This window comes from Geodermatophilus sp. SYSU D01106 (assembly GCF_054049995.1).
In genome coordinates this window covers 227551-284057 of the sequence record NZ_JBJGYM010000005.1, presented here as the reverse complement: position 1 = coordinate 284057, position 56507 = coordinate 227551, and the positions used below count along the sequence as shown (strand labels likewise).

The following is a 56507-nucleotide window of genomic DNA, read 5'->3' as shown; positions in this document are numbered from 1 at the left end:
TCGCTGATCTGGGCGCAGGCGCGCGACCGGGTCATCGGCGCCGACGGGCGGCTGCCCTGGCACCTGCCCGAGGACCTGCGGCTGTTCAAGCGGCTGACCACCGGCTCCACCGTCGTCATGGGCCGGCGCACCTGGGAGTCGCTGCCCGAGCGCAACCGGCCGCTGCCCGGGCGGCGCAACGTCGTCCTCACCCGCGACCCGGCCTGGGCCGCCGACGGCGCCGAGCGGGCCGGCTCCCCGGAGGAGGTGCTCGCCGCCGCCCCCGACTGCTGGGTGATCGGCGGCGCGGAGGTCTACGCGGCGTTCCTGCCGCACGCCGCCCGGCTGGTGGTCACCGACGTCGACCTCGCCGTCGACGGCGACACCCGCGCTCCCGCGCTCGGCGGGGAGTGGCGGCGGGTCGCCCGGACGCCGGAGGACGGCTGGGCCACCTCGTCGTCGGGCCTGCGGTACGCGGTCGGCGAGTACGAGCGGGCGCCCGCTGCCGGGACGGTCGCCGTTCCCGGCGGTCGGTAGATTCGACCGCATGACCACCGACCCCGCCCGGCCCTTCGGGCGCGTCCTCACGGCGATGGTCACCCCGTTCGCCGAGGACGGCTCGATCGACCTCGCCGGGGCCCAGGAGCTGGCCGCGCACCTCGTCGACCGGGGCGCCCACGACGGCCTGGTCGTCCTCGGGACGACGGGGGAGGCGCCGACGGTCAGCGACGCCGAGAGCCGCGCCGTCCTCGAGGCCGTCCTCGACGCGGTGGGCGACCGCGCCGTCGTCGTCGCCGGGGTGGGCACCAACGACACCGCGCACAGCATCGACCGGGCGCGCGACGCCGAGCGGCTGGGCGCGCACGGCCTGCTGGTCGTGACGCCGTACTACAACAAGCCGCCCCAGGCCGGGCTGCTGCGGCACTTCACCTCGGTCGCCGACTCCACCGACCTGCCGGTGATGCTCTACGACATCCCGCCGCGCTCGGTGGTCCCCATCGAGGTCGAGACGCTGGTCCGCGCCGCCGAGCACCCGCGGATCGTCGCGGTGAAGGACGCCAAGGCCGACCTCGGCGCCGTCGCCTGGACCCTCGCCCGCACCGACCTCGCCTACTACTCCGGCGAGGACATGCTCAACCTGCCGCTGCTGGCCCTCGGCGCCGTCGGCGTGGTCAGCGTCGTCGGGCACCTCGTGGGCCCGCGCCTGGCCGAGCTCATCGCCGCCGTCGAGGCCGGCGACCTCGTCAAGGCGCGCGAGGTCAACGAGGCCCTCCTGCCGGTCTACACCGGCATCTTCCGCACCCAGGGCGTCATCATGGTGAAGGCCGCACTGCGCGAGCTCGGGCTGCCCGCGGGCCCCGTGCGCCCGCCGATGGTCGACGCCACGCCCGAGCAGATCGCGCAGCTGCGCGCCGACCTCGCCTCCGGAGGCGTCCCCCTGTGACCGTCAGCTCGGCCGGACAGGCCACCCAGCCGCACCTCGACCTGAAGGCCCCGCCGCCGCTGCCGGCCGGCGGCCTGCGCGTCATCGCCCTCGGCGGGCTGGGCGAGATCGGCCGCAACATGGCGGTGCTCGAGTTCGACGGCAAGCTGCTGGTCATCGACTGCGGCGTGCTGTTCCCCGAGGCCGAGCAGCCCGGCATCGACCTGATCCTCCCCGACTTCGGCGTCATCGAGCACCGCCTCGACGACGTCGAGGCCGTCGTGCTCACCCACGGGCACGAGGACCACATCGGCGCCATCCCCTACCTGCTGCGGCTGCGCGGCGACATCCCGCTGGTCGGTTCGCGGTTCACCCTGGCGCTGGTCGCGGCGAAGCTGCGGGAGCACCGGCTGGAGCCCACGCTGGTCCAGGTGGCCGCCGGCGACGACCACGTCGCCGGGCCGTTCCACTGCGAGTTCGTCTCGGTCAACCACTCGATCCCCGACGCGCTCGCCGTCGCCGTGCACACCCCCGCCGGCGTCCTGGTGCACACCGGCGACTTCAAGATGGACCAGCTGCCCCTCGACGGCGTGCTCACCGACCTCGGCGCCTTCGCCCGGCTCGGGCTCGAGGGCATCGACCTGCTGCTGGCCGACTCCACCAACGCCGAGGTGCCGGGCTTCGTCGTCCCCGAGCGCAACATCGGCCCCGTGCTGGAGGACGTCTTCCGCCGCGCCACCCAGCGGCTGATCGTCTCCAGCTTCGCCAGCCACGTGCACCGCATCCAGCAGGTGCTCGACGCCGCCGAGGCGCACGGGCGCAAGTGCGCCTTCGTCGGGCGCTCGATGGTCCGCAACATGGGCGTCGCCCGCGACCTCGGCCTGCTGCGCGTCGCGCCGGGCCTCATGGTCAGCCTCGACGAGGCCACGAGCATGCCGCCGGAGCAGGTGGTGCTGGTGAGCACCGGGTCGCAGGGCGAGCCGCTGTCGGCGCTGGGCCGCATGGCCCGCGGCGAGCACTCGCAGGTCACCATCGAGGCCGGCGACACGATCGTGCTGGCGTCCTCGCTCGTGCCCGGCAACGAGACCGCCGTGTACAAGGTGATCAACGGCCTCGCGCGGCTCGGCGCCACCGTCGTGCACAAGGAGACGGCGATGGTGCACGTCTCCGGGCACGCCCCGGCCGGCGAGCTGCGCACGCTGCTCAACGTGGCCAAGCCCCGCTACCTCATGCCCGTGCACGGCGAGTGGCGGCACCTGCGGGCGCACGCGGCGCTGGCCGAGCAGACCGGCATGCCGGCCGACCGGGTGCTGCTCGCCGAGGACGGCGTGGTGGTCGACCTCGTCGACGGCAAGGCCTCCATCACCGGGTCGGTGCCGGTGGGCAACGTCTACGTCGACGGGCTCAACGTCGGCGACGTCGGCGAGGAGTCGCTGCAGGAGCGGCGCATCCTCGGCGACGAGGGCTTCGTCGCGCTCACCGTCGTCGTCGAGCCCTCCACCGGCACCATCGTGCGGCCGGTGCACCTGTCCACCCGCGGCTTCTCCGACGACCCGAAGGCGTTCGACGAGGTGCTGCGCCTGGTCGAGGACAACCTCACGCGCGAGCTCTCCGACGGCCAGCGCGACGCCCACCGGCTCTCGCAGGTCATCCGCCGCACCGTGGGCAAGTGGGTCAGCGACCGGTACCGGCGCCGGCCGATGATCATCCCGACCGTCCTCGAGGTCTGACGCCGGCGGCCGGGGCTGAACGCCCCGGCCGCCGCGGCCGTACCCCTCCGTGTGCGGCGCCCGGTCCGCGGGCGCCGCGATCTCGGAGGGGACTGCCATGCGACCCACGACCCTGCGCGCCGGCACCGCCGCCGGCGCGTCGGCGTTCGCCCTGCTGCTGCTCACCGCCACCCCGGCCGCGGCCGGGCCCGGCGGCCCGGGCGGCCATCCGGGCGGCCACCAGAGCGGCACCGCCGTCACGACCACCGCGGACGGCGGCCCCGGGTCGCTGCGCGCCGCGGTACAGGCCGCCAACGCCGCCGGCTCCGGGACGATCGTGCTCAGCGCGCGCACCTACCGGCTGGCGCTCGCCGGCGCCGACGACGTCGCGGCCACCGGCGACCTCGACGTCACCGGGCACCTGGTGGTCGAGGGGCGCGGCGCCACCGTCGACGCCGCCCGCCTGGACCGCGTGTTCGACGTCAAGCCCGGCGCCTCGCTGACCCTGCGGCAGGTCACCGTCACCGGCGGGGCCGTCTCGGGCACGCCCAGCGCCACGGGCGGCGCGTCCGGCGGCGGGGTGCTGAACGCCGGCACCCTCGTCGTCGACCGGAGCACCGTCACCGGCAACACCGCCACCCGCGCGGGCGGCGGCATCGAGGCCACCGCCGGGTCGACCACCACGGTCACCCGCTCCACGCTGTCGCACAACGCGACCGGCGCCGCTCCCGGCAACGGTGGCGGCCTGCACCTCACCGGCACCGGCACCGTGTCCGTCGACCGCAGCACCGTCACCGGCAACACCGCCGCGGCGGAGGGCGGCGGGCTGTGGAACTCGGCCACCGGCACGATGACCGTCAGCCGCACCGTGGTCAGCGGCAACACCGCCAGCGGTGCCGCGGCGGACAACGGCGGCGGCGGCCTGTTCAACGACGGCGGCTCGCTCACCGTCGACCGCAGCGAGGTCCGGGGCAACGCCGCGACCGGCACCGCGGGCTCCGGTGGCGGGCTGTTCACCAACGGCGGCTCGCTCACCGTCACCCGCACCGTCGTCGACGGCAACGACGCCCGGCGCGCCGGCGGCGGCATCGAGGCCCTCGCCGGGACGACGCGGGTGGAGCGCAGCCGGCTCACCGGCAACACCACCGGCCCGATGCCCGGCAACGGCGGCGGCCTGCACCTCACCGGCGCGGGCACCGTGGAGGTCGACCGCAGCACCGTCACCGGCAACACCGCCGCGAACGAGGGCGGCGGGCTGTGGAACTCCGAGCCGGGAGTCATGACCGTCACCCGGTCGACCGTCAGCGGCAACAGCGCCCCGGCCGGCCCCGACGTGTTCCAGGACGGCGCCGGGGACGGGTTCACCGTCGACGGCGCGACGGTGCCCGGCGAGGTCTGACCGCGCCACGGGCAGAGGGGGGCGCCGACCACGGGGCGGCGCCCCCCTCGTCCGCGGTCAGAACTCCGAGCGCACCACCACCGCGCCCGACGCGTCCACGACCTCGAAGGCGACCGCGTCGTCGCGCAGCACCGAGGAGTTGAGGTTGCAGCGCAGCTCCGCCGCGCCGATCCCGACGAACTCGCCGGCCGGCACCTCGCGGCCGTCGTCGTCGGTGACCGCCACCCGGAAGACCTCGCCGTCGGCGAAGCCGGTGCCGGTCAGCTTCACCTCCACGCCCCAGGTGTGCGGCACCAGGTCCGCGGTGGCCCGCACCCCCGGCTCCACGGCCTGCACCGCCACCGGCTCCAGGGGCGGCGGGTCGGGCACCGGCCGCACCAGCCACCCGACGACGCCGCCGGCCGCGGCCACGCCGGCCACCGCCGCGGCGGAGAGCGCGCGGCGGCGCACGGCCGCGCGGCGCAGCGGCACGACCTGCCGCCGCCGCTCCTCGGCGATCCGCGTGAGCACGCGGGCGCCGAGGTCGGGCGGGGGAGCCGGCGTCTCGTCGAGCGCCCGGGGGTCGACGGCGGCCAGCCGCGCGGCGAGCGGCGCGATGTCGGCGAGCTCCGCCCGGCAGTCGGCGCACCCGTCGAGGTGGGCGCGCACCCGATCGCGCTCGGCGCCGGTCAGGTGCCCGAGCGCGTAGGCGCCGAGCTGCTCGCGCAGCTCCCGGTGCTCGTCCCCGTGTGCGCCGGTCACGGCTCGACCCCCATCTCGTCGAGGGCCAGGCGCAGCGCCTTGAGCCCGTAGAACACCCGGCTGCGGACGGTGCCCACCGGCACCCCGAGCTCGGCGGCCACCTCGCCGTACGGCCGGCCGCGCAGGTGGGTCTGCACGATCGCCGCCCGGTGCTCGGGGCTGATCCGGCGCAGCGCCTCCTCGACCACCCACGCGTCGACCAGGCCCTCGTCGGCGGCCGCGGCCGGGGGCGTGTCGGCGCCGGCGTCGTCGGTCAGCTGCCGCTGCCAGGGGCGGACGGCGAACCGCCGCGCCTCGTCGACCACCACGTTGCGCGCGATCGCGAACAGCCACGTGCGCAGGCTGGCCAGCTGCGGGTCGAAGGAGTCCGACGCGCGCCAGGCCCGCAGGAACACCTCCTGGACGACGTCCTGCGCCGCGCCGCCGTCGCCGAGCTGGCGCAGCGCGAACCGGTAGAGCTCCGGCCCGTGGGCGGCGTAGGCCGCCTGCACGTCCAGGGGCTCCGCCGCCGCCCGTGTGTGCCGTCCCATCCGCGACCTCCCGGCGCGCCGACTGCGTCGGGGAGGCGTACGGCCGCCGGGCCCCGCTGGTTCAGCGCCCGCTCACCGGACGACGGTCACCGGCTCGACGCCCTCCCCGGCCGGCAGGTGGAAGCCCCACACCTGCGCGTAGAAGGACAGCTCGCCGTCGAGGGCGGCGCGGATGTTCCCCGCCCGGCGGAAGCCGTGCTGCTCGCCCTCGAACAGCAGGTACACGTGCGGCACGCGCCTGGCGCGCAGCGCCGCGACCATCACCTCGGCCTGCTCCGGCGGCACCACGGCGTCCTCCGCGCCCTGGAACACCGCGAGCGGGGTGTCGAGGGCGTCGACGTGGCTGACGGGGGAGCGCTCGGCGTAGACGGCGGCGCCGGCCGGCCACGGCGCCACCAGCCCGTCGAGGTAGCGGGACTCGAACTTGTGCGTGTCGGCCGCGAGCGCCGCGAGGTCGGCGACGCCGAAGTGGCTCGCGCCGGCGGTGAACGTGCCCGGGCGCAGGGTGAGCGCGGCCAGCGTCGTGTAGCCGCCGGCCGACCCGCCGCGGATCGCCATGCGGGCCGGGTCCACCCGCCCGGCGTCGGCGAGGTACCGGGCGCAGGCGGCGACGTCATCGAGGTCGAGCACGCCCCAGCGGCCCTGCAGCGCGTCGCGGTAGCGGCGGCCGTGACCGGTGGAGCCGCGGTAGTCGACGTGCGCGACGCAGAACCCGCGCGAGGTGAAGTACTGGATCTCCGGGTTCAGCGTCCGGTCGTGGGCCGACGTCGGCCCGCCGTGCACCATCACCACCAGCGGCGGCAGCTCGCCGGCCGGAGGGGTCACGTCGGGGTTGGTGGGCGGGTAGACGTGCGCGTGCGCCTCGCCGATGCCGGTGCCGCGGTCCTCGGTCGGGAAGACGACGTGCTCGGGCACCGACAGCCACGACCGGTCCAGGCCGAGGTCGCGGGCCGGCCGCAGCACCGCGGTGCTCCCGTCAAGGCCGGCGCGCAGCGCCACCGGCTCGCTGGTGGGGCCGCCGGCCGAGCAGACGACGCCGTCGCCGTCGGGCGTCAGGTACCGCAGCACCGGCCAGCCCGGCAGCGGCACCTCCGCGACCGACCCGTCCGGCTCCCGCACGACCAGCGCGTCGTCGCCGGCGAGCACCACCCGGCCGCCCGGCAGGACGGCGAACGAGCGCGAGCCGAACAGCCACTGCGGGCCGGCGAGGTCGCGGCCCAGGTCGAGCGCGACCTCCGCGTCCGCACCCGGCTCCCGGCGCCACAGCGCCCAGACGCCGGTCCGGTCGCAGGCGAACCACAGCGTGCCGGCGTCGTCCCAGGTCGGCTGCACCACCGACTCCCCGGGGCCGCCGGCCACCACGGTCTCCGCGCCGGAGGCGTCGCGGACCACCAGCTGCGCGGCGTCCCACGGCATGTGCGGGTGGTCCCACTGCAGCCACGCCAGCTGCCCGTCCGGGCCGGGCCGGGGGTCGGAGACGAAGTCGGGCCCGCTCACCAGCACCTCGGCGCCGCCGTCGGGGAGCACCCGCACGACCTCGTTGACGACGTCGGCGGCCGCGCCGCCCGCGGTGTGCGTCTCCCGGACGGCGAGCAGCGCGCCGTCGCCGGTGGGCGTCAGGTCGGCGTACCGGACGCCGGCCGGCAGCTCCGGCTCCGGGGTGACGGCGACCGGGCCGTCCGCGCCCGGGTCGAGCCGGTACAGCCGCTGGTCGGCGAAGTGCGTGAACCAGAGGGTGCCGCCGGCGACCGCCCACGCCGCGCCGCCGTACTCGTGCACCCGGGTGCGCGCGTTCCACGGCGCGGGCAGCGCGTCGGTGACCGCGCCGCCGGCCGACCGGCGCACCAGCGCCGACCGCCCGCCCTCGCCGGGGCGGGACTCCGACCACCAGACGTCGTCCCCGTCCACGGCGACCTCACCGAGCCGGGCGGCGGCGCGGACGACGAGCGCCGAGGTGACCGGGGTGGGCCAGCTGCCGTACGGGACGGCCGGGGGAGGGGACACCGGTGGGGTCATGGGGGCGACCGTAGGCGGGGGACACGACTCCTCGCCTGCCTGGGAGAGGCCTGGACGGCGGCTACCGTTCGACGCATGCCTGCCCGCACCACGCCCTCGCGCCGGCCGGCCGGGTCGGCCCCGAAGGGCCGGTCCGGGTCGACGGCCTCGGGGAAGCGTCCGGCGCCGCGCACGCCCGCGCGCAACGGCAACCGCAAGCCCCCGGCCCGCAAGCCCGCCCCCGCGAAGGGCCCCGGCGCCGCCGGGGCCGCCTGGCGCGCCGCCTCCGGCGCCTGGGGGCTGGTCGCCCGCGGCGCCGGCAGCCTGGCCCGCTCGATCGCCCGCCCGGAGGAGGCCGAGCCGCTCGCGCCGGAGCACCGCCGCGACGGCGCCGGCCTCGCCGTCCTCGGCCTGGCCGTCGTCCTCGGCGCCGCCGCCTGGTTCGACGGGATCGGCCCGGTCGGCGCGGGGATGGCCGACGCCACCCGCTGGGTGGTCGGCTCGCTGGTCCTGCTGCTGCCCGCCGTCCTCTTCCTCGCCGCGCTGCGGCTGCTGCGCCGCGCCCCCCGGCCCGAGGCGCGCGGCCGGCTGGCCATCGGCTGGGTGTGCGCCACCGTCGCGGTGCTCGGCATCGCCTCCGTCGTCGGCACGCCCGCCGACCCGGTGGCCGGCGAGCCCGGCACCGGCGGCCTCGTCGGCTGGGCGGTCGGCACGCCGCTGACCGCGGGCGTCGGCGCCGTCGTCGCCGTCGTGCTGCTGTCCCTGCTCGCCGTCTTCGCGGTGCTCGTGCTCACCGCCACCCCGCTGCACCAGGTGCCCGAGCGGCTGCGCGCCTTCGTCGACCGGGTCACCGGCCGCGGCGACGAGGAGTGGGACGAGTACGAGGACGAGGACGCCTACGAGGAGGACGAGGAGCCCGCGCCGCCGCGGCGCGGCCGCCGCGCCCGCGCCGCGCTCGACGAGATGCTCGCCGACGAGGCGGCCGACACGCACCCGACCGGCCCGATCGACCACGTGCCGACCGCCGACGTCCGCGAGGCCGTCCGGCACGAGCCGGCCCCCGAGCCCCCGGCCGCGGCCGCCGCGCCCCGGCCGGCCGTCGTCGACCGCACCGCGCCGCCGGAGGACCTGCCGCCGGCCGAGGAGCCGCAGCAGCTGGTCATCCAGCCCGTCGAGGGCGACTACGTGCTGCCCTCGCTCAGCACGCTGCGCCCCGGCACCCCGCCGCGCGCCCGCTCGTCGGCCAACGACGCCGCGATCGAGGCCATCACGCGGGTGCTCGAGCAGTTCAACGTCGACGCCGCCGTCACGAGCTTCACCCGCGGCCCCACCGTGACCCGCTACGAGATCGAGCTGGGCCCCGCGGTCAAGGTCGAGAAGATCACCGCGCTGACGAAGAACCTCGCCTACGCGGTCGCCAACGACAACATCCGCATCCTCGCGCCGATCCCCGGCAAGTCCGCCGTCGGCGTCGAGGTGCCCAACACCGACCGCGAGACGGTCAGCCTCGGCGACGTCATGCGCTCGCAGGCGGCCAAGCAGGACCCGCACCCGATGCTGGTCGGCCTCGGCAAGGACATCGAGGGCGGCTTCGTCTGCGCGAACCTCGCGAAGATGCCGCACCTGCTGGTGGCCGGTGCCACCGGCGCCGGCAAGTCGTCCTGCATCAACTCGCTGCTGACCTCGCTGCTGCTGCGGGCGACGCCCGACCAGCTGCGGATGATCCTGGTCGACCCGAAGATGGTCGAGCTGACGCCCTACGACGGCATCCCGCACCTGATCACGCCGATCATCACCGACCCGAAGAAGGCGGCCACCGCGCTGGCCTGGCTGGTCGAGGAGATGGAGCAGCGCTACCAGGACATGCGCGCCACCGGCGTCCGGCACATCGACGACTTCAACCGCAAGGTCGAGCGCGGCGAGATCACCGCCCCGCCCGGCAGTGAGCGGGTCTACCGGCCCTACCCCTACATCCTCGCGATCGTCGACGAGCTCGCCGACCTGATGATGGTCGCCCCGCGCGACGTCGAGGAGTCGATCGTCCGGATCACCCAGAAGGCGCGCGCGGCCGGCATCCACCTGGTGCTCGCCACGCAGCGGCCCTCGGTCGACGTCGTCACCGGCCTCATCAAGGCCAACGTGCCCTCGCGGCTGGCGTTCTCGACCTCCAGCCTCACCGACAGCCGGGTCATCCTCGACCAGCCGGGCGCGGAGAAGCTGATCGGCATGGGCGACGCCCTGTTCCTGCCGATCGGCGCCGGCAAGCCGATCCGCGTCCAGGGCGCCTACGTGTCCGACGCCGAGATCGAGGCGGTCGTCGAGTTCACCAAGCGCCAGGCGGAGCCGGAGTACCGCGAGGAGGTCTTCAGCGCCGCGCAGGGCGAGAAGAAGGAGATCGACGAGGACATCGGCGGGGACCTGGACCTGCTGTGCCAGGCCGTCGAGCTCGTGGTCACCAGCCAGTTCGGCTCGACGTCGATGCTGCAGCGCAAGCTGCGCGTCGGGTTCGCCAAGGCCGGCCGGCTCATGGACCTCATGGAGACCCGCGGCGTCGTCGGCCCGTCCGAGGGCTCCAAGGCCCGCGACGTGCTGGTCAAGCCCGACGAGCTGGAGTCGGTGCTGTTCACGCTCCGTGGCGGCACCCTCCCCGGCGGCGAGGACTGAGCCCCCGAGCGGGGAGGGTCACCCCGTCGCGGGCCGGAACGGTCGCGGACAGCACCTACGATGGTCCGGTGAGCGCTCCGACCGGCCCTGCCCGCACCGTGGCGGTGGTGACCCTCGGGTGCGCCCGCAACGAGGTGGACTCCGAGGAGCTGGCCGGCCGGCTGGCCGGCGGCGGCTACCGCCTGGTCGACGACGCCGAGGGCGCCGACGCGGTGCTCGTGAACACCTGCGGGTTCATCGAGTCGGCGAAGAAGGACTCGGTCGACGCGATCCTCGCCGCCACCGACTCCGGCGCCCGCGTCGTCGCGGTCGGCTGCATGGCCGAGCGGTACGGCTCCGAGCTCGCGGGCGCGCTGCCCGAGGCCACCGTGCTCGGCTTCGACGACTACGCCGCGATCGGCGACCGGCTCGACGACGTCCTCGCCGACCGGCCGCTGGTGCCGCACACGCCCCGCGACCGCCGCACGCTGCTGCCGATCAGCCCGGTCGAGCGCACGGCCGCGGTGGCCGCCCCGGAGGCGCCCGCCATCCCCGGTCACGGCTGGGTGCAGCGCCGCCGGCTGGCGTCCGGGCCCACGGCGGCGCTCAAGCTCGCCTCCGGCTGCGACCGCCGCTGCGCGTTCTGCGCCATCCCCACCTTCCGCGGCTCGTTCGTGTCCCGCCCGCCGGCCGACGTGCTCACCGAGGCGCGCTGGCTGGCCGGCCAGGGCGTCACCGAGCTGGTGCTGGTCAGCGAGAACTCCACCTCCTACGGCAAGGACCTCGGCGACCTGCGCTCGCTGGAGCGCCTGCTGCCGCAGCTGGCCGCCGTCGAGGGCATCGCCCGGGTGCGGGTGGCCTACCTGCAGCCGGCGGAGCTGCGACCGGGCCTGCTCGAGGTCATCGCCACCACCGACGGCGTCGCGCCGTACTTCGACCTGTCCTTCCAGCACTCCTCGCCGGGGCTGCTGCGCCGGATGCGCCGGTTCGGCGGCACCGACGACTTCCTCGCCCTCGTCGAGCGGGCCCGCGCGCTCGCGCCGGAGGCCGGGTTCCGCACCAACGTCATCCTCGGCTTCCCGGGGGAGACCGAGGACGACGTCGCCGAGCTCGAGCGGTTCCTCACCGGCGCGCGCCTGGACGCCGTCGGGGTCTTCGGCTACTCCGACGAGGAGGGCACCGAGGCGATGGGCCTGCCGGGCAAGCTCGACCAGGCCGAGATCGACGCGCGGGTCCGGCGGATCACCGACCTCGTCGAGGAGCTCACCGCCCAGCGCGCCGAGGACCGGGTCGGCACCCGCGTCGAGGTGCTGCTGACCGAGGACCTGTCGGCGGAGGAGGGCCCCGGCGTGTGGGCCGGCCACGGCGCCCACCAGGACCCCGACGCCGACGGCACCACCACGGTCACCGGCGTGCCCGACGGCGCCCGCCCCGGGCAGCTGCTCACCGCCGAGGTCGTCGACACCGACGGCATCGACCTCGTGGCGGCCGCACTGGTCCCGGCCGCCCGGTGAGAGCCCGGTGAGCGCCGTCGCCCCCGACCCGGCGGCGACCCCGCCGTCGTCGGCCCGCCTGGTCAACCTGCCCAACGCGCTCACCGTGCTGCGGCTGGCCGTGGTGCCCGTGTTCGCCGTGCTCCTGCTGTCCGACGGCGGCATGGACGACGACCGCCGCGTCTGGGCCACGGTGTTCTTCGCCCTGGCGATCATCACCGACCGGTACGACGGGCTGATCGCGCGGCGCACCGGGCAGGTCACCGAGTTCGGCAAGCTCGCCGACCCGATCGCCGACAAGGCGCTCACCGGCACCGCGCTCATCGGCCTGTCGGTGCTCGCCCTGCTGCCCTGGTGGGTGACGCTGGCGATCCTCGTCCGCGAGGTCGGCGTGACGCTGCTGCGCTTCTGGGTGATCCGGCACGGCGTGATCGCCGCCAGCCGCGGCGGCAAGGCCAAGACGGTCGTCCAGGCGCTGGCCATCGGCCTGTACATCCTGCCGCTGACCGGGCTGCTGGCCACCGCCCGCTGGTGGGTCATGGCCGTCGCGCTGGTGCTCACGCTGGTCACCGGCCTGGACTACGTGTACCGGGCGCTGACCCTGCGCCGGACGAGCGCCCGGGCGATGCGCGCCGCGGCCGCCCGCCGCGCGGCCGGGCCCACCGGCTCGCGCACCGACACCGCCGCCTGAGTCCCCCGGGGGGAACGCCCAGGCGGGTGCAGCTGTTACGCCATGAGCGGACGCGGCCCCGCCGGCCCGGGAACCGACGGTGGCTCCGCGTACCGTGGGCGCACGGCACCCCCGGGTGCCGCCGCTCTTCCCTCAGCCAGACAGGAGACGGCCATGACGCTGCTGCGTACGGAGCTCGGGCGGACCCTGCGCGGGCACCGGCTGCGCCAGCGGCGGACGCTGCGCGACGTCTCCGGTGCCGCCCGGGTGAGCCTGGGCTACCTCTCGGAGGTCGAGCGGGGGCAGAAGGAGGCCTCCTCCGAGCTGCTCGCCTCGATCTGCGACGCCCTCGACGTCGAGCTCGCCGACCTCCTCGCCGAGGTCAGCACCGAGCTGCGCGGCCCCGCCGTCCGCGTCCGCCCGCTGCCCGCCGGTGTCGCCGCCGGGGTCCCGGCCGACGACGCCGCCGCGGCGGCCGCGGCGAGCGAGGACGCGCCCGCCGCCGAGACGCTCGTCCCCGCCGGCGCCGAGCCGGCGCTCGCCCTGGTGGGCGCCACCAGCCGCGCCGCCCACCGGGCCGGCGCCGCGGTCTCGCTGGCCGCCTAGCACCCCGACGTCCCGTCCGACATCCGCCCGGTGCCCCGCGGGGCACCGGGCGGTCGCGCGCCGGTCGTGGCAGGCTGGGACGACGGTCTCCCCGCCGCGGGTGACCGGTTGCTGCAGGCCACCAGCGGAGGTCGCCGTGCGGTACCTGTTCCGCCCTCCGGGCACCGACGGTGCCCGTCTGCTCGCCCTGCCCTGGCACCTGCCGCTCGAGGAGTGGCCGCCGGAGCTGCTGCTGGAGGTGCCGCAGCGCGGCATCTCGCGGCACGTCGTCCGCTTCGTCGCCGAGCAGGGCCGCGTGTTCGCGCTCAAGGAGATCTCCGAGCACCTCGCGCGGCACGAGTACGCGCTGCTCGCCGAGTTCGAGGCGGAGGGCCTGCCCTCGGTCTCGGTGCTCGGGGTCTGCGTCGACCGGCCGCACGGCCAGGACGCCATCCTGGTCACCCGCTACCTCGAGTACTCGATGTCCTACCGGTACCTGTTCTCGCGGCCCAGCGCGCGGCAGTCGGTGGACCAGCTGATGGACACCCTCGTGGTGCTGCTGGTCCGGCTGCACCTGGCCGGCGTCTTCTGGGGTGACTGCTCGCTGTCGAACACCCTCTTCCGGCTCGACGCCGGCGCCCTGGCCGCGCACCTGGTCGACGCCGAGACCGCCGAGCGGCACGCCCAGCTCTCCCGCGGCCAGCGGCACTACGACCTGGACCTGGCCCGCGAGCGGGTGGGCGCCGAGCTGCTGGACCTGCAGTTCGGCGGCCTGCTGCCCGACGGCGTCGACCCGATCGAGGTGGCCGACAGCCTGCAGGGCCGCTACGCGTCGCTGTGGGACGAGGTCACCCACGAGGAGGTCTTCCGCACCGACGAGCAGCGCTACCGCGTCGCCGAGCGGCTGCAGCGGCTCAACGACCTCGGCTTCGACGTCGGCGAGATCGAGCTGGTCACCGACGACGAGGGTGCCCGCCTGCGGGTGGAGACCCGGGTGTCGGCGCCCGGGCAGCACCGCCGCGAGCTGATGCGGCTGACCGGCCTGGAGGTGCAGGAGAACCAGGCCCGGCGGCTGCTGAACGACCTGCGCTCCTTCCGCGCCTACCTCGAGCAGAAGGAGGGCCGGCCGGTGTCGGAGCCGGTGGCCGGCGCCCGCTGGCTCGCCGAGGTCTACCAGCCGGTCATCGAGTCGATCCCCGCCGAGCTGGCCGGCCGGCTGGCCCCGGCGGAGGTCTTCCACGAGGTGCTCGAGCACCGGTGGTTCCTGTCGGAGAAGGCCGGCCGCGACGTCGGCACGACCGCGGCCGCGCGCTCCTACCTCCGCAACGTGCTGCCCTCGACGCCCGAGGAGCTCACCACCCCGTCGGTGATCGCCACCCGCCCCTGAGCGGGACACGGGGGCGCTGGTCACGAGGCGGACACGCCCGGGTTGCGCCCCGTTGTGGGCTGGGCCACGGTACGGGAGCGCGGTGATCGTCGGTGCTCGCCGAAACGGAGGCGATGAGTCTTGTCCATCGCAACAGGTCGGATCCCGGGGGCCGGAGGCAGCGGTAGTCCGCATCGCCGACGGCGACCGCGGCGCGCGATCGGCGGCGCGGCCGCCGCTCTCGTCGTCGCCTCGACGCTCGCCGCGTGCGGCGGAGGCGGCGACAGCGGTGCCACCCCGGTCCTCAACTGGTACATCAACCCCGACTCGGGCGGTCAGCAGACCATCGCCGACCGGTGCTCGGAGGAGTCCGGCGGCGCCTACCGGATCGCGGTGTCGATCCTGCCCCGCGAGTCCTCGGCCCAGCGCGAGCAGCTCGTGCGGCGCCTCGCGGCCAACGACGCCTCGATCGACATCATCAGCCTGGACCCGCCCTACATCCCGGAGTTCGCGCAGGCCGGGTTCCTCGCCCCGGTGCCGGAGGACCTCGCCGGCCGGGTCACCGAGGGCGTCGTCCAGAGCTCCATCGAGGGTGCGACGTGGGACGACGAGCTCGTCACCGTCCCCTTCTGGGCCAACACCCAGCTGCTCTGGTACCGCAAGTCCGTGGCCGAGGCCGCGGGTCTGGACATGAGCGGGCCGGTCACCTGGGAGCAGATCGTCCAGGCCGCCCAGGACACCGAGACCATCGTGAGCGCCCAGGGCCGGCGGGCCGAGTCGCTCACGGTGTGGTTCAACGCCCTCATCGAGTCCGCGGGCGGCTCGGTCATCGCCGAGAACTCGACCGACCCGGAGCAGATCCAGCTCGGGCTCACCGACGAGGCCGGCCAGCGGGCCGCCGAGGTGATGGCCCTGGTCGCCGACTCCGGCGTCGTCGGCTCGGCCTTCTCGACCTCGAGCGAGGACACCAGCGCCACGCAGTTCGAGTCCGAGGACGGCGGCTTCATGGTCAACTGGCCGTTCGTCTGGTCCCGCGCGCTCAGCGCGGTGGAGGCGGGCACCCTCGACGCCTCCGTGCCCGACGACTACGGCTGGGCGCTGTACCCGGCCGTCGACGAGGGCACCCCGAGCGCGCCGCCCTACGGCGGGATCAACCTCGGCGTGGGCGCCTTCAGCGACAACGTCGACCTGGCGTACGAGGCGACCGAGTGCATCGTCTCGGACGAGAACCAGGCCGAGTACATGATCACCAACGGCAACCCGGCGTCGTCGCAGGCGGTCTACGACGACCCGGAGGTGCAGGAGGCCTTCCCGATGGCCGACACCATCCGGGAGTCGCTGGAGCAGGCGGCCCCGCGGCCGCAGACCCCGTACTACAGCGAGGTCTCCGGCGGTCTCCAGCGGGAGTACCACCCGCCGTCGTCGGCCTCGGCCGACTCGGGCCAGCGCGCCCAGGACCTCATCGGCGCAGTCCTGCGAGGGGAGCAGCTGCTGTGACGCAGACGACCCTCCCGCCGGTGGAGAAGACCCAGCCGGTCTCCTCCCCGCGCGGGACCATCAGCGACCGCTCGCGGGCGGAACGCAAGCTCGGCTGGCTGCTGGCCGGCCCGGCGTTCCTGGTCATGCTCCTGGTGACCGCCTACCCGATCCTGCAGGCGGTCTACTACTCGCTGTTCAGCTACCGGCTCACCGACCCGGAGAACCGGTCGTTCAACGGCCTGGAGAACTACTGGGTGGTCCTCAGCGACCCGCTGTGGTGGCAGTCGGTGTTCATCACCCTCGTCATCACGGTGATCACCGTCGCCGTCGAGCTGGTGCTCGGCTTCGGCCTGGCGCTGGTCATGGTCAAGGCGCTGCGGTCGATCCGTCCGGTGGTCCGCGCGGCGATCCTCATCCCGTACGCGGTCATCACCGTCGTGTCGGCCTTCGCCTGGCAGTTCGCCTTCAACATCAACACCGGCTTCGTCAACAGCTGGTTCGCCTGGCTGCCCGGCGTCGACGCGACCACCGACTGGTTCGGCGGCACCGGCACCTCGCTGTTCGTCATCTGCCTGGCCGAGATCTGGAAGACGACGCCGTTCATCTCGCTGCTCCTGCTCGCCGGCCTGGCGCAGGTGCCCGAGGTGCTGCAGGAGGCGGCGAAGGTCGACGGCGCCACGCGGTGGCAGCGGATGGCGCGGGTGACCATCCCGAACATGAAGGCCGCGATCATGGTGGCCCTGCTGTTCCGCACCCTCGACGCGTTCCGCGTGTTCGACAGCATCTACATCATGACCGCGGGGGCCAACGGCACCGAGTCGGTGTCCTTCCTCGCCTACCGGCAGACGATCGCGCGGGTGGAGATCGGCCTGGGATCGGCGGTCTCCGTGCTGCTCTTCCTCGCCGTCGTGCTGATCGCGTTCCTGTTCATCAAGGGCTTCAAGGTCGACCTGGCCCAGGCGAGAGGTGAGCGCTGATGTCGTCGAGGTCGAAGGTCTGGTGGGTGGTCGGTGGCGTCCTCATCGTCATCTACTGCCTGTTCCCGATCGCCTGGATCGTCTCGCTGTCGTTCAAGGCGCCGTCGGACATCTCCAACCAGTCGTTCCTGCCGACGGACCCGTCGATCGAGAACTACTCGACGATCCTCACCGGCTCGGCGAGTGACCTGTTCCTGCCGGCGCTGCGCAACAGCTTCGGGATCTGCCTGATCGCCACGGCGATCTCCTGCATCCTGTCGATGTTCGCCGCCTACGCGATCGCGCGGCTGGACTTCCCGGGGAAGAAGCTCATCCTCGGCACCGCGCTCGCCGTCGCGATCTTCCCGGTCATCTCGATCGTCACGCCGCTGTTCAACCTGTGGCGGCAGATCGGGCTCTACGACACCTGGCCCGGGCTGATCATCCCGTACCTGTCCCTGACCCTGCCGATCTCCATCTGGACGATGTCGGCGTTCTTCCGGGAGATCCCCTGGGAGATGGAGCAGGCCGCGCAGGTCGACGGCGCGACGACGTGGCAGGCGTTCCGCAAGGTCATCGTCCCGCTGGCCGCGCCGGGCGTCTTCACCACCGCGATCATCGCCTTCTTCATCGCGTGGAACGACTTCGCCTACGGCATCTCGCTCACGTCGACGGACGCCTCCCGGCCCGTCCCCGCCGCGCTGGGTCTGTTCACCGGCGCCTCGCAGTTCGAGGACCCGACGGGGGCCATCGCCGCGGCCGCGGTGATCGTCACCATCCCCGTCGTCGTCCTGGTCCTGCTCTTCCAGCGGCGCATCGTCGCCGGCCTCACCAACGGCGCGGTCAAGGGCTGACCGGCCGTGCTCCCCACCCCTCCTCCGTCCGAAGGGGACGAGATCTGATGGCCTCCATCGAGATGCGCAACATCGTCAAGCAGTACGGCGACGGCTACCCGGCCGTGAACGACGTGAGCCTGGACATCGCCGACGGCGAGTTCATGATCCTCGTCGGGCCGTCGGGCTGCGGGAAGTCCACCCTGCTGCGGATGATCGTCGGCCTGGAGGACATCACCAGCGGCGACATGGTCATCGGCGGCAAGCGGGTCAACGACCTCGCCCCGCGCGAGCGCAACCTGTCGATGGTCTTCCAGAACTACGCGCTGTACCCGCACATGACGGTGTTCGAGAACATCGCCTTCCCGCTGCGGCTGTCCAAGACGCCCGACGACGAGGTCCGCCGCCGCGTGCAGGAGGCCTCCGACGTCCTCGAGCTCAAGGAGCACCTCGAGCGCAAGCCGGCCAACCTCTCCGGTGGCCAGCGCCAGCGGGTGGCCATGGGCCGGGCGATCGTGCGGCAGGCCGAGGCGTTCCTCTTCGACGAGCCGCTGTCCAACCTCGACGCCAAGCTGCGCGGGCAGATGCGCACGGAGATCTCCCGGCTGCAGCGGCGCCTGGGCATCACCACGGTCTACGTGACCCACGACCAGACCGAGGCGATGACGCTGGGCGACCGGGTCTGCGTCCTGCGCAAGGGCAAGATCCAGCAGGTCGCCTCGCCCCGGGAGCTCTACGAGCAGCCGGTCAACCTCTTCGTCGCCGGGTTCATCGGCTCGCCGCCGATGAACTTCCTGCCGGCGAGCCTGGAGGGCACGACGCTGTCGACGCCGTTCGGCCCGATCGCGCTCGACGAGCAGCGCGCCGCCGCCGTCCGGGGCCGGGACCTGCTGCTGGTCGGCATCCGGCCGGAGTACTTCGAGGACGCCTCGCTGGTCGACGAGGCCAAGCGGCCGCTCGGCTCGACGTTCCGCGCGCGGGTCGACGTCACCGAGTGGCTGGGTGACTCGCAGTACGCCTACATCCCCTACGAGGCGCCGGAGGCGATCACCGCTCAGCTGCGCGACCTGTCGCGCGAGCTGGACTCCGAGGAGCTGCGCACCCAGGCGATCGTGTCGATCGACTCGACCAGCCGGATCCGGGAGGGCCGCGAGGCGGAGTTCTGGCTGGACAGCCGGAAGATCCACGTCTTCGACCCCCAGACCGGTGAGAACCTCACGCGGGACGCGGAGGCCGGCGCCCGGCTGACGCAGATGGCCACCGAGGACCGGGTCGAGCAGGTGGAGCACGCGCAGTCCACCGGCCAGACGGTGAGCGGCCAGAGCTCGGGCCCCTCCGGGGCGCACCGCGCCACCGCCTGACCGCGATCGTGGACGACCGCCGTCCGTGGTGGCGGACGGCGGTCGTCCACGAGGTCTACCTGCGCAGCTTCGCCGACGGGAACGGTGACGGCCTGGGGGACGTGCCCGGCCTGCGCGAGCGGCTGCCGTACCTGGCCGGACTCGGCGTCGACGCGCTGTGGGTGACGCCCTGGTACCCCTCGCCGATGGCCGACGGCGGCTACGACGTGAGCGACCACCGCGACGTCGACCCGCGGTTCGGCACGCTCGACGACGTCGACGCGCTGCTCGCCGACGCGCACGCGCTCGGCCTGCGCGTGGTCGTGGACCTCGTCGCCAACCACACCTCCGCCGAGCACCCCTGGTTCCGCGCCGCGCTGGCCGGCGGCCCGGGCGCGCCCGAGCGGAGCCGCTACCTGTTCCGGGACGGCCGCGACGGCGGCGCCGCCCCGCCCAACGACTGGATCAGCGCCTTCGGCGGGCCGGCCTGGACCCGGGTGACCGAGCCCGACGGCCGGCCCGGCCAGTGGTACCTGCACCTGTTCGCCCCCGAGCAGCCGGACCTGGACTGGACCTCACCGGAGGTGCAGGAGGAGTTCGACGACGTCGTGCGCTTCTGGCTCGACCGCGGGGTCGACGGCATCCGCGTCGACGCCGCGCCGGCCATGGCGAAGGTGCCCGGGCTGCCCGACGCCGGCCACCTGCCGGGTGCGACGTTCGCCAGCAGCGAGTGGGTGGGCAACCCGCACTGGGACGTCGACGAGGTGCACGAGGTGTTCCGCCGGTGGCGGCGCATCGGCGACACCTACGACGGCGACCGGCTGTTCGTCTCCGAGGCGGTGGTCAACGGGCCCGAGCGGCTGGCGCGCTACGTCCGGCCCGACGAACTGCACACCACCTTCAACTTCGACTACCTCAAGGCGCCGTGGGACGCGGGCGCGCTGCGGCGGGTGGTCGACGGGACGCTGGCCGCGCTGGCGCCGGTCGGCGCGCCGGCCACCTGGGTGCTGTCCAGCCACGACGAGACCCGGCACGTCACCCGCTTCGGCCGGGCGCACAGCGGCGCCGCCGTCATGGGGTTCGACGCGGCCGGTCCCGCCGACCTCGCCCTGGGGCTGCGGCGGGCGCGCGCCGCCGCGCTGCTCACCCTGGCGCTGCCGGGCGGCGCCTACCTGTACCAGGGAGAGGAGCTCGGCCTGCCGGAGGTCGAGGACCTGCCCGAGGAGTCGCTGCAGGACCCGACGTGGGAGAGGTCGGGCCGCACCGCCCGGGGCCGCGACGGCTGCCGGGTGCCGCTGCCGTGGTCGGGGGAGCGGCCGCCGTTCGGGTTCGCTCCGGACGGCGTGGCGCCGTGGTTGCCGCAGCCGGAGGGGTGGCGGGCGCTCACCGTGGCCGCGCAGGACGCCGACCCGTCCTCGACGCTGTTGCTGTACCGGGCGGCGCTGCGGCTGCGCCGGGAGCTCCTCGGCGAGCAGCCGCTGTCCTGGCTCGACCTCGGCGACGGCGTGCTGGCCTTCTCCCGCGGGCCGGGGTTCCGGTGCGTGGTCAACCTGTCGGACCGCGCCGTCCCGCTCGACGGGCTCGGCCGGGTGCTGCTCGCCAGCGGGGACGCGTCCGCGGGGCTGCCCCCGGACACCGCCGCCTGGCTCGCGCCCTAGGCGGTCGCCCGCTGCTCCTTCGCGGCGGCGAGCTCGGCGGCGGTGGGCGGGTCGGCGCCGACGCGGGTGCAGTTGAGCGCGGCGACCAGCGCGGCGTCGTCGACCAGGGCGAGCAGGTCGTCGTCGGACAGGGCCTCCAGCGCCGCGCGGCCGGTGATCCCGGCGCCCAGCAGCCCGGCGAACAGGCCCGCGGCGAGGGAGTCGCCGGCGCCGACGGTGTCGGCCACGGTCACCCGCGGCGGCTCGCGGTGCAGCAGCGGGCGGCCGGGCCGGGCGATCCGCAGCGGGTCGCCGCCGTCGGTGAGCAGCACCAGCGCCGGGCCGCGGCCGGCCCAGCGCCGGGCGGCGTCGTCGAGGTCGGTCGTGTCCGGCTCGAGCCAGGCGAGGTCCTCGGCGCTGACCTTCACCACGTCGGCGACGGCGACCAGCCGGTCGAGCCGGGCGCGGACGCCGTCGGGGTCGTTGCCGAGCGCGGCGCCCACCGGGCCGCCGGCCAGCATGGGCCGCAGGTTGGGGTCGACGCTGACCAGGGCGGTGCCCGCCAGGCGCTCGGCGAGCGCGGCGATCGCCTCGGACCCGGGCGGCGTCCAGGAGGAGATGGACCCGACGTGCAGCAGCGCCGTCCCCTCGGGCAGCGCGGCGTCGAGCTCCGCGCCGGTCCACTGCCAGTCGGCGGCGCCCTGCACGTGGAAGCCGTAGTCGGCCGAGCCGTCGGGGGAGAGGCCGACGACGGCGAGGCTGACCGGCTCGGCCGCGGCGACGAAGCCGGAGACGTCGACGCCGGAGAGCTCGGCGTGCCGGCGCAGGGCCGGCGCCATGGGGCCGGTGCCGAGGCGGGCGAGCAGCGCCACCCGGGTGCCGAGCCGGCCGGCCGCGACGGCCACGTTGAGCGCGTTGCCGCCGGGGCGGGCGACGTAGTGCGGGGCGGTGCCCTCCGGTCCGGCGTCGGCGCCGGCGACCGGGAGGAGGTCGACGACGAGCTCGCCGAGCACGGTGAGGACGGGGCCGTCGCTGTCCATCGCCCGACCCTAGCGGCGCGGGTCGTCCCCCGCGGGACACCCGGGAGTCCCCGGACGGGGGAGGTCCGCAGGACCGGGGGACTCCCTGCTGGGCCGGGTACCGCTGTTGCTGGGACGATGGGGGAGGAGGACCGCCGTCGACGACGGCGGTGCGCAGGAGCCACGAGGCGGCGCCGGACGGGCGCCGGAGCAGGAGGAGCTCGCCATGCCCAACCCGATCGTCAAGCTGTGGCGGTACCTGACGGCGTCGGCCAACGCGCAGATCGACCAGCGCGCCGACCCCAAGATCCAGATCCAGCAGGCGATCGAGGCCGAGCAGCAGCGGCACCAGTCGCTGGCCAACCAGGCGGCCGCGGTGCTGGGCAACCAGCGCCAGCTGGAGATGCGGCTGAACCGGCAGCTCGGCGAGGTCGAGAAGCTGCAGGCCTCCGCCCGCCAGGCGCTCGTCCTCGCCGACCAGTCCCGAGGCCGCGGTGACGCCCCCAAGGCCGCCGAGTACGAGCAGGCCGCGCAGGCGTTCGCCACCCAGCTCGTCGCCGCCGAGCAGGCGATGGAGGACCTCAAGCGCAGCCACGACGAGGCGCTGCAGGCCGCCGAGCAGGCGCGCGGCGCGGTCGAGCAGAGCCGGATGCGGCTGCAGACCACGCTGGCCGAGCGCACCAAGCTCATGAGCCAGCTCGAGCAGGCCAAGATGCAGGAGCACGTGGCCGCGTCGATGCGCCAGGTCAACGAGCTGTCGGCACCGGGCAACACCCCGAGCCTGGCCGAGGTCCGCGACAAGATCGAGGCCCGCTACGCCAACGCGCTGGGCCAGGCCGAGCTCGCGCAGACCTCCGTCGAGGGCCGGATGCTCGAGGTGCAGAAGGCCACCCTCGACGTCGCCGGCGCCTCGCGGCTGGAGCAGATCCGGGCCGGCATGGGCGGCGGGCAGACGCCGGCCGTCGAGAGCGGCACCGGCGCGGCCGGCGCGATCGGCCCGGGCGCCGCGTCGCCGTCGTTCGAGAAGACCGAGCAGACGGCGCAGCGCCCCGAGAACGCCTGACGCACCGCCGCGGCCCGGCTCCCGCTCTCGGGTGGAGCCGGGCCGCGGCGTGTCCGGGGCGTGCCTAGGTGGCGCTGGCGAGCGGCCGCGGGTGGTCGGACTCCCCGGTGCGGGCCATGGGGTCGACGGGGGCATCGGTGGCCTGGCAGGTCGGGCACCAGTAGGTGATCCGCTCCTGCAGGTCGGGGCCCTGGTCGCCGCGCAGGATCGGGGTGCCGCAGCGGTAGCAGGGCTTGTCCTTGCGGCCGTAGACCCAGTGGTCGCGGCCGCGGCGCAGGTCGCCGGTGGTGCTCTGCTCCGGGCGGTCGCGGTTGGCCAGCATGAGGGCGCGGGTGCGCTCGACCAGCCCGGCGAGGTCCTCGACGTCGGCCACCCGCATCCAGGGGTGCACGCCGCAGACGAACATCCCCTCGACCTTGTAGAGGTTGCCCGGGCCGCAGAGGTTGCGCTGGTCGAGGATCGCGACGCCGATCTGCTGGTCGGGGTGCGACCGCAGCCGGCGCAGCGCCTCGTCGAGGTCCCAGTCGGGGCCGAGGACGTCGGGGCCGAGGTGCCCGACGACGGTGTCCTCCTGGCTGGTGCGCACCATCGCGACGTCGTGCAGCCGGTAGCCGACGCAGTCCCACCGGTCGGTGGCCAGGACCGCGCGGATGGAGAAGGCGGGGCCGCCGTGCCAGCGGGCGCCCTTCTTGTAGATGTGCCAGCTGCCGTCCATCCGGTAGTGGGTGCGCAGCGTCCAGCCGTCGGTGAAACGGGTCAGCATGTGCTTGCCGCGGGGGACCACCTCGGCGACCGTGCGGCCGGCGAGGTCGGTGGCGGCCAGCTGCGGCACCCGGAGCTCGCCGCGGCGCAGCGTCTGGCCGGCCAGCGCGGTGTTCATCCGCTGGGCCGCCAGCCAGACGGTGTCTCCCTCGGGCACCCGTCCAGTGTCCCCTGGACGCGAAGGGCGTGCTCAGGAGCGAGGGACGTCACGCCCGGGCGGGGAAGCACCGGGCGCCGCGCGGCGCTGAGGGTGCCGTGCAGCGACGTCCCGACCCGCGCGACCCGGCCATCGCCCCAGAGCACGTGGCGGGGGTGGCCGAGCCGGTGACGGTGACCGTGGCCCGTGACGTGCGCCCCGAGCAGCGGGCGCCGTTCGAGGAGTGGGCCGGGGAGATCCTCGGCCTGGCGGAGCGGTTCCCCGGCAACCTCGGCACCAGCCTGCTGCGCCCGGGCGCCGGATCCACCCGGTACCACCTGGTGTACCGGTTCGCCGACGGCGAGTCGCTGGCTCGCTGGGAGCGGTCGGCCGAGCGGCAGGCGGCGCTGGAGCGCGTGGAGCACCTGTCCGGCGGCGCCGACTACGCGCGCGTGGCCGGCCTGGACAGCTTCTTCACCGCGATGACCCCGCCGCGGCCCGGCCCGCGCTGGCGGCTGACGGTGCTCACCATCGCGGCCGTCTTCGCCATCACGCTGGGCTTCCAGCTGCTGGTGGCCCCGCACGTCGGGTCGTGGCCGCTGCCGTTGCGCCTGCTGCTGTCGGCGACCGTGGTCGTCGTGCTGCTCGGCCAGGTGGTCATGCCGCGGCTGACCCGCTGGTTCGGCCCCTGGCTGCGCGGCCGCCGCTGACGCCGGTCCCGCGGACGGGACCGGCGTCGGCCGGTCTCAGTCGAGCGGGCGGACGCCGGCGGCGCTGACGCCCCGGGAGCCGGAGGTGCGGGAGAACGCGACCCGCTGGCCCTCCTGGAGCTCGCGGTAGCCGCCGGTCTCCTCGATCTCGGAGAAGTGCACGAAGACGTCGTCGCCGCCGTCGTCGGGCGTGATGAAGCCGAAGCCCTTGTCGGGGTTGAACCACTGCACGGTGCCCTGCGCGTCACCGCCGGCGTCCCCGCCGCGGCCGGCGGAGCGAGCCGGGCGCTGGTCGCGGCCGCCCCGGTCGTCGCGGCGGTCGTCCCGGCGCTCGCGCGGCGCGGGCCGGTCGTAGCCGCCGCGCCGGCCGCCGCCGACCAGCCGCACCGACTCCGCCTGCAGGCCGCGGTTGCCCTCGACCAGCTCGAACTCGACGCGGTCGCCCTCCTCGAGCTCGCCGCCGCGCCCGCTGAGCGCGGAGACGTGCACGAAGACGTCCTCGGGGACGATGAACCCGAAGCCGCGGTCGGCGTCGAAGCGCGCCACGGTGCCCGAGACGACGATCCCGCGAGGCGCCCGGCCGCCGCCGGAGCGGCCGCGGTCGTCGCGGGAGCCGCCCCGGTCGTCACGGCCGGAGCCGCGGTCGTCCCGCCGGTCGTCACGGCGGGCGCGGGGCGCGCCGCCGGTCGGGCGGACCCGGTCGGCCTGGGGGCCACGCGGGCCGGGGCTCGCGTCGTAGTCGACCGGCTGCCCCTCGTCGAGGGTGCGGAAGCCCCCGGTGTCCTCGATCGACGAGAAGTGGACGAACACGTCGTCCCCGCCGTCCTGCGGCTCGATGAACCCGAAGCCCTTGTCCGCGTCGAACCAGCGGACCGTGCCGGCTGCCATGTCTGTATCCCTCATCCCTCACGTACTGCGACGGTCAACGGTACGCGTCCCGCGCGCACCGGCCCCAGTTCAGCCGCGCAGGCGTAGCCCACGCGGGGTGGCCGCGAAGCCGGCGGCCTGCAGCGCCGACGACAGCGGGGTGTCCTGGTGCACCGAGGCGCCGTCGGCCTTCTGCACCACCATGCGGCCCAGCGCCCCGGCGGCGACGGCGCCCGACAGCGCGGTGGCCGCCTCCTTGAGCGTCTGCTCATCCTCGGTCCACGACAGCAGCGTCTTGCCGCCGCGCTCCACGTAGAGCACCAGGTCGCCGTCGACCAGCACCACCAGCGCGCCGGCCTTGCGCCCGGCGCGGTGCCCGGTGGGCCGCTTCCCGCCGCCGGTGCCCTCGCCGACGTCGACCGCGACCTGGTCGGCCGACTCGCCGTCGGACGGGCCGGTGCGGTCGGGCCAGGGCAGCGCCGCGCCGTAGACGTTGGCCGGGTCGGTGGCGGCGAGCACGACCGCGCCCTCGGGCGCGCGGTCGGGGGTGGCGAAGGCGCGCAGCCGGTCGACCGAGCCCGGCGTGCCGAACTGGGCGGCGCCCAGGGTCTCGACGAAGTAGCCGCGGCGGGCCCGGTTGTTCTCCTCGAACGCACGCAGCACCGGGTAGACGGCGGAGAACCCGCCGGGCACCTGCTCGGCCATCACCGCGCCGCGGGTGAGCACGCCGTGCCGCTCGAGCAGCGCCTCGGCGCGGGCGGTGGTGCGCCGGGTCGGGTTGGGCTCGCGCTCGGGCAGCCGCGACCACCGGCCGGCGACCGTGGGCGGGCCGGTGCGGGTGGGCATCGCCGGGCGGCCCAGGCGCGGGCGGCCGTAGCGGGTGCGGTCCACCCGGGCGCGCGGAGGAGCCGGGGCGCGCTTGTGCGTGCCGCCCCCGGACAGCCGGGTGCGCAGCGGGGCGAGGGTGTCGTTGGTGAGCAGCCCGGCCCACACCAGGTCCCACACGACGTCGGCGAGCGCCGTGTCGTCGGTGGCGCCGACCAGATCGGACAGGCCGCGGAAGAACACCGCCTGCCCGGCCGAGAGCTGCTCGAGGACGGCGAACCCGACGCCGCCCTCCTCCGGCAGCTCCACCGGGTCGGGCAGCAGCAGCGGCGCGAGGTCGGCGGGCACGAGGCTCACCCAGCCGTCACCGCCGGGCAGTCCGCCGGCGCCGGCCCACAGCACCTCGCCGGCGCTGGTGAGCTCGTCGAGCATCGCGGGGCGGTAGTCGCGCACCCGGGACGGCAGCACGAGCGACTCCAGCGCGCTGGCCGGCACCAGCGCCCCGGCCAGCTGCTCGACCACCGCGAGGACGCCGTCGACGCCGCGCATCCGGCTGCCGACCGACTGCCAGGACGGGGTGAAGCGGGCCAGCGTGCCGATCGGCACCGGCTCGACCTCCTGGCGCAGCTTGGCCAGGCTGCGGCGGCGCACCGAGCGCAGCACCTCGGCGTCGCACCACTCCTGCCCGGTGCCGCCGGGCCGGAACTCGCCGGTGACCAGCCGGCCGGTGCCGACCAGCCGCTGCAGCGTGGCGGTGACGATCGCGACGCCGAGGCCCAGGCGGGTGGCCACCTCGGTGGGCTGGAACGGGCCGTGCGTGCGGGCGTAGCGGCCGACGAGGTCGCCCAGCGGGTCGGCGACCGGCTCGGTGAACGCCTCCGGGACGCCGACGGGCAGCGCGGTGCCCAGCGCGTCGCGCAGCCGGCCGGCGTCCTCGATGGCGACGTGCCGCTCCTCGCCGGCGATCCGCACGACGATCGCCCGCCGTGAGGCCACCAGCTCCGCCAGCCACTCCGCCGGGACGCCGCGCGGCGCCGCCTCGGCCGGGGTCAGATCGCCCAGGCCGCGGAGCAGGTCGGAGGCGCCGTCGACGTCGCGGGGGTGCCGCTCGGCCGGCAGCCGCTGCAGCTCCCGCTCCACCTCGGCCAGCGCCTCGGCGTCGAGCAGCTCGCGCAGCTCGGAGCGGCCCAGCAGCTCGGCGAGCAGGCCGGTGTCCAGGGCCAGCGCCTGCGCGCGGCGCTCGGCCAGCGGGGCGTCGCCCTCGTAGAGGAACTGCCCGACGTAGCCGAACAGCAGCGACTGGGCGAACGGGCTCGCCGCCTGCGTCTGCACGTCGACGACGCGCACCCGCCGCGAGCGGACGTCGCGCATCAGCTCGACCAGGCCGGGCACGTCGTAGACGTCCTGCAGCACCTCGCGGGCGGCCTCGAGCGTGATGGGGAAGCTGGAGAACTCGCTGGCCACGCTGAGCAGCTGGGCGGCGCGCTGGCGCTGCTGCCACAGCGGGGTGCGCCGGCGCGGGTCGCGGCGGGGGAGCAGCAGCGCGCGGGCGGCGCACTCGCGGAACCGGCTGGCGAACAGCGCCGAGCTGCCGACCTCGGCGGTCACCTCCCGCTCGACGTCGTCGGGGTCGAGGACGGCGAGGTCGGCCTCGGGCGGCTCGCCGGTCGTGTCGGGCAGCCGCAGCACGATGCCGTCGTCGGAGTGCATGGAGGCGACGTCGACGCCGTAGCGCTCCCGCAGCCTCGCCGCGAGCACCAGCGCCCACGGGGCATTGACCTGCGCGCCGAAGGGGGAGTGCACGACCAGCCGCCAGTCGCCGAGCTCGTCGCGGAACCGCTCGACCAGCAGCGTCCGGTCGTCGGGCAGGTGGCCGGTGGCCGCCTTCTGCTCGGCGAGGTAGGCGAGCAGGTTGGCCGCGCCCCAGTCGTCGAGGCCCGCAGCCTGCGCCCGCTCGCGGCCCCGCTCCGGCGTGGCCGAGCCGACCTCGCGGAGGAACGCCCCCAGCGCCCGGCCGAGCTCGAGCGGCCGGCCAGGGGCGTCGCCGTGCCAGAACGGCATCTTCCCGGGCTGGCCGGGAGCGGGGGAGACGAGCACCCGGTCGTGCGTGATCTCCTCGATCCGCCACGACGACGAGCCGAGCAGGAAGACGTCGCCCACCCGCGACTCGTAGACCATCTCCTCGTCGAGCTCACCGACGCGGCGCCCGCCGGAGCCCTCGCCGCCGACGAGGAAGACGCCGAACAGCCCGCGGTCGGGGATCGTGCCGCCACTGGTGACCGCCAGCCGCTGCGCGCCGTTGCGGGCGGTGAGGGTGTCGGTGACCCGGTCCCAGGTCAGCCGCGGCCGCAGCTCGGCGAACGCGTCGGAGGGGTAGCGGCCGGCGAGCATGTCGAGCACGGCGTGCAGCGCGGAGTCGGGCAGGCCGGAGAACGGCGCGGACCGGCGCAGCAGCGCGCCGACCTCCTCCACCGTGCGCGGGCCCTCGGACACGATCGCCACGATCTGCTGGGCGAGCACGTCGAGCGGGTTGCGCAGGTAGCGGATCGACTCGATCGCGCCGGCCTTCATCCGCTCGGCGACCAGGGCGCACTGCACGAGGTCGCCGCGGTACTTGGGGAACAGCACGCCGCGGCTGACCGCGCCGACCTGGTGCCCGGCTCGGCCCACCCGCTGCAGGCCCGCGGCCACGGTGGGCGGTGCCTCGACCTGGACGACCAGGTCGACCGCGCCCATGTCGATGCCGAGCTCGAGCGACGACGTCGCCACCACCGCCGGCAGCTGCCCGGACTTCAGCGCCTCCTCGACGACGGCGCGCTGCTCGCGGGACACCGAGCCGTGGTGCGCCGCGGCGACCGGCCGCACGCCCTCGGGGACGCCGCCGCCGGAGCCGGCCTGCGCCATGAGCGCCGCGGCGTTGGTGCCGGGCGGGACCGGCTCCCCGGTGACCCGCTCGTAGGCCATCTCGTTGAGCCGGCTGGTCAGCCGCTCGGCCAGCCGGCGGGAGTTGGCGAAGACGATGGTGCTGCGGTGGGCCTCGACCAGGTCGAGCACCCGCTCCTCGACCGCCGGCCAGATCGACGTCCGCGGCTGGTCGCCCGCGGCCGAGCCCTCCAGCTCGCCGGTGGGCTGGCCCAGCTGGCTCATGTCCTCGACCGGCACGACGACCGAGAGGTCCCACTGCTTGACCGACGGCGGCTGCACGACCTCCACGGGCCGGCCGCCGGCGAGGAAGGTGGCCACCTCCTCGATGGGCCGCACGGTGGCCGAGAGGCCGATCCGCTGCGCCGGGCGGTCGAGCAGCTCGTCGAGCCGGTCGAGGGAGACGGCCATGTGCGCGCCGCGCTTGCTGTCGGTGACGGCGTGCACCTCGTCGACGATCACCGTCTCGACGCCGCGCAGCGCCTCCCGCGCCGAGCTCGTGAGCATGAGGAACAGCGACTCGGGCGTGGTGATGAGGATGTCGGTGGGCCGCCGGGTGAAGGCCCGCCGCTCGTCGGCCGGGGTGTCGCCCGAGCGGATGCCGACGGTGATCTCCGGCCGGGGGAGGCCCAGGCGCATGGCGGCCTGCCCGATGCCGGCCAGCGGCGCGCGCAGGTTGCGCTCGACGTCGACCGCCAGCGCCTTGAGCGGGGACACGTAGAGCACGCGGCAGCGCCGGCTCTCGTCGACCGGTGCGGTGCTGGTGAGCCGGTCGAGCGACCAGAGGAAGGCCGCCAGCGTCTTGCCCGAGCCGGTGGGGGCGACGACGAGGGCGTGCCCGCCGCTGCTGATGGCCTGCCAGGCACCCTCCTGGGCGGCCGTGGGCTCGGCGAACGCGCCCGTGAACCAGGCCCGGGTGGGCGCGGAGAACCGGTCGAGAGCGGGCACGTCCCCAGTGTCCCCGCGGGTACGACAGTCCGCTGGCCTGCGCGTACGCCGCGGGCGGAGGGTCGCCCGGACGGAGGGTGGCGTGCGGCACACTGCCGGGCATGCGCTCCTCCCTCTACGAGGCCGACCACGAGGACTTCCGGCAGACGGTCCGCACGTGGCTGGAGAAGAACGTCGCCCCCTTCCACGGCCAGTGGGAGCGCGACGGGATCGTGCCGCGCGAGGTCTGGCTCTCCGGCGGGGAGCAGGGCCTGCTCGGCTTCGACGTCGACGAGCGGTACGGCGGCGGCGGGGTGCGCGACTTCCGCTACAACGCCGTCCTCGACGAGGAGGTCACCCGCATCGGCGCCAGCGGCCTCGGCTTCGGCCTGCACAACGACGTCGTCGCCCCCTACCTGCGCGACCTGTGCACCGAGGAGCAGGCGCAGCGCTGGCTGCCCGGCTTCTGCCGCGGCGAGCTGATCACCGCCATCGCGATGACCGAGCCCGGCACCGGAAGCGACCTGCAGGCCATCCGCACCACCGCCCGCCGCGACGGCGACGAGTGGGTGCTCAGCGGCGCCAAGACGTTCATCACCAACGGGATCAACGCCGACCTGGTGATCGTGGTGGCGCGCACCGACCCCGACGCCCCCGGCGCGAAGGGCACCAGCCTGCTCGTCGTCGAGCGCGGCATGCCCGGCTTCACCCGCGGCCGCAACCTGGACAAGGTGGGTCTCAAGGCGCAGGACACCGCCGAGCTGTTCTTCGACGAGGTCCGCGTCCCCGCCGCCAACCTGCTCGGCACCGAGAACCGCGGCTTCGCCCACCTCATGGAGAACCTGCCGCAGGAGCGGCTGTCGATCGCCGTCGGCGCGGTCGCCGCCTGCGAGACGGTGCTCGCGCAGACCCGCGAGTACGTGACCGGCCGGACGGCGTTCGGCCGGCCGGTCGGCAGCTTCCAGCACAGCCGCTTCGTGCTCGCCGAGCTCACCACCGAGACGACGATCGCGCGCACCTTCGTCGACGAGTGCGTCCGCCAGCTCGGCGCCGGGGAGCTGACCGCCGTCGACGCGGCGATGGCCAAATACTGGACGACCGAGCTGCAGAACAAGGTGGCCGACCGCTGCCTGCAGCTGCACGGCGGCTACGGCTACATGGACGAGTACCCGGTGTCCCGGGCCTGGCGCGACGCCCGCGTGCAGTCGATCTACGGCGGCACGAACGAGATCATGCGCGAGATCATCGGCCGGTCGCTGGGGCTGTGACGGGCCGGTGACGACGCAGCAGGCGGCGCCCGACGTCGCGCGGGTCCAGCGGCGCACCGTCGGCATCCTGTCGGGCGCCGTGGCACTCGCGGGCCTGGGCGTCACCGTCGGGATCACCATCGGCGGACTGCTCGCCCGGGAGGTCGCCGGCAGCGACGCCGCGGCCGGCCTCGGGCAGACCGCCGGCGTCCTCGGCGCCGCGGTGCTCGCCGTCCCGCTGGCCCGGCTCTCCGACCGGGCCGGCCGGCGCGCGGGGCTCGCCGCCGGCTACGCCGTCGCCGTCGCCGGTGCGCTGGTCACCGTGCTCGCCGCGGCGCTGTCGTCGCTGCCCCTGCTGCTCGCCGGGCTGTTCGCCTTCGGCGCCTCCACCGCGTGCGGCCTGCAGGCGCGCTACGCCGCCGCCGACCTCGCGACGCCGGAGCGCCGCGGCCGCGACCTGTCGCTGGTGGTCTGGGCGACGACGGTCGGCTCGGTCCTCGGCCCGAACCTCGCCGCGCCCGGCGCCGCGCTGGGGCGCGCGGTCGGCCTGCCGGAGCTCGGTGGCGGCTTCGTGGTGTCGGCGGTGGGGTTCGCCGTCGTCGCGGCGGTCCTGCTGGCCCTGCTGCGGCCCGACCCGCTGCTCCTGTCGCGGCGGCTGGCGGGCGGCGACGGCGCGCGGCCGGCCGGCAGCCGCGGGCGCACCCGGGCGGCGCTGCGGGAGGTGTGGGCCTCGGCCGACGGGCGGCTCGGCGTGGTCGCCGTCGTCGTGGCCCACTCCGTGATGGTCGGCGTCATGGTCATGACGCCGGTGCACATGGGGCACGCCGGCGGGCACGACGACGCGACGACGCTGCGCCTCGTCGGCGTGGTGATCAGCGTGCACGTGGCCGGGATGTACCTGTTCTCCCCGCTCGTCGGCTGGCTCGCCGACAAGGCCGGCCGCCGGGCGACCGTGGCCGCGGGCGGGGTCCTGCTGCTGGCCGCCGCGGCGATCGCGGGCACCGCCCCGCCGGAGGCCGCGGGCCGCCTCGGCGTCGGGCTGCTGCTGCTCGGCCTCGGCTGGTCCTGCGGGCTGATCGCGGGCTCCACGCTGGTCACCGAGTCGGTGCCCGCGGCCACGCGGCCCGCCGCGCAGGGCGGCACGGACCTGCTCATGGGGCTCGGCGCCGCCGTCGCGGGGGCGGCCGGCGGGCCGCTGCTGGCGGCCGGCGGCTTCGGCCTGGTGGCCGGCGTCTCGGCGGCCCTGGTGCTGCCGCTGGCCCTGGTCTGGGCGCTGCGCCGCTGACTCCTCAGCGGCCGCGCATCCCGCGCCAGAGCAGCACCAGCGACACGAGCATGCACAGCGCGATGCCGATCTCCAGGACGGTGTCCCAGGTGGCGGAGCCGGTGGTGGGGAACACGGCCTCACCCTAGTCCTGCTATCGTGAAGCAACTTCATGGTGTAGGGGGCTCACGATGCCGGACGACGCCCGGGTGGCCGCGCTCGACCGGGTGCTGGAGCTGACCGTCCTGCTCGGCCGGGACATGACGGCCTCGCTGGCCGCCTCCGGCCTGACGGTGGCCCGCACGACGCTGCTGTGGCACCTGCGCGCCGCCGGCCCGAGCACCCAGCGCGCACTGGCCGACGCGCTCGGGGTCAGCGCCCGCAACGTCACCGGCCTGGTCGACGGGCTGGCCGCCGCCGGCCTGGTCACCCGCGAGCCCCACCCCGACGACCGCCGGGCCACCCTCGTCACGCCCACCGCGCGCGGGCGGGAGCTGCTCGACGAGCTCGGGCGCGGGCAGGCCGAGCTCGCCGGCCAGCTGTTCGGCGGGCTGCCGCCCGACCGGCTCGACGCGCTGGTGTCCGCCCTCGACGACGTCCTGGAGCGGCTGCGGCCGCTGGTCCCGGGCAGCGCCGCGGAGGAGACCCCGTGAGCGCCGCGGGGCTCGTGCGCCGCGCCGTCGCCTTCGAGCTCGGCACCTGGCGCAGCCTCGGGCGCTGGGTGGCGCGCCGGCCAGACGTCCCGGCCGGCGCGGAGGCGTTCGGCTACGTCTCGGCCGCCTCGCCGGTGCTGTGGACCTTCGTCGTCCTGTCGGCCGTCGAGATCCCGCTGGTCGACTGGTTGCTGCCGTGGCCCGCGGCGCGCGTGGCGCTGCTCGTCGTCGGCGTCTACGGGCTGCTGTGGATGCTCGGCATGCTCGGGGGGATGCACGTCCACCCGCACACCGTCGACGACGAGGGGCTGCGCGTGCGCAACAGCTTCGCCGTGGACGTGCGGGTGCCGTGGGAGGCGATCGCGGCGGTCCGGGTGCGGCGGCGCTCGGTGGAGGGCTCGCGCACCGTCGTCGTCGCCGAGGAGGGCGGGCGGCGGGCGGTGTCGGTCGCCGTCGTCGCCTCCACCCAGGTCGACGTCGAGCTGCGGACGCCGCTGGTGCTGCCGCTCGCGCGCACCGGTGGGCGGCCGGTCGACGAGCTGCGCCTGGCCGCCGACGACCCGGCCGCGCTCGTGCGGCGGCTCCGGGCGGGCCTGGCCGGGCACGCGGCCGCCACCCCCGACGCGGACGCGCGCTAGCGTCGGGGCGTGCGCCTGCAGGAGTTCTGGTCCCGGCTCGACGAGCGGTTCGGGTCGATGCGGGCGCAGAGCGTGGCGCGTGACCACGTCTTCTCCGTCCTCGGCGGGCGCACCGCCGTCGAGGCGCTCGAGGCCGGGCTGCCGGTGCGCCGCGTGTGGCTGGCCATCTGCGAGGAGTTCGACGTGCCCCTCAAGGAGCGCTGAGCCCGCTCCCGGAGGGGCGGCCGTACTCCGCGCGGAGTACGCGGCGCCCGGCAGGTGCGTCCCGGCGGCGGACGCGCTGGGTGCCCCGCCGTCCCTAGCGTCGACGGCGTGATCGAGATCCGTGGACTGACCAAGCGCTACGGCGACCGCACCGCCGTCGACGACCTGACCCTCACCGTCCACCCGGGCCGTGTCACCGGCTTCCTCGGGCCCAACGGGGCAGGCAAGTCGACGACGATGCGGGTCGTCGTCGGCCTCGACCGGCCGACCGCCGGCACCGTCCGGGTGGACGGCCGCCGCTACGCCGACCTCGCCGTCCCGCTGCGCGCCGTCGGGGCCCTCCTGGAGGCCCGCTCCGCGCATCCGGGGCGCACCGCCCGGGACCACCTGCGGGTCCTCGCGTCCACCGCCGGGCTGCCGCGCTCGCGCGTGGACACGGTCCTCGAGCTCGCCGGCCTGACGCCGGTCGCCGACCGCCGCGTCGGTGGCTTCTCCCTGGGCCTGGGCCAGCGCCTCGGCGTCGCGACGGCGCTGCTGGGCGACCCCGCCACCGTCGTGCTGGACGAGCCGGTCAACGGCCTGGACCCCGACGGGGTCCTGTGGATCCGGACGCTGACGCGGCAGCTGGCCGCCGAGGGCCGGACGGTCCTCGTCTCCTCGCACCTGATGAGCGAGATGGCCGTGACCGCCGACCACCTCGTCGTCCTCGGCCGCGGCCGGCTCGTGGCCGACGAGCCGACGGCCGCGGTCCTCCGGCGGGCCGGGACCCGGTCGGTGCGGGTGCGCAGCCCCCGCCCCGACGACCTCGTGGGCGTCCTCGCCGGTGACGGCGTGAGCCTGGCCTCGCCCGAGCGGGGACTGCTGGAGGTCCAGGGGCTGGGCGCGGACGAGATCGGCGACCGCGCCCTGCGCGCCGGCATCCCGGTGCACGAGCTGACCCCCGTGTCGGCCTCGCTCGAGGAGGCCTTCATGGACCTGACCCGCGACGACCGGGAGTACCGCACCGACCTGCGGCAGGAGGCCCTGACGTGAGCGACCGGACCAGCACCCGCGTCCTCGACGCACCCGGCGCGGGCCGCGCGCCCCGGGGGCCCGCCGGCGGCGGTCCGGGCGGCCTGGTCGCCGGCCAGTGGGCCGCCGTCCGGTCCCTGCGCACCACCTGGTGGGTGCTCGGCGGGGCGTCCGTCGCGATGGTGCTGCTCTCCCTGCTGTTCACCGCGACCGCGGGAGCCGGGGACCAGGGCGGGCCGCCCGGCCTGGACCCCGCCGACCCCGTCGGGCTGAGCCTGGGTGGCTACAACCTGGCGGCCCTGGCGGTGGGGGTGCTGGGGGTCCTGCTGGTCACCGGCGAGTACACCAGCGGCACGGTGCGGGTCCTCTTCGCGGCGGTGCCCCGCCGGTGGCCGGTGCTCCTGGCCCGTTCCGGCGTCCTCGCCGTGGTCACCGTGGTCGCGACCTCGCTCGCCGCGCTGGCGGCGTTCCTCGTCGGGCAGGCCGCGCTCGGCGACACCGGGGTCTCGCTCGCCGACGACGGCGTGGCCCGGGCGGTGCTCGGCGCCGGCCTGTACGTGACGGCGATCGGGGTGCTCGGCACCGCGCTCGGGTGGCTGCTGCGTTCGACCGGAGGGGCGGTCGGCACGTTGTTCGGCGTCGTCTTCCTGCTCCCGGTGCTGGGCGGCCTGCTGCCCTCGAGCTGGGGGCCCGACGTGGTGCGGTGGCTGCCGGGGCAGGCCGGCGCGAGCATCGTGCAGGTCGCGACCGGCCCCGGCGAGTTCGCCCCGTGGACGGGGTTCGGGGTGCTCTGCGGCTACCTGGCGGTCCTGCTCGCAGCGGCGGTCGTCACGGTGCGGCGACGCGACGCGTGACTTCCGGACCGGGAGGCGCGGGCGGCAGCATGTCGTCCGTGCGGCGGGTGGGCGGGTCGGTGGTGTGGTCGGTGGGGCCCGTGGTGGCCGGTGCCGTCCTCGCCATCGGCCCGCTGGTGCGCTTCGGTGGCCCGACCGCGGCGGAGGTCGCCGTGACCGCCCTGGCCTGGGCGCCCGCGGTCGCCCGCGCGCGGGCGCCCTTCGCCGCCTTCCTCGCCTCTGCCGCCGTCGTGGTCGGCTGGTGGGTGCTGCACGGGCTGGAGGCCCGGGCGCTGCTCCCGGCCGGGGTGGCGGTGTGGTGGCTGCTGGTCTGGGTCGCCGACCGGTGCGATCCGCGGCGCGTCGCCACGGCGCTCGGGGTCTGCCTGGTGGTGCCGCTGACCCTCGGTGCAGCAGCCCTGACCGGCCCTGGTGACGGTGCCGCCGTGGTGCCGCTGGTCGCGGTGACCGTGACGGCGGCCGTCGTCGGGCGTGACCGGCGGACCAGGCGGGCCTACCTGGTGGCGCTGCAGGACCGCGCGGAGCGCGCCGAACGGGAGCGCGACGCGCGCGCCCGGGTCGCGGTCATGGAGGAGCGCGCGCGGATCGCCCGCGAGCTCCACGACGTCGTCGCGCACAACCTCTCGGTGATGACGGCGCTGGCCGACGGCGCCGGGTACGCGCAGGACGGCGAGCAGGCCGCCCGGGCGGTGCGGCAGATCGCCACGACCGGACGCGAGGCGCTGGCGGAGATGCACCGACTCGTCGGCGTGCTGCGCACCGACGACGACGGCCCGGGGCGTGCGCCGGCGCCCGGTCTCGACGGACTCCCCGCGGTCGTCGAGCAGGTCCGGGCTGCCGGGCTCCCGACCTCGCTCACGGTGACCGGCCGGCCGGCCCCGCTCGTGGCCGGCGCCCAGCTCGCCGTCCACCGTCTCGTGCAGGAGGCGCTCACGAACACCCTGCGGCACGCGCGCGGGGCGCGATCGGCCGCCGTGCGCCTGGACTGGCGCGCGGGCGAGCTCGCCGTCGAGGTGACCGACGAGGGCGGGCCCGCCGTCCTGCCGGAGCGGCCCGGGCACGGGCTGGTCGGCATGCGGGAGCGCGTCGCGGCGTGGGACGGCACCGTCGTGGCCGGCCCGCGTCCGGAGGGTGGCTGGCGCGTCGCCGCGGTCCTCCCGCTCGCCGTGGTCGGCGCCGAGGGTGCCGGGACGGCGGCGCCGTGAGCACCCGCGTGCTGCTCGTCGACGACGAACCGCTGGTCCGGCTCGGCTTCTCGATGGTGCTGCAGGCCCAGGACGACCTCGTCCTGGTCGGGGAGGCCGGGGACGGCGCCCGGGCCGTCTCGCTGACGCGTGAGCTGCGGCCGGACGTCGTCGTGATGGACGTCCGCATGCCCGGTGTCGACGGCGTCGAGGCGACCCGGCGCATCGTCGCCGAGGGGCTGTCCAGCCGGGTGCTGGTGCTGACCACCTTCGACCTGGACGAGTACGCGTTCGCCGCGCTGCGGGCCGGCGCGAGCGCGTTCCTCCTCAAGAACGCCGAGCCCGCGGAGCTCCTCCGGGCGGTGCGGGCGGTGGCCCGCGGCGACGCGGTGCTCTCCCCGCGGGTCACCCGGCGGCTGCTCGAGACGCTGGCGCACCGGCTGCCCGCGGTCACGCCGCCCGACCCGCGCGTCGCCCTGCTCACCGAGCGCGAGCTCGAGGTGCTCAGGGCGGTCGCCCGCGGGGAGTCGAACGCCGAGATCGCCGGCGTGCTGGTGCTGTCGGAACTGACGGTCAAGACGCACGTGGCCCGCATCCTGGGCAAACTGGGTCTACGCGACCGCACGCAGGCCGCGGTCTTCGCGCACACGCACGGTCTGGTGTGAGGGACCTGGCGTCCTCCGCGTGTCGCTCGACTCGAACACGTGTTCGTCCTACAGTGGCGGGCGCGTCCACAGGGAGGTCGTCCCTCCACAGGTCCGGTCGGTCCCCGGAAATGTCAGACCCCCGGCCTAGCGTCGCCTCCGACACCGCATCGACTCCACGACACGCGACTTCCCGAAGGTGAGCAGCATGGCAACGCTCGACCGCGACAAGGCCCTCGACATGGCCCTCGCCCAGATCGACAAGCAGTTCGGCAAGGGCTCGGTCATGCGCCTGGGCGACAGCGCCGCCCAGGCGATCAAGGTCATCCCGACCGGCTCGATCGCCCTCGACATCGCCCTGGGCATCGGCGGTCTGCCGCGCGGCCGCGTCATCGAGGTCTACGGCCCGGAGGCCTCCGGTAAGACCACCGTCGCCCTGCACGCGGTGGCCAACGCCCAGGCCGCCGGCGGCATCGCGGCCTTCATCGACGCCGAGCACGCGCTCGACCCCGAGTACGCCCGGGCCATCGGCGTCGACACCGACGCGCTGCTGGTCAGCCAGCCCGACACCGGTGAGCAGGCGCTCGAGATCGCCGACATGCTGATCCGCTCCGGCGCGCTCGACATCATCGTCATCGACTCCGTGGCGGCCCTCGTCCCCCGCGCCGAGATCGAGGGCGAGATGGGTGACAGCCACGTCGGTCTGCAGGCCCGCCTCATGAGCCAGGCGCTGCGGAAGATCACCGGTGCGCTGAACAACTCCGGCACCACCGCGATCTTCATCAACCAGCTGCGCGAGAAGGTCGGCATCGTCTACGGCTCGCCCGAGGTCACCACCGGTGGCCGCGCGCTGAAGTTCTACTCGTCGGTCCGCCTCGACGTGCGCCGCATCGAGACCCTCAAGCAGGGCACCGACGCCGTCGGCAGCCGGGTCCGGGTGAAGGTCGTCAAGAACAAGGTCGCCGCCCCGTTCAAGCAGGCCGAGCTCGACCTGCTGTGGGGCCACGGCTTCAGCCGCGAGGGCGGCCTGATCGACGCCGGCGTCGAGCAGGGCTTCATCCGCAAGTCCGGCGCCTGGTACACGTACGAGGGCGACCAGCTCGGCCAGGGCAAGGAGAACGTCCGCACGTTCCTCCGCGACAACCCCGACCTCGCCGACGAGATCGAGAAGAAGGTCAAGGAGAAGCTGGGCATCGGCCCGCAGGTCGACGCACCGGCCGCCGAGACCGCCGACTTCTGAGCCGCCCCGTGACCGGCTGGCCCGGCCCGGCCTCCGAGGAGGCCGACCCCGAGCTGACCGGCCGCCCCGGCGGCCGGCGCGGACGCCGGACCCGTGCACCGGGTCCCGGTGACCGTGCCGGCCGCGGGCGGCGGCGCGCCGGGCCGTCCCCTGACCCGGACGGCCCGGCCGCCGCCTTCCCCGGCCAGGACTCCGGCCTCCCCGAGGGCGCGGTGGACGGGGACCCGGCCGACGAGGCCGGCGATCCCGAGTCCGTCGCCCGCGCCATCTGCCTGCGGGCGCTCACCGGTGCCGCCCGTACGCGGCAGCAGCTCGCCGACCTCCTCGAGCGGCGCGGCATCCCGGAGGAGGCGGCCACCGCCGTCCTCGACCGGTTCACGGAGGTCGGGCTGATCGACGACGCCGCCTTCGCCCGGGCCTGGGTCACCTCCCGCCAGGCCGGCCGCGGCCTCGCCCGCCGCGCCCTGCGCGCCGAGCTGCGCGCCAAGGGCGTCGACGGCGAGGAGGCCGAGCAGGCCCTCGCCGAGGTCGACGACGACGACGAGCGGGCCGCCGCCCGCCACCTGGTCGAGCGGCGGCTGCCCGCGCTGCGCCGCGTCGACCGGCAGACCGCCACCCGCCGGCTGATCGGCATGCTCGCCCGCAAGGGCTACAACGGCGGGCTGGCCGCCGGCGTCGTCCGCGAGGTGATGGACGAGACCGGCTTCGGCACCGAGGCCCCCGACGCCGACGGCTGAGACACCGAGGACGCCTGACCCGCGCCGCCCGAGCCCGCGCCGCCTGCGGTGCCACTCGCGCTGTCCACCGCCCTGCACGACCCGCGCAGGCCTGTCCGCCCCGCGCGGACGACACGCGGGGCTCCGGGCCCGGCGGGCCTAGCGTTCCGGCATGGGCGTGTCCGAGGTGGTCCCCGGCCTGCACCTGCTCCCGCTCGGCATCAGCAACGCCTACCTGTGGCGCCACGACGGCGGCGTCACGCTGGTCGACACCGGCCCGGCCGGCAGCGCGCCCGCCATCGCCGAGGCGCTCGGCGCCCTCGGCCTGCGCCGCGAGGACGTCCGCCGCGTCGTGCTCACCCACTTCCACGACGACCACGTCGGCTCGGCCGCTGCGGTGCGCGCCTGGGGCCGCGCGCCGGTGGTCGCCGGCGCGGCCGACGTCCCGGTCATCCGCCGCGACCGGCCCGGCCCCGAGCCGGTGCTCACCCCCGGCGAGCGCGCCCTGCACGCCCGCGTGTCGACGGGGCTGCCGCGGGCGCCGGCCTGCCGGGCGGCCACACCGGTCGCCGACGGGGCCGACCTCGGCGGCGGCGCCGTGGCGGTGGCCGTGCCCGGGCACACGCCCGGCAGCCTCGCGGTGCACCTGCCCGCGGCCGGTGTGCTGATCACCGGCGACACGGTCGCCGAGCACGAGGGCGGGCTGGTCCTCGGGCCGTTCAACGCCGACCGGGCGCGTGCCTGGGACTCGCTGCAGCGCCTGGCCGGGCTGGAGGCCGACGTCGTCTGTCCCGGCCACGGGCAGCCGGTCGCCGGGGGAGCGTCCGCGGCCCTGCGCGCGGCCACCGACCCCTTCGGCTGAGCGGTCCGGTCAGCCGGCGACCGGGATCCCCCTCACCTGGGTCGGCAGCCCGGCACCGGGGGTCACGGCCGGCATGGCGACCGTGGGGAGCGTCGTCACCGGCGGCACGACCGGGGAGACGGCGGGCGCCCCGGGGACGGAGGCCGGGGGCAGCGCGGGAGCGGCGGCCGGCGGCGTCCAGGCCGTCAGGTCGATCGCCACGCCGTCGGGCGACTCGTCGTCGTCGACCAGGCCCGCGTCCTCCTCGGCGGGCGCGGCGGCCAGCCAGCGCGCGATCTGCTCCTCGAACGCCGGGCCGGGCCGCGGCGAGGGGCGGTCCACCGTGCCGACGAAGGTCAGGTCGCGCTCACCGCCGTCGGCGGCCCGCAGCACGATGCGGCAGCGCGCCCGCCGGTGCCGCGCCGGCGGCACCACCTCGCGGACGACCGCGGACTCCGCCAGCGCGGCCTCCGCGAAGCGCGGCGCCGCGGCACGGAGCCGGTTCACGAACTCCTGCGCGGCGTCGGCCTGCCCCTCGGGGACGCGCACCAGGGACGGCAGCGGCGGCACGACGGGGCGGAGAGCGGTGTCCACGCCGTCTCTCTCGGCAGCCACGCCCCGGAGCCGGACGACACACGGGGCCGTCGCGGACCGCGGGACGCGCGGGACACCGCGTGACCGTCCGGTGACCGCCGCATCCGCCCCGCCCGGCCCACCGGCCACCCGGGGCGCACGCACCCCGCGGCCCGCCGGCGCCGGTCAGGGCGTCGCGGCCACCCCGCTGCCGCCGCCCATCTGCGCGTCGGCCGGCAGCTCGACCTGCCCGGTGCCCGCCGTCTTGCGGTTGCGGCGGGTGCGCTTCTCCACGTACTTCGCCAGCTGCGAGAGCAGCACGTTGACGACGATGTAGATCAGCCCGGCCGCCACGTAGAGCTGGAAGGTGTAGCGGTTGCCGAAGCTGAAGTTGAAGAACTCGACCAGGCTGCGCGCGGTCCGCAGCAGCTCCAGGTAGCTCACGATGAAGCCGAGCGAGCTGTCCTTGAGCAGGACGACCAGCTGCGCCACCAGCACCGGCAGCATCCGGCGGACCGCCTGCGGCAGCAGGACGAGCGTCATCACCTGGGTCTTGCGCATGCCGAGGGCGAAGGCGGCCTCGCGCTGCCCGCGGTCGACCGACAGGATGCCGGCCCGGAAGATCTCGGCCAGCACGGCCATGTTGTAGAGCGTCAGCCCCAGCACCAGCGCCCGGAAGGCGGTCATCGGGACGCCGACGGTCGGCAGGAACAACAGGCAGAACAGGATGAGGATCAGCAGCGGCACGGCGCGGAAGAGCTCGATGACCACGCCCACCGGACCGCGCACCCACGCGTGGTCCGACAGCCGCCCCACGGCCAGCAGCGCGCCGAACACCGTCGCGAGCACCATGCCCACCGCGGCCACGCTCAGGGTGTTGAGCAGCCCCTCCCCGAGCGCCTGCGGCACCCCCGACGCCGGGTCGAACAGCACCGCCCAGCGGTCGGCCTCGAGCTGGCCGTTGGCGCCCAGGCGGTAGAGCGCCAGCCCGATCAGCGCCGCGATGAGCAGCGCGCCGACGACGGTGCCGATGCGCTGCCGGCGGCGGGCGCGCGGCCCGGGCAGGTCGAACAGGACGTTGGTGCTCATCGGACGATCGCCACCCGGTTCTCGACCACCCGGATGAGCCAGGCGGAGGGCAGTGTGATGACCAGGTAGCCGGCGACGACGGCGGCGAAGACGGCCAGCAGTTGATCGGCGTTGGCGTTGGCCAGGCGCTGCAGCGCCGCGGTCAGGTCGGTGACGGCGAACCCGGCGGCGATCGAGGTGTTCTTGGCCAGCGCGATCCACACGTTGCCCAGCGGCGGCACGACGGTGCGGAACGCCTGCGGCAGCACGATCTGGCGCAGCGACTGCCCGAACGTCAGCCCGAGCGCGCGGGCGGCCTCGGCCTGCCCGGACGGGACGGCGTTGATGCCCGAGCGCAGCGCCTCGCAGACGAACGCCGCGGTGTAGAGCGACAGGGCGGCGACGGCGGTGATGAAGCGGCTCGGGAACTGCAGGTCGATCTGCACGATGCCGAAGGCGAGGAAGAAGAACACCACCGTCAGCGGGGTGTTGCGGAAGACCTCGACGTAGAACGTGGCCAGGCCGCGCAGCGGCGCGATCGGGCTGACCCGCATGCCGGCCAGCACGGTGCCGAGCACCAGGGCGCACACGCCGCTGACCACGGCCAGCGAGAGCGTCGTCAGGAACGCGCTCCACAGCAGGTCGGCGTTGTCACTCAGGAACTGCATCGCGCCTCGTCGTCAGGGGGAGGTCGTCAGGGGAGGTCGCCAGGGAGAGCTGGTCGGGGCCCGTCGTCCGGGCGCGAGCCGGTGCCGCCGGGCGGGGAGACCCGCCCGGCGGCACCGCGGTGCTCAGTAGCGGTCGACCGACGGCGGCTCGGGGGCCTCCTCGCCGGTGATCGCACCGGCGGTGCGGTCCCAGGCGTCGGCCCAGCGGCCGTCCTCGAAGGACTCCTCGAGCACGTCGTTGACGAAGTTGCGGAAGTCGGTGTCGCCGAGCTCCATGCCGATGCCGTAGGGCTCCTCGGTGAAGGGGTTGCCCACGAGCTCGAACGCGCCGTCGCTGCCGGCGACCAGGCCGGTGAGGATGACGTTGTCGGTGGTGACGGCCTGGACCCCGCCGTTGCGCAGGTCGTCGGCGCACTTGGAGTAGACGTCGTAGGTCACGAGGTTGGCCTCGGGGTACTCGTCCCGGATCCGCTGGGCGGGGGTGGAGCCCTCGACCGAGCAGACCGTCTTGCCGGCCAGGTCCTCCGGGCCCTCGATGCCCTCGGGGTTGCCCTCGGCGACCATGATGTCCTGGCCGGCGACGTAGTACGGGCCGGCGAAGTCGACGACCTGCTTGCGGGCGTCGTTGATCGTGTAGGTGGCCACGACCATGTCGACCTGGCCGTTCTGGATGAACGGCTCACGGTTGGCCGACACCGTCTCGGTCCAGGTGATGCCGTCCTCGGGGATGCCGAGCTCGGCGGCCACGATCTTGGCGATCTCGACGTCGAAGCCCTCGGGGGCGCCCGACTGCGGGTTGAGCAGGCCGAACCCGGGCTGGTCGTACTTGGTGCCGATGGTGATCGCGCCGGCCTCGTTGAGCTCGGCCATCGTCGAGCCCTCGGGGAAGTCGACGTCCTCGGCGGCGGTGGGGGCGCTGGACGCCGACTCCTCGGCCTGGCTGCCCGCCTCGCTGGAGCAGGCGGCGAGGGTGAGGCCGAGGGCGGCGAAGGCCGCCACCTTCCGGGTGGTGCGCATGGGGTGTCCTCCCGTGGGTTCTAGTGGTTGAGGATCTTGGAGAGGAAGTCGCGGGCCCGCTCCGAGCGCGGGTTCGAGAAGAACGTCTCCGGCTCGGCGGCCTCGACGATCCGGCCGCCGTCCATGAAGACGACGCGGTTGGCCGCCCGGCGGGCGAAGCCCATCTCGTGGGTGACGACGACCATGGTCATGCCCTCGCGGGCCAGCGTCGTCATGACGTCGAGGACCTCGTTGATCATCTCCGGGTCGAGCGCCGACGTCGGCTCGTCGAAGAGGATCACCTTGGGGTCCATCGCCAGCGCCCGGGCGATTGCCACCCGCTGCTGCTGGCCGCCGGACAGCTGTGCCGGGTACTTGTCGGCCTGGTGGCCGACGCCGACCCGGTCCAGGAGCTCCCGCGCCCGCTGCTCGGCCTGCGCCTTCGACTGCCGGCGCACCTTCGTCGGGGCGAGCGTGACGTTCTCGAGGATCGTCTTGTGCGCGAACAGGTTGAAGCTCTGGAACACCATCCCGACGTCGCTGCGCAGCCGGGCGAGCGCCTTGCCCTCCTCGGGCAGCTTCTCGCCGTCGATGCGGATCTCGCCCTGCTGGATCGTCTCGAGCCGGTTGATCGTCCGGCACAGCGTCGACTTGCCCGAGCCCGACGGCCCGATGACGACGACGACCTCGCCGCGGTCGATCGAGAGGTCGATGTCCTGCAGCACGTGCAGCTCACCGAACCACTTGTTGACGCCGGTCAGCTGGACGAGAGGTCCTCCGGCTAGCTGGCTGGTCACCAGGAGGACCCTAGGGCCGCGCGGGGACGCGGTGGTCCCGGGGCCGTCACGATCCAGTAACGGAGTCGGTGACGCCGTGTGACCGGAGCCGCGCCGTACCCTCGATGCCGCCATGGGAACCGAGGTCGACAGCCCGCAGCGCACCTACCGCGTGCGCACCTACGGGTGCCAGATGAACGTGCACGACTCCGAGCGCCTCTCCGGCCTGCTCGAGGCCGCGGGGTACGCCGCCGCGCCCGAGGGGGCCGACGCCGACGTCGTCGTGCTCAACACCTGCGCGGTGCGGGAGAACGCCGACAACCGCCTCTACGGCAACCTCGGCCACCTGCGCCCGGTCAAGGACGCGCACCCGGGGATGCAGATCGCCGTCGGCGGGTGCCTGGCGCAGAAGGACCGCGGCGAGATCGTGCGTCGCGCGCCCTGGGTCGACGTCGTCTTCGGCACCCACAACGTCGGGTCGCTGCCGGCGCTGCTCGAGCGCGCCCGGCACAACGCCCAGGCCCAGGTGGAGATCGCCGAGGCGCTCGAGGTCTTCCCGTCCACGCTGCCCGCCAAGCGGGACTCGGCCTACTCCGGCTGGGTGTCGATCAGCGTCGGGTGCAACAACACCTGCACGTTCTGCATCGTCCCGTCGCTGCGCGGCAAGGAGGAGGACCGCCGGCCCGGCGAGATCCTCGCCGAGGTGCAGGCGCTCGTGGACCAGGGCGTGCTCGAGGTGACCCTGCTCGGCCAGAACGTCAACGCCTACGGCGTCGGCTTCCGCGACCGCGGCGCCTTCGCCGACCTGCTGCGCGCCACCGGCCGCATCGAGGGCCTGGAGCGGGTCCGGTTCACCAGCCCGCACCCGCGGGAGTTCACCGACGACGTCATCGAGGCCATGGCCGGGACGCCGGCGGTGTGCCACCAGCTGCACATGCCGCTGCAGAGCGGCTCCGACGACGTGCTGCGCCGGATGCGCCGCGGCTACCGGCAGGAGCGCTACCTCGGGATCATCGACCGGGTCCGCGCCGCGATGCCCGACGCCGCCATCACCACCGACGTCATCGTCGGGTTCCCCGGCGAGACCGAGGCCGACTTCGAGCAGACCCTCGAGGTGGTCCGGCAGGCGCGCTTCGCCAGCGCCTTCACCTTCCAGTACTCCAAGCGCCCCGGGACGCCGGCCGCCGAGATGGACGGCCAGCTGCCCAAGGAGGTCGTGCAGGAGCGCTACCTGCGGCTGACCGCCCTGCAGGACGAGATCAGCTGGGCCGAGAACCGCGCGCAGGTCGGGCGCACGGTGGAGCTGCTGGCCGCGGCGGGGGAGGGCAGCAAGGACGCCCGCACCGGGCGGATGAGCGGCCGCGCCCGCGACGGGCGGCTGGTGCACTTCGCGGGCGGCGAGGGCGTGCGCCCGGGCGACGTCGTCGAGACCGTCGTGACGGCGGCCGCGCCGCACCACCTGGTCGCCGACGGGCCGCTGCTGTCGCACCGCCGCACCCGCGCCGGCGACGCACACGAGGCCGGCACCCGGCCGACGACGCCCGGCGTCTCCCTGGGCATGCCGTCGATCGGCGTCCCCGCGCCGCTCCCGGCGACCGCCGGCTGCTGACCGGCAGCCGGCGTCAGCCCGTGCGCCGTCCCAGGCAGACGAGGCCGGGGCGTGGGTCCCACGGCGGGTGGTCGGTGAAGCCCATCCGGCGGTAGAGCGAGATCGCCGCGGACCGCCACTCCCACACGCTGAGCCGGAGCGTCCCGGTCCCGGCCTCCGCGCACCGCCGGACGGCGTCCCGGAGGGCCAGCTCGCCCAGCCCCCGGCCCCGCTCCGCCGGCTCGACCCAGAGCCGCTTCAGCTCGGCGGTCGACCGGTCCGGCGTCGGCGCGAGCACGTACGTGCCGACGGCGCCCGCGTCGTCGTCGAGGAGGAGGAAGAGCCGGCCGGTCGCGGGCCGCCCGGCGGCGATCTCCGCGCGGTACGCGGAGGGGAGCCGGGCGGTGTCGTCGACCGGGCGGCCCTTCTCGCGCTCGGTCGTGAGGTGGTAGGCGGTCAGCATCCGCCGGACGGCGGCGTGGTCGCCGTCGCCCGCCTCGCGCACACGGACCCCGGGGGCGTGCCCCGGCCCGGTCACCGCCGGGCGGCCTTCTCGGCCTCGGCCAGCCACTCGCGGCGGGTGGCCAGGTCGGCCTGCGCCTGCGAGATGCGCCGGGTGTCCCCGGACGCCTCGGCCTTGGCCAGCTGCTCCTCGGCCTTGGTCACCGCCGCGCGCATCGAGGTGACCATCGGGTTCTCCGGGGCGGTGCGCACCCGGCCGGCGTCGGCCGCGCCGCGCACCCGCTGCTCGACGGCCTGCATGCGGTCCTCCAGCGAGCGCATCGCGCCGCGCGGCACGTGGCCGATCGCGTCGTAGCGCTCCTGGATCCGCCGCAGCGCCGCCTGGGCGCCGCGCAGGTCGGTGGAGGGGTCGAGCTTCTCGGCCTCGGCGAGCAGCTCCTCCTTGGCCTGCTGGTTGGCGGCCTGCTCGCTGTTGCGCGCCTTGTCGGACTCGGAGCGGGCGCTGAAGAAGACGTCCTGCGCGGCGCGGAACTGCTTCCACAGGTCGTCGTCGCCGTCGCGGCCGGTGCGCGGCACGGCCTTCCACCGGTCCATCAGCGAGCGCATGGCGGCGCTGGTCGGGCCCCAGTCGGTCGACGCCGACAGCCGCTGCGCCTCGGCGATCAGCTCCTGCTTGGCCGCCCGCGCCTCACCGCGCTGCGCGTCGAGCGCGGCGAAGTGCGCGCCGCGCCGCCGGCCGAAGGCGTCGCGGGCCGCGGCGAACCGGGTCCACAGCGCCTCGTCGGTCTTGCGGTCGATACCGCGGATGGTCTTCCACTCCTCGACGATCGCCTTGAGGCGGTCGCCGGCGGCCTTCCACGACGTCGACTCCGCGGCGATCTGCTCCGCCTCGGCGGCCAGCGCCTCCTTGCGGGCGACCTGCGCGGCGCGGGCGGCGGCCTTCTCGGCGCGCGACTCGGCGGCCGCGGAGTCGGCGGTCTCCACCATCGCGCGGGCGCGGGCGGCCAGGCCGTCGAGGTCGCCGACGGCGGTGGCGGTGGGGATGGTCTCGGCGAGCGCCTGCGCCTTGGTCTTGATCTCCGAGGGGTTTCCGGTGTGCGCCTTGAGCCGCGCCTCGAGCAGCGACACCTCGGTGGCGAGGTCGTCGTAGCGGCGGGCGAAGTGCGCGAGCCCGGCGGCGGGCTCGCCGGCCTGCCAGGACCCGACGGCGCGCTCGCCGTCGGCGGTGCGCACGTAGACGGTGCCCTCGTCGTCGACCCGGCCCCACTGCGCGGGGTCCGAGGTGGCGGCCACCGCGGTCTCCGGGGCGTGCGGCACCGGGGCGGCCTGCTCCGGGGCGGCCTGCTCCAGGGCGGCCTGCTCCGGGACGGCCTGCTCCGGGGCGGCCTCGGCCGGGACCTCGGCGGGGGTCTCCGCGGTGGGCTCGGTCGTCGGCTCCGCGACGGGCGCCGCATCCGCCGTCGGGTCGGCCAGCGCGGCCGCCTCCGGGGTGGGGGCGGCGGGCGTCCCCGCGTCGGGGGTGACCGCGTCGGGACCCGCCGTCTCGGGCGTGGGGACCTGCTGCGACCCGTCTCCGGGGTTCTCCGTGCTCGACACGCACCGCAGTGTCCCACGCCGCATCCGCGACACTCGTGCGGTGAGCAGCCCGCCCGGCCCGACCGGCACGCCGCCCCTGTCGGTCGCCTTCTGCCCGTGCCCCCCGCTGCTCCTCCCGCGGGTCGCCGGCCGCGCCGCCGCGGACACCGCCGGGCTGCGCGCCGCCTGCGCCACGGCCCTCGACGCGCTGCTCGCGGCCGGTCCCGAGGTCGTCGTCCTCGTCGCCCCCGACGCCGAGGGCCGCTACGGGCAGGGCGACGCCGGGGACCTGCGCGGCTTCGGCGTCGACGTCGAGGTGCCGCTGTCCGGCGGGGTGCGTCCGGGCGGGCGCCGGACGCCGCCCGGCCTGACCGTCGGCGCCTGGCTGCTGGACGAGGCGGGGCACACCGGGACCCGGGTGGGCGCCGGCCCGCGGGACCTCGCCGCCGTCGTCGCGGGGCTGTCCGGGACGGTCGGCGTGCTGGCGCTGGGGGACGGGTCGGCGCGCCGCGGCGTCAAGGCGCCCGGCCACCTCGACGAGGCCGCCGCCCCCTTCGACGCCGCCGTCGCCGCCGCGCTCGCGACCGGGGACGCCGCCGCGCTGGCCGGCCTCGACGCCGCCGAGGGGGCGCGGCTGATGGCGGCCGGCGTGCCGGTGTGGCGGGCGGTCGGGGCGCTGCTGGCCGGGCGCCACGTCGAGGCGCGGCTGCTCGCCGACGAGGCGCCGTTCGGCGTCGGCTACCTGGTGGCGTCCTGGACCGCCCGGTGACCGCGGGGGGTGCGCTGCCGCCCGTGGTCGCGGTGGTGGGCCCCACCGCCACCGGCAAGACCGCGCTGGCGGTGGAGCTGGCGCAGCGGCTCGGCGGCGAGGTGGTCAACGCCGACTCCATGCAGCTCTACCGCGGCATGGACATCGGCACCGCCAAGCCCGACGCCGCCGAGCGCCGGGGCGTGCCGCACCACCTGCTCGACGTCTGGCCGGTGCGGCAGGCGGCGTCGGTGGCGGAGTACGCGCGGCTGGCCCGGGCGGAGGTCGACCGGCTGCGGGCGGCGGGCCGGCTGCCGCTGCTGGTCGGCGGGTCGGGCCTGTACGTGCGCGCCGCCCTCGACGACCTCGACATCCCCGGCACCGACCCCGCCGTGCGGGCCCGCCTGCAGGCCGAGCTGGAGGCGTCCGGGCCCGCTGCGCTGCACGCCCGGCTGGCCGCCGTCGACCCGGCCGCCGCGGCCGCCGTCCTGCCCTCCAACGGCCGGCGGATCGTGCGCGCGCTGGAGGTGGTGGAGCTGACCGGCGGGCCGTTCCGCGCCACGTTGCCCGAGCCGCGGCCGCACTACCCGGCCGTCGTCGTCGGCCTGGACCGGGAGGTCGCCGAGCTCGACGGGCGGGTCGCCACCCGGGTGGACCGGATGTGGGCGGCCGGGTTCGTCGCCGAGGTGGAGGCGCTGGTGGCCGAGGGCCTGCGGGAGGGCCCCACCGCCTCCCGGGCGCTCGGCTACGCGCAGGTGCTCGCCCAGCTCGACGGCGAGCTGACCCCCGAGGAGGCGCGCGAGCGCACGGTGTCCACCACCCGCCGTTTTGTCCGCCGGCAGCGGTCGTGGTTCCGCCGCGACCCGGCGACGGCGTGGTTCGACGCCGCCCGCCCCGACCTCGCCGGCGCGGTCGAGGCGCTGCTCGCCGGCCGTACGATCGGGCGGTGAGCGACCGGTTCCTCCTCGGGCACGGCACCGAGAACGACTTCGTCGTCCTGCCCGACCCCGACGGGGACCGCTGGCCCGAGGACCGCCTCGACGCCGCCCTCGTCCGGCGCCTGTGCGAGCGCCGGTCCGGCCTCGGCGGCGACGGCGTCCTGCGGGTGGTGCGCAGCCGGCACGTGCCCGACGCCCCCGCCGTCCTCGGCGATCACCTCGACGCGTGCGAGTGGTTCATGGACCACCGCAACGCCGACGGCTCGCACGCGGAGATGTGCGGCAACGGCATCCGGCTGTTCCTGCACGTGCTGGTCACCGAGGGCCTGCTCGACCGCGCCGCCTGCGCCGACGGCGTGCTCGTGGGCACCCGCGGCGGGCCGCGGCGGGTGGGCGCCGACGCGGGCGGCGGCTACTGGGTCGACATGGGCCCCGCCCGGCCGTTCGGGCGCGGCGAGGCCACCGTCGCCGGGCGGGCGTTCCCCGGCCAGGCGGTGTCGATGGGCAACCCGCACCTGGTCTGCCTGACCGACGCGGACCTCGGCACCCTCGACCTGACCGCCCAGCCGGGCTTCGACGACGGCCTGTTCCCCGAGGGCGTCAACGTCGAGTTCGTGCAGGTGCTGGCGAGCCCCGCCGAGGGCGCCGACGCGCACGTCCGCCTGCGGGTGCACGAGCGCGGGGTGGGGGAGACCCGCTCCTGCGGCACCGGCGCGTGCGCCACGGCCTACGCGGCGCTGGCCGCCCGGTCGCCGGAACCCGAGGGGCCGCAGCACGGCACGGTCGTCGTCGACGTCCCGGGTGGGCGGCTGACGGTCGACGTCTCCCCGGCGACGACGGTGCTGCGCGGCCCCGCGGTCGTCGTCGCGACCGGGGACCTCACCCCGGAGTGGCTCGGGGCCTGACGCCGGTCAGGATGGGGCCGGGGCGTCGTCGAAGAAGCCGGTCAGCCGGCGGATGCGGCCCTCGTCGTCGACCTGGACCACGTCGAGGCCGGTGAGCACCGTCGTGCCGGCGGCGTCGGTGATGCGCCAGTGGAACAGCGCGCTGTCGTGGTGGCGCACGGGGCGGCTGGTCACCTCCACGCGGCCACCGGCGAGCTGCTCCTGCGTCCCGGCGATGTGGTCGGAGAGCGCCCGGCGCCCGGTGACGTGGGCGAGCGGGTCGCAGTAGACGCCGTCGGGCGCCCAGGCCCGCTCGAGCAGGGACAGCCGCTCTGCGGCGTCGGTGGCGAGCCAGGCCGCCCCGTAGGCGTCCACGGGGTCGAGGTGGTCGGCAGTGGTCACGGGGTCTCCTCCGGGAGGACGGGGGTGCCGGTGAGGCCGGCGAGGGGGTCGGTGCCGCCGAGCGTGCCGGAGCTGCCCAGGACGGCACAGCGGAGGAAGCCGGTGCTCGGCAGCAGCCGGTGGGCCTCGTGCCGCGCGACCGCGGCGGCGTGCTCCGGCCGGTGGTAGGCCCACGTGACGGCGTCGCGCAGGGTGCGCCACGCGGAGAAGGTGAGGACGGCGCCGTCGTCCGGCGCCTGGACGAGCGCGGCCAGGGAGCCGGGGGCGTCGCGCACCTGCCGGCCCAGGACCCCGAAGCGCTCGAGGAACTCCCCGGTGCGCGCGGCGTCGTCCCCCAGCCCGGCCAGGGTGATCACGGCGGCGGCGCCGGTCACCTTCCCGCGGCGGGGGAGCCGGTCGAAGGGGCGGGCGCCGCCGGCGAGCACCGCGTCGCCCCGGTAGGACACCGGCTGGACGACGACGTGCCAGGCGGCGCGCACCGGGCCGCCGGGCGCCGGTGCCGCGCGCAGCGCCTCCACCGGGTCGTCCCACGTCCCGAGGACCGACCACCAGGTGCCGGGGTCCTCGGGCAGCTCGGCCCGTCCGGCACCGGCGATGCCGGCCTGGCTGGACGCGGCACCGGCGGGCCGCCAGGGGCACACCGCGGCCGGGGCCTCCAGTTCCAGGGCCGTCCACGAAACGTACACCGCACACCTCCTGTGTGAACGGCATCAACATAGGCCGAGGTGTGAACGGCGTCAACATCAGTGGCAGGATGCGGTCGTGACGGCGCGGGCGACCTACCACCACGGCGACCTCAAGGCGGCGCTGGTCGAGGCCGCGGTCGCCGCCGCGCGGGAGGGGGGCGAGGCGGCGGTCGGGCTCAACCGGCTGGCCGCAGGCCTGGGGGTCTCGGCCTCCGCCGCCTACCGGCACTTCCCCGAGGGGCGGGAGGACCTGCTCGTGGCCGTGGGGGACGTGGGACGCCGGCGGCTGGCCGAGCGGCTGGCGGCACGGATCGCCGACGCCGACGCCGACGCCGAGCCGGCGCCGGGCACCGCGACGGCGGCGCGGCGCCGGTTCCGCGCCTCCGGCCGCGCCTATGTGGAGTTCGTCCTCGACGAGCCCGGGCTGTTCCAGGTGGCCAACCGGCACGACCGCGGCCGCCTGCCCGGCGCCGACCCGTTCGGCGTCCTGGAGGCATGCATCGCGGACCTGGTCGACACGGGCGTCCTCGACGAGGACCGGCGGACCGACGCCGCGGCCGCGGCCTGGGCCGCCGTGCACGGGCTGGCGGTGCTGCTGACCGAGGGCCCGCTGCGCCGGCTGCCGCCCGACCGCCGGGAGCGCGTGCTCGAGCGCACCCTCGACATGGTCGAGTCGGGACTGTGACCCGGCCGGGCCCGCAGCGGGACCCGGCCGGCTGCCGCTAGCGGTCGGCCGCGGGGTCGTCCGGGGTGTCGGCGCGGGTCTCCGGCTCGTCGGTCGGCGCCTCCGGCTTGTCGCCGGGGCCCACGTTGCCGGTGCCGCGCGGCTCGCCGCGACCGGTGTCCTGGTCGGCGCCGCCGAAGGGGTTGCGGGGGACCTCGAGGCCGGCGGGGTCGCGGCCCGGGTCCTCGATGCCCTCGCTGCTGCTGGTGCTCACGGGTGCCTCCTGGGGTCGGCGTCGTCGTCGTGGTCCTCGTCGCGCCCTACCCGGCTCCCCGCGGGATGCACCTGACCCGTTTCGGTGTTGTACCCGGCGTATGACGACTGCAGAGAAGACAACCCAGGTGACCGCCGCTCCCGCCCGTGTCACATTGGACGTGATGACGACCGCACAGAACCGCGCCGTGCTCGCCGACGCACAGGACCGGGCCGACCGTGCCGCCTCGCCGGCCGACGTCCGCCCCGCCCCGGCCGGGCAGTGGGACACCGGCGACGACGTGGACGGGACCACCGGCTCCTACGACCTCGAGGCGCGTGGCGCGCTGCGCCGCGTGGCGGGCCTGTCCACCGAGCTCGCCGACGTCAGCGAGGTCGAGTACCGGCAGCTGCGCCTCGAGCGCGTGGTGCTCGTGGGCGTCTGGACCGAGGGCACCCAGGCCGACGCCGACCGCTCGCTGGCCGAGCTGGCCGCGCTCGCCGAGACGGCGGGCTCGGAGGTGCTCGAGGCCGTGAGCCAGCGGCGCGACAAGCCCGACGCCGGCACCTACGTGGGCTCGGGCAAGGCCGCCGAGATCCGCGACATCGTGGCCGCGACCGGCGCCGACACCGTCATCGCCGACGGCGAGCTGACCCCCGGCCAGCTCAACGCGCTGGAGAAGATCCTCAAGGTGAAGGTGGTCGACCGGACCGCGCTGATCCTCGACATCTTCGCGCAGCACGCCACCAGCCGGGAGGGCAAGGCCCAGGTCGAGCTGGCGCAGATGCAGTACATGCTGCCGCGCCTGCGCGGCTGGGGTGAGTCGCTGTCCCGGCAGGCCGGTGGCCGCGTCGCCGGTGGTGGCGGCATCGGTACCCGCGGTCCGGGTGAGACGAAGATCGAGACCGACCGCCGGCGGATCCGCGCGCGGGTGAGCAAGCTGCGCCGCGAGATCGCCGGCATGGCCACCGCGCGCGCCACCCAGCGCTCGGCCCGCGGCCGCAACGCCGTCCCGAGCGTAGCGATCGCCGGCTACACCAACGCCGGCAAGTCGAGCCTGCTCAACCGGCTGACCGGGGCGGGCGTGCTGGTGGAGGACGCGCTGTTCGCCACCCTCGACCCGACGGTGCGCCGGGCCCAGTCGCCCGACGGCCGCGAGTACACGCTCACCGACACCGTCGGGTTCGTGCGGCACCTGCCCCACCAGCTCGTCGACGCGTTCCGGTCGACGCTGGAGGAGGTGGCCGGCGCCGACCTGCTGCTGCACGTGGTCGACGGCTCCGACCCCGACCCGCTCGGCCAGATCGACGCGGTGCACGTGGTGCTGCGCGAGATCGACGCCGCCGCGGTGCCGGAGCTGATCGTCGTCAACAAGGTCGACGCCATGACCGAGGACGACGTGCTCACCCTTCGTCAGGCGCTGCCCGGCGCGGTGTGGGTCTCCGCGCGCACCGGCGAGGGCATCGAGAAGCTGCGCGAGATCGTGTCGGCGCGGCTGCCGCACCCCGACGTCGAGGTCGAGGTGCTGGTGCCCTACGACCGGGGCGACCTTGTGGCCCGCGTGCACCGCGACGGCGAGGTGCTCAGCGAGCTGCACGAGGCGGCCGGCACCCGGCTGACCGCCCGCGTCGACGGGGGCCTGGCCGCGGCGCTCGAGCGGTTCGCCGTCCCCGTCGCCTGACCGCTCCTCCCGCGTCCCCTCCCGGCGTCCGCCCGGGTGTCCGGCCCCCGCCGGTCACCCGGGCGGCTCGCCGTCCCCCGTTCGGGAGGTCACGGGTGGGTCACGGGCCGGTACCGTGACGACGTGACCAGCGGCCGTGTCATGAGCGGCGCCGTGCGGGGCGGGACGCCGGCCGACGGCGACGCGTCCGTGCCGCCGCCCGCCGTGCGCGCAGGCCGGCCGCCGTGGTGGCTGCTGCTGGTCGCGTTCGCCGTGACGGTCGCGGTCACCGCCGACCTGCTCAGCCGCGGCGTCCTCGAGCGGCTGGACCTGCAGGTCTCGGAGGTCGTGAGCAGCTGGGACCTGCGGGACTCGCCGGCCTACTGGCCGGTCTGGGTGGTCACCCAGGTCGGCGGCCGCGGCACCATCCTCATCGTCTTCGCCGGGCTGGTGGCCTGGCTGTGCGTGCGCGGGCGCACCCTGCTGCCCCTGGTCCGGGTGCTCACCGCGCTGGTGCTGCTCACCGTCGTGGTCTACGCCTTCAAGTTCAGCACCGGCCGGACCGCCCCCGCCTACCCGGGGTCCTTCTTCCACCGCGACGGCGCCAGCTACCCCTCCGGGCACGTGGCCAACGCCGTGCTCATGTGGGGCGTCGCGCGCTGGCAGGCCGCCGAGTACGCCCTGCCCCCGCGCGTGCAGACGCTGCTGTGGTGGCTCGCCGTCGTCGGCCCGGTCGCCACCGGGATCGCGATGGTGTCGCTGGACTTCCACTGGGTCACCGACGCGGTCGTCGGCGCGGCTGTCGGGCTGCTCCTGCTGGGCGTGGTGCACGCACTCGACGCATCCGTCCTGTCACGCTGGGCGAGTGCCCGAGCCGGCCGTCCTCCCGCCTAGCGCGACCGCGCGCGCGGGACGGGCATCTGCCGCGGTCCTCGCGCCGGTCCTCGCGCTGGCCCTGGTGCCCGCGCTGCTCGCGGCTCCCGCCCGCGCGGAGGAGACGGCCGCGCCGTCGGTGCGCTGTCAGGTGACCGACCCGCGGCTGGCCGAGCTGTCCGGGCTCGTCGACGTCGGCGAGCGGATGCTGGCCATCCCCGACGGCGGGGACCAGGTGAGCGTCGCCGTCCTCGACGGCGGGTGCCAGGTCGTCGACGTGACCACCGCGCCGCTGGACCCCTACGACCCCGAGGACCTCGGCGTCGGCGCCGACGGCACCGTGTGGCTGGCCGACACCGGCGACAACAACGCCACCCGGGCGACCGTCGCGCTCATCGCGCTGCGCCCCGACGGCGGCACGGCGCTGTACCGGCTCACCTACCCGGACGGGCCGCACGACGCCGAGGCGCTGCTCGTGGCCCCCGACGGGACGCCGTACATCGTGACCAAGGAGGTGCTGGGCGCGAGCCACGTCTACCGCCCCGCGGCGCCGCTGGTCGACGGCGGCACGGTCGCGCTGGCCGACGTCGGGACGGTGACCTTCACCCTGACCGGCACGCCGGGCGGGCCGGTCGGCCGCGCGGGACAGCTGCTGGTGACCGGTGGCGCGGTGGCGCGCGACGGCAGCCGCATCGCGCTGCGCACCTACACCGACGCCTACGTCTGGCCGCTCGCCGGCTCCGACGTCCTGGCCGCGCTCGCCGGCGAGCCGGTGCGGGTGGCGCTCCCCGACGCGCCGCAGGGGGAGGCGGTGTCCTTCACCGCTGACGGCGGCGCGCTGCTGGTGGCGGGGGAGGGCCTGCCCGGGGACGTCACGCTCGTGCCCGTCCCCGCGGAGACGGCGGCACCCGCGACGCCCGCGTCGACCGCTGCCGGGCCGTCGGGCCTGCTCGACGGCGGCGACGACGGCACGCCCCCGCTGGCCGCGGGGCTGCTCGCCGCCGCGGTGGCCACCCTGCTCGTGTGGCTCGCCGGGCGGCTGCGCCGGCGGCGCTCGCCCGACCAGCCGCCCGCCGCCTGACGCGACCGCCCGCGGGTCGCCCCGGACCCGCCCGGGGTCCGGCGCGCGGGCCGGGCCCCGGGAGCTGTCGTCAGACCCGGCGCAGGACGGTGACCACCCGGCCGAGG

General features: G+C 75.8%; 54 protein-coding genes (2 of these 54 only partly in view). 36 read left to right on the top strand and 18 right to left on the bottom strand.

The features are described from left to right. The 4 genes from ACI78R_RS08205 to ACI78R_RS08190 form a co-directional block, all read left to right on the top strand. Positions 1-516 carry the 3' portion of a dihydrofolate reductase gene (locus ACI78R_RS08205; RefSeq protein ID WP_336031469.1) on the top strand. Its footprint begins 9 nt before the window's first position, so the window shows 516 of its 525 coding nt (coding positions 10-525); its start codon lies off the left edge, out of view; its stop codon occupies positions 514-516. Between the two features lie 10 nt (positions 517-526). After that, positions 527-1423 carry a 4-hydroxy-tetrahydrodipicolinate synthase gene (gene dapA / locus ACI78R_RS08200; protein ID WP_073420618.1) on the top strand — a complete coding sequence of 299 codons (897 nt, stop codon included), beginning with the start codon at positions 527-529 and terminating at the stop codon, positions 1421-1423. Further along, positions 1420-3132 (top strand): ribonuclease J, encoded by a 1713-nt coding sequence (locus tag ACI78R_RS08195; protein WP_073420617.1) that lies wholly within the window; start codon positions 1420-1422, stop codon positions 3130-3132. The genes dapA and ACI78R_RS08195 overlap by 4 nt, the downstream gene beginning before the upstream one ends. A gap of 97 nt (positions 3133-3229) precedes the next feature. Next, a complete protein-coding gene (locus tag ACI78R_RS08190; RefSeq protein ID WP_457040318.1) occupies positions 3230-4510 on the top strand; it encodes a right-handed parallel beta-helix repeat-containing protein in 1281 nt (426 codons plus the stop codon). A 57-nt stretch (positions 4511-4567) separates the two neighbouring features. On the opposite strand, the gene ACI78R_RS08185 is transcribed toward ACI78R_RS08190, so the two are convergent. The 3 genes from ACI78R_RS08185 to ACI78R_RS08175 all read right to left on the bottom strand — a co-directional run bounded on the left by ACI78R_RS08185 (position 4568) and on the right by ACI78R_RS08175 (position 7797). Continuing rightward, positions 4568-5251 carry an anti-sigma factor family protein gene (locus tag ACI78R_RS08185; RefSeq protein ID WP_073420615.1) on the bottom strand — a complete coding sequence of 228 codons (684 nt, stop codon included), beginning with the start codon at positions 5249-5251 and terminating at the stop codon, positions 4568-4570. Then, a complete protein-coding gene (locus ACI78R_RS08180) occupies positions 5248-5781 on the bottom strand; it encodes a sigma-70 family RNA polymerase sigma factor (protein WP_457040317.1) in 534 nt (177 codons plus the stop codon). The genes ACI78R_RS08185 and ACI78R_RS08180 overlap by 4 nt, the downstream gene beginning before the upstream one ends. A 72-nt stretch (positions 5782-5853) precedes the next feature. Continuing rightward, the gene (locus tag ACI78R_RS08175; RefSeq protein WP_457040316.1) at positions 5854-7797 is read right to left on the bottom strand and encodes a prolyl oligopeptidase family serine peptidase; all 1944 of its coding nucleotides are present in this window, start codon (positions 7795-7797) and stop codon (positions 5854-5856) included. Positions 7798-7872: 75 nt separating this feature from the next. On the opposite strand from ACI78R_RS08175, the gene ACI78R_RS08170 reads away from it, so the two are divergent. The 10 genes from ACI78R_RS08170 (at position 7873) to ACI78R_RS08125 (ending at position 20799) form a co-directional block, all read left to right on the top strand. Further along, a complete protein-coding gene (locus ACI78R_RS08170; protein WP_457040315.1) occupies positions 7873-10440 on the top strand; it encodes a DNA translocase FtsK in 2568 nt (855 codons plus the stop codon). 68 nt (positions 10441-10508) lie between these two features. Next, positions 10509-11933 (top strand): 30S ribosomal protein S12 methylthiotransferase RimO, encoded by a 1425-nt coding sequence (gene rimO / locus ACI78R_RS08165; protein ID WP_457040314.1) that lies wholly within the window; start codon positions 10509-10511, stop codon positions 11931-11933. A 7-nt stretch (positions 11934-11940) separates the two neighbouring features. Beyond that, positions 11941-12603 carry a CDP-diacylglycerol--glycerol-3-phosphate 3-phosphatidyltransferase gene (gene pgsA / locus ACI78R_RS08160; protein WP_073420610.1) on the top strand — a complete coding sequence of 221 codons (663 nt, stop codon included), beginning with the start codon at positions 11941-11943 and terminating at the stop codon, positions 12601-12603. Positions 12604-12756: 153 nt separating this feature from the next. Next, complete coding sequence (locus tag ACI78R_RS08155; RefSeq protein ID WP_073420609.1) at positions 12757-13188, top strand: helix-turn-helix domain-containing protein; 432 nt, start codon at positions 12757-12759, stop codon at positions 13186-13188. Between the two features lie 136 nt (positions 13189-13324). Beyond that, entirely contained in the window at positions 13325-14554 is a 1230-nt protein-coding gene (locus tag ACI78R_RS08150; protein ID WP_457040313.1) for a DUF4032 domain-containing protein, read from the top strand. Positions 14555-14674: 120 nt separating this feature from the next. After that, positions 14675-16030 (top strand): extracellular solute-binding protein, encoded by a 1356-nt coding sequence (locus ACI78R_RS08145; RefSeq protein WP_457040312.1) that lies wholly within the window; start codon positions 14675-14677, stop codon positions 16028-16030. Next, entirely contained in the window at positions 16027-16989 is a 963-nt protein-coding gene (locus tag ACI78R_RS08140; protein ID WP_073420607.1) for a carbohydrate ABC transporter permease, read from the top strand. Before ACI78R_RS08145 ends, ACI78R_RS08140 begins: the two co-directional genes overlap by 4 nt. Next, positions 16989-17822, top strand: a complete 834-nt coding sequence (locus ACI78R_RS08135) for a carbohydrate ABC transporter permease (protein WP_073420606.1) — start codon at positions 16989-16991, stop codon at positions 17820-17822. The genes ACI78R_RS08140 and ACI78R_RS08135 overlap by 1 nt, the downstream gene beginning before the upstream one ends. Positions 17823-17869: 47 nt before the next feature. Beyond that, positions 17870-19162 carry an ABC transporter ATP-binding protein gene (locus tag ACI78R_RS08130; protein ID WP_073420605.1) on the top strand — a complete coding sequence of 431 codons (1293 nt, stop codon included), beginning with the start codon at positions 17870-17872 and terminating at the stop codon, positions 19160-19162. Between the two features lie 8 nt (positions 19163-19170). Next, positions 19171-20799 carry a glycoside hydrolase family 13 protein gene (locus ACI78R_RS08125; RefSeq protein ID WP_457040311.1) on the top strand — a complete coding sequence of 543 codons (1629 nt, stop codon included), beginning with the start codon at positions 19171-19173 and terminating at the stop codon, positions 20797-20799. Here ACI78R_RS08125 and ACI78R_RS08120 read toward each other — a convergent pair. Then, positions 20796-21818 carry a PfkB family carbohydrate kinase gene (locus ACI78R_RS08120; protein WP_457040310.1) on the bottom strand — a complete coding sequence of 341 codons (1023 nt, stop codon included), beginning with the start codon at positions 21816-21818 and terminating at the stop codon, positions 20796-20798. The two genes, ACI78R_RS08125 and ACI78R_RS08120, sit on opposite strands and share 4 nt — an antisense overlap. 205 nt (positions 21819-22023) lie before the next feature. Between ACI78R_RS08120 and ACI78R_RS08115 the strand changes: the two genes are divergently transcribed. After that, positions 22024-22860, top strand: coding sequence for a PspA/IM30 family protein (locus ACI78R_RS08115; RefSeq protein ID WP_457040309.1), 837 nt, complete (start codon positions 22024-22026; stop codon positions 22858-22860). A gap of 64 nt (positions 22861-22924) precedes the next feature. Here the strand turns inward: ACI78R_RS08115 and ACI78R_RS08110 are convergent, their stop codons facing one another. Beyond that, complete coding sequence (locus ACI78R_RS08110) at positions 22925-23779, bottom strand: DNA-formamidopyrimidine glycosylase family protein (protein ID WP_457040308.1); 855 nt, start codon at positions 23777-23779, stop codon at positions 22925-22927. A gap of 98 nt (positions 23780-23877) precedes the next feature. Here ACI78R_RS08110 and ACI78R_RS08105 point away from each other — a divergent pair, with 98 nt between their 5' ends. Further along, the gene (locus ACI78R_RS08105) at positions 23878-24468 is read left to right on the top strand and encodes an antibiotic biosynthesis monooxygenase (protein ID WP_457040307.1); all 591 of its coding nucleotides are present in this window, start codon (positions 23878-23880) and stop codon (positions 24466-24468) included. A 36-nt stretch (positions 24469-24504) separates the two neighbouring features. Here the strand turns inward: ACI78R_RS08105 and ACI78R_RS08100 are convergent, their stop codons facing one another. Then, positions 24505-25356 carry a cold shock domain-containing protein gene (locus tag ACI78R_RS08100; protein ID WP_457040306.1) on the bottom strand — a complete coding sequence of 284 codons (852 nt, stop codon included), beginning with the start codon at positions 25354-25356 and terminating at the stop codon, positions 24505-24507. A 69-nt stretch (positions 25357-25425) separates the two neighbouring features. Further along, entirely contained in the window at positions 25426-30030 is a 4605-nt protein-coding gene (locus ACI78R_RS08095) for an ATP-dependent helicase (RefSeq protein ID WP_457040305.1), read from the bottom strand. 101 nt (positions 30031-30131) lie between these two features. Between ACI78R_RS08095 and ACI78R_RS08090 the strand changes: the two genes are divergently transcribed. The 12 genes from ACI78R_RS08090 to ACI78R_RS08035 all read left to right on the top strand — a co-directional run bounded on the left by ACI78R_RS08090 (position 30132) and on the right by ACI78R_RS08035 (position 40526). Further along, the gene (locus ACI78R_RS08090) at positions 30132-31277 is read left to right on the top strand and encodes an acyl-CoA dehydrogenase family protein (RefSeq protein WP_336031428.1); all 1146 of its coding nucleotides are present in this window, start codon (positions 30132-30134) and stop codon (positions 31275-31277) included. Between the two features lie 7 nt (positions 31278-31284). Beyond that, positions 31285-32541 (top strand): MFS transporter, encoded by a 1257-nt coding sequence (locus tag ACI78R_RS08085; RefSeq protein ID WP_457040304.1) that lies wholly within the window; start codon positions 31285-31287, stop codon positions 32539-32541. A gap of 170 nt (positions 32542-32711) precedes the next feature. Continuing rightward, positions 32712-33173: a MarR family winged helix-turn-helix transcriptional regulator gene (locus tag ACI78R_RS08080; protein WP_073420597.1), complete on the top strand. Its 462-nt coding sequence runs from the start codon at positions 32712-32714 to the stop codon at positions 33171-33173. Continuing rightward, entirely contained in the window at positions 33170-33811 is a 642-nt protein-coding gene (locus ACI78R_RS08075; protein WP_073420596.1) for a hypothetical protein, read from the top strand. Before ACI78R_RS08080 ends, ACI78R_RS08075 begins: the two co-directional genes overlap by 4 nt. A gap of 9 nt (positions 33812-33820) precedes the next feature. Further along, complete coding sequence (locus ACI78R_RS08070; RefSeq protein ID WP_073420595.1) at positions 33821-34015, top strand: DUF3046 domain-containing protein; 195 nt, start codon at positions 33821-33823, stop codon at positions 34013-34015. Positions 34016-34123: 108 nt separating this feature from the next. Continuing rightward, complete coding sequence (locus tag ACI78R_RS08065) at positions 34124-35047, top strand: ATP-binding cassette domain-containing protein (RefSeq protein ID WP_457040303.1); 924 nt, start codon at positions 34124-34126, stop codon at positions 35045-35047. Next, positions 35044-35880, top strand: coding sequence for an ABC transporter permease subunit (locus tag ACI78R_RS08060; RefSeq protein WP_139252958.1), 837 nt, complete (start codon positions 35044-35046; stop codon positions 35878-35880). Before ACI78R_RS08065 ends, ACI78R_RS08060 begins: the two co-directional genes overlap by 4 nt. 38 nt (positions 35881-35918) lie before the next feature. Continuing rightward, complete coding sequence (locus ACI78R_RS08055; RefSeq protein ID WP_457040302.1) at positions 35919-37085, top strand: sensor histidine kinase; 1167 nt, start codon at positions 35919-35921, stop codon at positions 37083-37085. Next, positions 37082-37729, top strand: a complete 648-nt coding sequence (locus ACI78R_RS08050; RefSeq protein WP_073420592.1) for a response regulator — start codon at positions 37082-37084, stop codon at positions 37727-37729. Before ACI78R_RS08055 ends, ACI78R_RS08050 begins: the two co-directional genes overlap by 4 nt. A 187-nt stretch (positions 37730-37916) precedes the next feature. Further along, positions 37917-38948 (top strand): recombinase RecA, encoded by a 1032-nt coding sequence (gene recA, locus ACI78R_RS08045; RefSeq protein WP_073420591.1) that lies wholly within the window; start codon positions 37917-37919, stop codon positions 38946-38948. A gap of 8 nt (positions 38949-38956) precedes the next feature. Beyond that, positions 38957-39685 carry a regulatory protein RecX gene (locus tag ACI78R_RS08040; protein ID WP_457040301.1) on the top strand — a complete coding sequence of 243 codons (729 nt, stop codon included), beginning with the start codon at positions 38957-38959 and terminating at the stop codon, positions 39683-39685. 151 nt (positions 39686-39836) lie between these two features. Continuing rightward, on the top strand, positions 39837-40526 hold the full coding sequence (locus ACI78R_RS08035) for an MBL fold metallo-hydrolase (RefSeq protein WP_457040300.1): 690 nt from the start codon (positions 39837-39839) through the stop codon (positions 40524-40526). Positions 40527-40535: 9 nt separating this feature from the next. Here ACI78R_RS08035 and ACI78R_RS08030 read toward each other — a convergent pair whose 3' ends face one another. The 5 genes from ACI78R_RS08030 to ACI78R_RS08010 form a co-directional block, all read right to left on the bottom strand. Further along, positions 40536-41120, bottom strand: coding sequence for a hypothetical protein (locus ACI78R_RS08030; protein WP_457040299.1), 585 nt, complete (start codon positions 41118-41120; stop codon positions 40536-40538). A gap of 144 nt (positions 41121-41264) precedes the next feature. Further along, the gene (locus tag ACI78R_RS08025; RefSeq protein WP_073420588.1) at positions 41265-42167 is read right to left on the bottom strand and encodes an amino acid ABC transporter permease; all 903 of its coding nucleotides are present in this window, start codon (positions 42165-42167) and stop codon (positions 41265-41267) included. Further along, positions 42164-42814 (bottom strand): amino acid ABC transporter permease, encoded by a 651-nt coding sequence (locus ACI78R_RS08020; protein ID WP_073420587.1) that lies wholly within the window; start codon positions 42812-42814, stop codon positions 42164-42166. Before ACI78R_RS08020 ends, ACI78R_RS08025 begins: the two co-directional genes overlap by 4 nt. A 123-nt stretch (positions 42815-42937) precedes the next feature. Then, on the bottom strand, positions 42938-43831 hold the full coding sequence (locus ACI78R_RS08015; RefSeq protein WP_454555184.1) for a glutamate ABC transporter substrate-binding protein: 894 nt from the start codon (positions 43829-43831) through the stop codon (positions 42938-42940). Between the two features lie 20 nt (positions 43832-43851). Beyond that, the gene (locus ACI78R_RS08010; protein WP_073420585.1) at positions 43852-44607 is read right to left on the bottom strand and encodes an amino acid ABC transporter ATP-binding protein; all 756 of its coding nucleotides are present in this window, start codon (positions 44605-44607) and stop codon (positions 43852-43854) included. A 112-nt stretch (positions 44608-44719) separates the two neighbouring features. On the opposite strand from ACI78R_RS08010, the gene miaB reads away from it, so the two are divergent. Next, positions 44720-46195 carry a tRNA (N6-isopentenyl adenosine(37)-C2)-methylthiotransferase MiaB gene (gene miaB / locus ACI78R_RS08005; protein ID WP_457040298.1) on the top strand — a complete coding sequence of 492 codons (1476 nt, stop codon included), beginning with the start codon at positions 44720-44722 and terminating at the stop codon, positions 46193-46195. A gap of 13 nt (positions 46196-46208) precedes the next feature. Here the strand turns inward: miaB and ACI78R_RS08000 are convergent, their stop codons facing one another. Together ACI78R_RS08000 and ACI78R_RS07995 are read right to left on the bottom strand one after the other, a co-directional pair. Then, positions 46209-46712, bottom strand: a complete 504-nt coding sequence (locus ACI78R_RS08000; protein WP_457040297.1) for a GNAT family N-acetyltransferase — start codon at positions 46710-46712, stop codon at positions 46209-46211. Continuing rightward, positions 46709-48232: a DUF349 domain-containing protein gene (locus tag ACI78R_RS07995; RefSeq protein ID WP_457040296.1), complete on the bottom strand. Its 1524-nt coding sequence runs from the start codon at positions 48230-48232 to the stop codon at positions 46709-46711. The genes ACI78R_RS08000 and ACI78R_RS07995 overlap by 4 nt, the downstream gene beginning before the upstream one ends. Before the next feature lie 40 nt (positions 48233-48272). Here ACI78R_RS07995 and ACI78R_RS07990 point away from each other — a divergent pair, with 40 nt between their 5' ends. Genes ACI78R_RS07990 through dapF form a run of 3 tightly spaced genes read left to right on the top strand, consistent with a single transcriptional unit; the run spans position 48273 to position 50802 of the window. Further along, complete coding sequence (locus tag ACI78R_RS07990; protein ID WP_457040295.1) at positions 48273-48980, top strand: hypothetical protein; 708 nt, start codon at positions 48273-48275, stop codon at positions 48978-48980. After that, positions 48977-49909, top strand: coding sequence for a tRNA (adenosine(37)-N6)-dimethylallyltransferase MiaA (miaA, locus tag ACI78R_RS07985; RefSeq protein WP_457040294.1), 933 nt, complete (start codon positions 48977-48979; stop codon positions 49907-49909). The genes ACI78R_RS07990 and miaA overlap by 4 nt, the downstream gene beginning before the upstream one ends. Further along, positions 49906-50802 (top strand): diaminopimelate epimerase, encoded by an 897-nt coding sequence (gene dapF / locus ACI78R_RS07980; protein WP_457040293.1) that lies wholly within the window; start codon positions 49906-49908, stop codon positions 50800-50802. Before miaA ends, dapF begins: the two co-directional genes overlap by 4 nt. Before the next feature lie 6 nt (positions 50803-50808). Here dapF and ACI78R_RS07975 read toward each other — a convergent pair whose 3' ends face one another. After that, the gene (locus ACI78R_RS07975) at positions 50809-51183 is read right to left on the bottom strand and encodes a nuclear transport factor 2 family protein (RefSeq protein ID WP_457040292.1); all 375 of its coding nucleotides are present in this window, start codon (positions 51181-51183) and stop codon (positions 50809-50811) included. Beyond that, positions 51180-51869, bottom strand: a complete 690-nt coding sequence (locus tag ACI78R_RS07970) for a hypothetical protein (RefSeq protein WP_457040291.1) — start codon at positions 51867-51869, stop codon at positions 51180-51182. Before ACI78R_RS07970 ends, ACI78R_RS07975 begins: the two co-directional genes overlap by 4 nt. Before the next feature lie 76 nt (positions 51870-51945). Between ACI78R_RS07970 and ACI78R_RS07965 the strand changes: the two genes are divergently transcribed. Then, positions 51946-52554: a TetR-like C-terminal domain-containing protein gene (locus ACI78R_RS07965; protein WP_457040290.1), complete on the top strand. Its 609-nt coding sequence runs from the start codon at positions 51946-51948 to the stop codon at positions 52552-52554. Between the two features lie 37 nt (positions 52555-52591). Here ACI78R_RS07965 and ACI78R_RS07960 read toward each other — a convergent pair whose 3' ends face one another. Then, positions 52592-52807 (bottom strand): hypothetical protein, encoded by a 216-nt coding sequence (locus ACI78R_RS07960; RefSeq protein ID WP_073420579.1) that lies wholly within the window; start codon positions 52805-52807, stop codon positions 52592-52594. Positions 52808-52970: 163 nt separating this feature from the next. Here ACI78R_RS07960 and hflX point away from each other — a divergent pair, with 163 nt between their 5' ends. From hflX to ACI78R_RS07945, 3 genes are all read left to right on the top strand, one after another. Next, positions 52971-54467: a GTPase HflX gene (hflX, locus tag ACI78R_RS07955; protein ID WP_457040289.1), complete on the top strand. Its 1497-nt coding sequence runs from the start codon at positions 52971-52973 to the stop codon at positions 54465-54467. A gap of 123 nt (positions 54468-54590) precedes the next feature. Next, positions 54591-55340, top strand: a complete 750-nt coding sequence (locus ACI78R_RS07950) for a phosphatase PAP2 family protein (protein WP_457040288.1) — start codon at positions 54591-54593, stop codon at positions 55338-55340. Between the two features lie 64 nt (positions 55341-55404). Beyond that, complete coding sequence (locus ACI78R_RS07945; protein WP_457040287.1) at positions 55405-56400, top strand: hypothetical protein; 996 nt, start codon at positions 55405-55407, stop codon at positions 56398-56400. 70 nt (positions 56401-56470) lie between these two features. On the opposite strand, the gene lexA is transcribed toward ACI78R_RS07945, so the two are convergent. Continuing rightward, positions 56471-56507, bottom strand: partial view of a transcriptional repressor LexA gene (gene lexA / locus ACI78R_RS07940; protein ID WP_073420576.1) — the final stretch only. The gene runs 767 nt beyond the window's last position; the window shows 37 of its 804 coding nt (coding positions 768-804); the start codon falls outside the window, past its right edge; it ends in the stop codon at positions 56471-56473.

Coding starts and splice junctions, on each gene's coding strand:
- ACI78R_RS08135 (WP_073420606.1), top strand. CDS start 16,989: ATGTCGTCGAGGTCGAAGGTCTGGTGGGTGGTCGGTGGCGTCCTCATC.
- ACI78R_RS08175 (WP_457040316.1), bottom strand. CDS start 7,797: ATGACCCCACCGGTGTCCCCTCCCCCGGCCGTCCCGTACGGCAGCTGG.
- ACI78R_RS08190 (WP_457040318.1), top strand. CDS start 3,230: ATGCGACCCACGACCCTGCGCGCCGGCACCGCCGCCGGCGCGTCGGCG.
- dapA (WP_073420618.1), top strand. CDS start 527: ATGACCACCGACCCCGCCCGGCCCTTCGGGCGCGTCCTCACGGCGATG.
- ACI78R_RS08090 (WP_336031428.1), top strand. CDS start 30,132: ATGCGCTCCTCCCTCTACGAGGCCGACCACGAGGACTTCCGGCAGACG.
- ACI78R_RS08170 (WP_457040315.1), top strand. CDS start 7,873: ATGCCTGCCCGCACCACGCCCTCGCGCCGGCCGGCCGGGTCGGCCCCG.
- ACI78R_RS08130 (WP_073420605.1), top strand. CDS start 17,870: ATGGCCTCCATCGAGATGCGCAACATCGTCAAGCAGTACGGCGACGGC.
- hflX (WP_457040289.1), top strand. CDS start 52,971: ATGACGACCGCACAGAACCGCGCCGTGCTCGCCGACGCACAGGACCGG.
- ACI78R_RS08155 (WP_073420609.1), top strand. CDS start 12,757: ATGACGCTGCTGCGTACGGAGCTCGGGCGGACCCTGCGCGGGCACCGG.
- ACI78R_RS08035 (WP_457040300.1), top strand. CDS start 39,837: ATGGGCGTGTCCGAGGTGGTCCCCGGCCTGCACCTGCTCCCGCTCGGC.
- ACI78R_RS08180 (WP_457040317.1), bottom strand. CDS start 5,781: ATGGGACGGCACACACGGGCGGCGGCGGAGCCCCTGGACGTGCAGGCG.
- miaB (WP_457040298.1), top strand. CDS start 44,720: ATGGGAACCGAGGTCGACAGCCCGCAGCGCACCTACCGCGTGCGCACC.
- ACI78R_RS08025 (WP_073420588.1), bottom strand. CDS start 42,167: ATGAGCACCAACGTCCTGTTCGACCTGCCCGGGCCGCGCGCCCGCCGC.
- ACI78R_RS08115 (WP_457040309.1), top strand. CDS start 22,024: ATGCCCAACCCGATCGTCAAGCTGTGGCGGTACCTGACGGCGTCGGCC.
- ACI78R_RS08020 (WP_073420587.1), bottom strand. CDS start 42,814: ATGCAGTTCCTGAGTGACAACGCCGACCTGCTGTGGAGCGCGTTCCTG.
- recA (WP_073420591.1), top strand. CDS start 37,917: ATGGCAACGCTCGACCGCGACAAGGCCCTCGACATGGCCCTCGCCCAG.
- ACI78R_RS08120 (WP_457040310.1), bottom strand. CDS start 21,818: ATGGACAGCGACGGCCCCGTCCTCACCGTGCTCGGCGAGCTCGTCGTC.
- ACI78R_RS08100 (WP_457040306.1), bottom strand. CDS start 25,356: ATGGCAGCCGGCACGGTCCGCTGGTTCGACGCGGACAAGGGCTTCGGG.
- ACI78R_RS08080 (WP_073420597.1), top strand. CDS start 32,712: ATGCCGGACGACGCCCGGGTGGCCGCGCTCGACCGGGTGCTGGAGCTG.
- ACI78R_RS08015 (WP_454555184.1), bottom strand. CDS start 43,831: ATGCGCACCACCCGGAAGGTGGCGGCCTTCGCCGCCCTCGGCCTCACC.